General features: G+C 36.8%; 55 protein-coding genes and 2 other annotated features (1 of these 57 cut by a window edge). Of the genes, 8 read left to right on the plus strand and 47 right to left on the minus strand.

Going from position 1 to position 57,671, the window contains the following annotated elements; genetic code table 11:
• Positions 1-202: 202 nt before the first annotated feature.
• The 12 genes from OLD84_RS11775 to OLD84_RS11830 all read right to left on the minus strand — a co-directional run bounded on the left by OLD84_RS11775 (position 203) and on the right by OLD84_RS11830 (position 15,579).
• Positions 203-1,174, minus strand: coding sequence for an electron transfer flavoprotein subunit alpha/FixB family protein (locus OLD84_RS11775; protein ID WP_209462055.1), 972 nt, complete (start codon positions 1,172-1,174; stop codon positions 203-205).
• Positions 1,175-1,204: 30 nt separating this feature from the next.
• Positions 1,205-1,978 carry an electron transfer flavoprotein subunit beta/FixA family protein gene (locus OLD84_RS11780; RefSeq protein ID WP_209462056.1) on the minus strand — a complete coding sequence of 258 codons (774 nt, stop codon included), beginning with the start codon at positions 1,976-1,978 and terminating at the stop codon, positions 1,205-1,207.
• A gap of 24 nt (positions 1,979-2,002) precedes the next feature.
• Positions 2,003-2,773 (minus strand): enoyl-CoA hydratase, encoded by a 771-nt coding sequence (locus OLD84_RS11785; protein WP_209462057.1) that lies wholly within the window; start codon positions 2,771-2,773, stop codon positions 2,003-2,005.
• Between the two features lie 50 nt (positions 2,774-2,823).
• Complete coding sequence (locus OLD84_RS11790) at positions 2,824-3,408, minus strand: fatty acid metabolism transcriptional regulator FadR (RefSeq protein ID WP_209462058.1); 585 nt, start codon at positions 3,406-3,408, stop codon at positions 2,824-2,826.
• A 206-nt stretch (positions 3,409-3,614) separates the two neighbouring features.
• Positions 3,615-5,312 carry a long-chain-fatty-acid--CoA ligase gene (locus tag OLD84_RS11795; protein WP_209462059.1) on the minus strand — a complete coding sequence of 566 codons (1,698 nt, stop codon included), beginning with the start codon at positions 5,310-5,312 and terminating at the stop codon, positions 3,615-3,617.
• Positions 5,313-5,565: 253 nt separating this feature from the next.
• Positions 5,566-7,920 (minus strand): endonuclease MutS2, encoded by a 2,355-nt coding sequence (locus tag OLD84_RS11800; protein WP_209462060.1) that lies wholly within the window; start codon positions 7,918-7,920, stop codon positions 5,566-5,568.
• An 80-nt stretch (positions 7,921-8,000) separates the two neighbouring features.
• Positions 8,001-9,719, minus strand: coding sequence for a DNA polymerase/3'-5' exonuclease PolX (polX, locus tag OLD84_RS11805; RefSeq protein ID WP_209462061.1), 1,719 nt, complete (start codon positions 9,717-9,719; stop codon positions 8,001-8,003).
• Between the two features lie 134 nt (positions 9,720-9,853).
• Positions 9,854-10,408: a CvpA family protein gene (locus tag OLD84_RS11810; RefSeq protein WP_209462062.1), complete on the minus strand. Its 555-nt coding sequence runs from the start codon at positions 10,406-10,408 to the stop codon at positions 9,854-9,856.
• Between the two features lie 3 nt (positions 10,409-10,411).
• Entirely contained in the window at positions 10,412-10,675 is a 264-nt protein-coding gene (gene zapA / locus OLD84_RS11815; protein WP_209462063.1) for a cell division protein ZapA, read from the minus strand.
• Between the two features lie 377 nt (positions 10,676-11,052).
• A complete protein-coding gene (pheT, locus tag OLD84_RS11820) occupies positions 11,053-13,479 on the minus strand; it encodes a phenylalanine--tRNA ligase subunit beta (RefSeq protein WP_209462064.1) in 2,427 nt (808 codons plus the stop codon).
• Positions 13,480-13,492: 13 nt separating this feature from the next.
• A complete protein-coding gene (gene pheS / locus OLD84_RS11825; protein ID WP_209462065.1) occupies positions 13,493-14,527 on the minus strand; it encodes a phenylalanine--tRNA ligase subunit alpha in 1,035 nt (344 codons plus the stop codon).
• A 41-nt stretch (positions 14,528-14,568) separates the two neighbouring features.
• Positions 14,569-14,801: a binding site (T-box leader), on the minus strand.
• A 25-nt stretch (positions 14,802-14,826) separates the two neighbouring features.
• A complete protein-coding gene (locus OLD84_RS11830) occupies positions 14,827-15,579 on the minus strand; it encodes a TrmH family RNA methyltransferase (protein ID WP_209462066.1) in 753 nt (250 codons plus the stop codon).
• 102 nt (positions 15,580-15,681) lie between these two features.
• Between OLD84_RS11830 and sspI the strand changes: the two genes are divergently transcribed.
• Positions 15,682-15,906, plus strand: coding sequence for a small acid-soluble spore protein SspI (gene sspI, locus OLD84_RS11835; RefSeq protein ID WP_209462067.1), 225 nt, complete (start codon positions 15,682-15,684; stop codon positions 15,904-15,906).
• A 280-nt stretch (positions 15,907-16,186) separates the two neighbouring features.
• Complete coding sequence (locus tag OLD84_RS19330) at positions 16,187-16,801, plus strand: lytic transglycosylase domain-containing protein (RefSeq protein ID WP_209462068.1); 615 nt, start codon at positions 16,187-16,189, stop codon at positions 16,799-16,801.
• A 150-nt stretch (positions 16,802-16,951) separates the two neighbouring features.
• Here the strand turns inward: OLD84_RS19330 and OLD84_RS11845 are convergent, their stop codons facing one another.
• Together OLD84_RS11845 and OLD84_RS11850 are read right to left on the minus strand one after the other, a co-directional pair.
• Positions 16,952-18,037 carry a M42 family metallopeptidase gene (locus OLD84_RS11845; protein WP_209462069.1) on the minus strand — a complete coding sequence of 362 codons (1,086 nt, stop codon included), beginning with the start codon at positions 18,035-18,037 and terminating at the stop codon, positions 16,952-16,954.
• Between the two features lie 81 nt (positions 18,038-18,118).
• Positions 18,119-18,604, minus strand: coding sequence for a dUTP diphosphatase (locus tag OLD84_RS11850; RefSeq protein WP_209462070.1), 486 nt, complete (start codon positions 18,602-18,604; stop codon positions 18,119-18,121).
• Between the two features lie 166 nt (positions 18,605-18,770).
• Here OLD84_RS11850 and OLD84_RS11855 point away from each other — a divergent pair, with 166 nt between their 5' ends.
• On the plus strand, positions 18,771-19,163 hold the full coding sequence (locus tag OLD84_RS11855; RefSeq protein ID WP_209462071.1) for a sigma-w pathway protein ysdB: 393 nt from the start codon (positions 18,771-18,773) through the stop codon (positions 19,161-19,163).
• 19 nt (positions 19,164-19,182) lie between these two features.
• Here OLD84_RS11855 and OLD84_RS11860 read toward each other — a convergent pair whose 3' ends face one another.
• The 21 genes from OLD84_RS11860 to citZ all read right to left on the minus strand — a co-directional run bounded on the left by OLD84_RS11860 (position 19,183) and on the right by citZ (position 40,587).
• Positions 19,183-19,776 carry a TVP38/TMEM64 family protein gene (locus OLD84_RS11860; protein ID WP_209462161.1) on the minus strand — a complete coding sequence of 198 codons (594 nt, stop codon included), beginning with the start codon at positions 19,774-19,776 and terminating at the stop codon, positions 19,183-19,185.
• A gap of 69 nt (positions 19,777-19,845) precedes the next feature.
• Complete coding sequence (locus OLD84_RS11865; protein WP_209462072.1) at positions 19,846-20,124, minus strand: DUF1294 domain-containing protein; 279 nt, start codon at positions 20,122-20,124, stop codon at positions 19,846-19,848.
• Positions 20,125-20,276: 152 nt separating this feature from the next.
• Positions 20,277-20,633, minus strand: coding sequence for a 50S ribosomal protein L20 (rplT, locus tag OLD84_RS11870; protein ID WP_209462073.1), 357 nt, complete (start codon positions 20,631-20,633; stop codon positions 20,277-20,279).
• A gap of 58 nt (positions 20,634-20,691) precedes the next feature.
• The gene (rpmI, locus tag OLD84_RS11875) at positions 20,692-20,889 is read right to left on the minus strand and encodes a 50S ribosomal protein L35 (protein ID WP_209462074.1); all 198 of its coding nucleotides are present in this window, start codon (positions 20,887-20,889) and stop codon (positions 20,692-20,694) included.
• Positions 20,890-20,918: 29 nt separating this feature from the next.
• Positions 20,919-21,422: a translation initiation factor IF-3 gene (gene infC / locus OLD84_RS11880; protein ID WP_209462075.1), complete on the minus strand. Its 504-nt coding sequence runs from the start codon at positions 21,420-21,422 to the stop codon at positions 20,919-20,921.
• Between the two features lie 73 nt (positions 21,423-21,495).
• Positions 21,496-21,624 (minus strand) — a sequence feature (ribosomal protein L20 leader region).
• Between the two features lie 308 nt (positions 21,625-21,932).
• Complete coding sequence (gene thrS / locus OLD84_RS11885; RefSeq protein ID WP_209462076.1) at positions 21,933-23,873, minus strand: threonine--tRNA ligase; 1,941 nt, start codon at positions 23,871-23,873, stop codon at positions 21,933-21,935.
• A 380-nt stretch (positions 23,874-24,253) separates the two neighbouring features.
• The gene (gene ytxC / locus OLD84_RS11890) at positions 24,254-25,111 is read right to left on the minus strand and encodes a putative sporulation protein YtxC (protein WP_209462077.1); all 858 of its coding nucleotides are present in this window, start codon (positions 25,109-25,111) and stop codon (positions 24,254-24,256) included.
• A 154-nt stretch (positions 25,112-25,265) separates the two neighbouring features.
• A complete protein-coding gene (gene dnaI / locus OLD84_RS11895; RefSeq protein WP_209462078.1) occupies positions 25,266-26,192 on the minus strand; it encodes a primosomal protein DnaI in 927 nt (308 codons plus the stop codon).
• 4 nt (positions 26,193-26,196) lie between these two features.
• On the minus strand, positions 26,197-27,561 hold the full coding sequence (locus OLD84_RS11900) for a replication initiation and membrane attachment family protein (protein ID WP_280953274.1): 1,365 nt from the start codon (positions 27,559-27,561) through the stop codon (positions 26,197-26,199).
• Positions 27,562-27,587: 26 nt separating this feature from the next.
• The gene (nrdR, locus tag OLD84_RS11905) at positions 27,588-28,055 is read right to left on the minus strand and encodes a transcriptional regulator NrdR (RefSeq protein WP_209462079.1); all 468 of its coding nucleotides are present in this window, start codon (positions 28,053-28,055) and stop codon (positions 27,588-27,590) included.
• 26 nt (positions 28,056-28,081) lie between these two features.
• Positions 28,082-28,477: a cytosolic protein gene (locus OLD84_RS11910; protein ID WP_209462080.1), complete on the minus strand. Its 396-nt coding sequence runs from the start codon at positions 28,475-28,477 to the stop codon at positions 28,082-28,084.
• 139 nt (positions 28,478-28,616) lie between these two features.
• Complete coding sequence (locus OLD84_RS11915) at positions 28,617-29,645, minus strand: glyceraldehyde-3-phosphate dehydrogenase (RefSeq protein WP_209462081.1); 1,029 nt, start codon at positions 29,643-29,645, stop codon at positions 28,617-28,619.
• 247 nt (positions 29,646-29,892) lie between these two features.
• The gene (coaE, locus tag OLD84_RS11920) at positions 29,893-30,492 is read right to left on the minus strand and encodes a dephospho-CoA kinase (RefSeq protein ID WP_209462082.1); all 600 of its coding nucleotides are present in this window, start codon (positions 30,490-30,492) and stop codon (positions 29,893-29,895) included.
• Between the two features lie 28 nt (positions 30,493-30,520).
• The gene (gene mutM / locus OLD84_RS11925; protein ID WP_209462083.1) at positions 30,521-31,348 is read right to left on the minus strand and encodes a DNA-formamidopyrimidine glycosylase; all 828 of its coding nucleotides are present in this window, start codon (positions 31,346-31,348) and stop codon (positions 30,521-30,523) included.
• A gap of 14 nt (positions 31,349-31,362) precedes the next feature.
• Complete coding sequence (polA, locus tag OLD84_RS11930) at positions 31,363-34,002, minus strand: DNA polymerase I (RefSeq protein WP_209462084.1); 2,640 nt, start codon at positions 34,000-34,002, stop codon at positions 31,363-31,365.
• 93 nt (positions 34,003-34,095) lie between these two features.
• Positions 34,096-35,487 carry a two-component system histidine kinase PnpS gene (gene pnpS, locus OLD84_RS11935; RefSeq protein WP_209462085.1) on the minus strand — a complete coding sequence of 464 codons (1,392 nt, stop codon included), beginning with the start codon at positions 35,485-35,487 and terminating at the stop codon, positions 34,096-34,098.
• The gene (locus tag OLD84_RS11940) at positions 35,484-36,179 is read right to left on the minus strand and encodes a response regulator transcription factor (protein WP_209462086.1); all 696 of its coding nucleotides are present in this window, start codon (positions 36,177-36,179) and stop codon (positions 35,484-35,486) included. The genes pnpS and OLD84_RS11940 overlap by 4 nt, the downstream gene beginning before the upstream one ends.
• Before the next feature lie 148 nt (positions 36,180-36,327).
• Positions 36,328-36,804, minus strand: coding sequence for a MaoC/PaaZ C-terminal domain-containing protein (locus tag OLD84_RS11945; RefSeq protein ID WP_209462087.1), 477 nt, complete (start codon positions 36,802-36,804; stop codon positions 36,328-36,330).
• Between the two features lie 131 nt (positions 36,805-36,935).
• The gene (mdh, locus tag OLD84_RS11950) at positions 36,936-37,874 is read right to left on the minus strand and encodes a malate dehydrogenase (RefSeq protein WP_209462088.1); all 939 of its coding nucleotides are present in this window, start codon (positions 37,872-37,874) and stop codon (positions 36,936-36,938) included.
• 22 nt (positions 37,875-37,896) lie between these two features.
• Positions 37,897-39,168 carry an NADP-dependent isocitrate dehydrogenase gene (icd, locus tag OLD84_RS11955; protein ID WP_209462089.1) on the minus strand — a complete coding sequence of 424 codons (1,272 nt, stop codon included), beginning with the start codon at positions 39,166-39,168 and terminating at the stop codon, positions 37,897-37,899.
• 303 nt (positions 39,169-39,471) lie between these two features.
• Entirely contained in the window at positions 39,472-40,587 is a 1,116-nt protein-coding gene (citZ, locus tag OLD84_RS11960) for a citrate synthase (RefSeq protein WP_209462090.1), read from the minus strand.
• A gap of 399 nt (positions 40,588-40,986) precedes the next feature.
• Between citZ and ytvI the strand changes: the two genes are divergently transcribed.
• A complete protein-coding gene (gene ytvI / locus OLD84_RS11965) occupies positions 40,987-42,093 on the plus strand; it encodes a sporulation integral membrane protein YtvI (protein WP_209462091.1) in 1,107 nt (368 codons plus the stop codon).
• Here the strand turns inward: ytvI and OLD84_RS11970 are convergent, their stop codons facing one another.
• The 8 genes from OLD84_RS11970 to dnaE all read right to left on the minus strand — a co-directional run bounded on the left by OLD84_RS11970 (position 42,094) and on the right by dnaE (position 52,817).
• A complete protein-coding gene (locus tag OLD84_RS11970) occupies positions 42,094-42,483 on the minus strand; it encodes an FxsA family protein (protein ID WP_209462092.1) in 390 nt (129 codons plus the stop codon). It abuts the gene before it with no gap.
• A 106-nt stretch (positions 42,484-42,589) separates the two neighbouring features.
• On the minus strand, positions 42,590-44,350 hold the full coding sequence (gene pyk / locus OLD84_RS11975) for a pyruvate kinase (RefSeq protein WP_209462093.1): 1,761 nt from the start codon (positions 44,348-44,350) through the stop codon (positions 42,590-42,592).
• 33 nt (positions 44,351-44,383) lie between these two features.
• The gene (gene pfkA, locus OLD84_RS11980) at positions 44,384-45,343 is read right to left on the minus strand and encodes a 6-phosphofructokinase (RefSeq protein WP_209462094.1); all 960 of its coding nucleotides are present in this window, start codon (positions 45,341-45,343) and stop codon (positions 44,384-44,386) included.
• 188 nt (positions 45,344-45,531) lie between these two features.
• A complete protein-coding gene (gene accA / locus OLD84_RS11985; RefSeq protein ID WP_209462095.1) occupies positions 45,532-46,488 on the minus strand; it encodes an acetyl-CoA carboxylase carboxyl transferase subunit alpha in 957 nt (318 codons plus the stop codon).
• On the minus strand, positions 46,485-47,345 hold the full coding sequence (gene accD, locus OLD84_RS11990) for an acetyl-CoA carboxylase, carboxyltransferase subunit beta (protein WP_209462096.1): 861 nt from the start codon (positions 47,343-47,345) through the stop codon (positions 46,485-46,487). The genes accA and accD overlap by 4 nt, the downstream gene beginning before the upstream one ends.
• Positions 47,346-47,441: 96 nt before the next feature.
• A complete protein-coding gene (locus tag OLD84_RS11995) occupies positions 47,442-48,077 on the minus strand; it encodes a FadR/GntR family transcriptional regulator (protein WP_245301475.1) in 636 nt (211 codons plus the stop codon).
• Positions 48,078-48,097: 20 nt separating this feature from the next.
• Positions 48,098-49,336, minus strand: a complete 1,239-nt coding sequence (locus tag OLD84_RS12000) for an NADP-dependent malic enzyme (protein WP_209462097.1) — start codon at positions 49,334-49,336, stop codon at positions 48,098-48,100.
• A gap of 133 nt (positions 49,337-49,469) precedes the next feature.
• Complete coding sequence (gene dnaE / locus OLD84_RS12005; protein WP_209462098.1) at positions 49,470-52,817, minus strand: DNA polymerase III subunit alpha; 3,348 nt, start codon at positions 52,815-52,817, stop codon at positions 49,470-49,472.
• Between the two features lie 144 nt (positions 52,818-52,961).
• Between dnaE and OLD84_RS12010 the strand changes: the two genes are divergently transcribed.
• From OLD84_RS12010 to OLD84_RS12020, 3 genes are all read left to right on the plus strand, one after another.
• Positions 52,962-53,294, plus strand: coding sequence for a sporulation membrane protein YtrH (locus OLD84_RS12010; RefSeq protein WP_319962286.1), 333 nt, complete (start codon positions 52,962-52,964; stop codon positions 53,292-53,294).
• A complete protein-coding gene (gene ytrI / locus OLD84_RS12015; RefSeq protein ID WP_209462100.1) occupies positions 53,294-53,800 on the plus strand; it encodes a sporulation membrane protein YtrI in 507 nt (168 codons plus the stop codon). The genes OLD84_RS12010 and ytrI overlap by 1 nt, the downstream gene beginning before the upstream one ends.
• A gap of 118 nt (positions 53,801-53,918) precedes the next feature.
• Positions 53,919-54,116, plus strand: a complete 198-nt coding sequence (locus OLD84_RS12020; RefSeq protein WP_209462101.1) for a YtzJ family protein — start codon at positions 53,919-53,921, stop codon at positions 54,114-54,116.
• Between the two features lie 246 nt (positions 54,117-54,362).
• On the opposite strand, the gene OLD84_RS12025 is transcribed toward OLD84_RS12020, so the two are convergent.
• Complete coding sequence (locus OLD84_RS12025) at positions 54,363-55,307, minus strand: DHH family phosphoesterase (RefSeq protein ID WP_209462102.1); 945 nt, start codon at positions 55,305-55,307, stop codon at positions 54,363-54,365.
• A 92-nt stretch (positions 55,308-55,399) separates the two neighbouring features.
• Between OLD84_RS12025 and OLD84_RS12030 the strand changes: the two genes are divergently transcribed.
• On the plus strand, positions 55,400-55,690 hold the full coding sequence (locus OLD84_RS12030) for a YtpI family protein (protein WP_209462103.1): 291 nt from the start codon (positions 55,400-55,402) through the stop codon (positions 55,688-55,690).
• A gap of 59 nt (positions 55,691-55,749) precedes the next feature.
• On the opposite strand, the gene OLD84_RS12035 is transcribed toward OLD84_RS12030, so the two are convergent.
• From OLD84_RS12035 to OLD84_RS12045, 3 genes are all read right to left on the minus strand, one after another.
• The gene (locus tag OLD84_RS12035) at positions 55,750-57,054 is read right to left on the minus strand and encodes a DRTGG domain-containing protein (protein WP_209462104.1); all 1,305 of its coding nucleotides are present in this window, start codon (positions 57,052-57,054) and stop codon (positions 55,750-55,752) included.
• A 110-nt stretch (positions 57,055-57,164) separates the two neighbouring features.
• A complete protein-coding gene (locus OLD84_RS12040; RefSeq protein ID WP_209462105.1) occupies positions 57,165-57,386 on the minus strand; it encodes a hypothetical protein in 222 nt (73 codons plus the stop codon).
• 66 nt (positions 57,387-57,452) lie between these two features.
• Positions 57,453-57,671, minus strand: partial view of a prepilin peptidase gene (locus OLD84_RS12045; RefSeq protein ID WP_209462106.1) — the 3' end only. It continues 537 nt past the right edge of the window; 219 of the gene's 756 nt are visible here — the last part of the coding sequence; its start codon lies off the right edge, out of view — the gene reads right to left on this strand; it ends in the stop codon at positions 57,453-57,455.

Genomic DNA, 57,671 nt, shown 5'->3' on the forward strand with positions numbered 1-57,671 from the left:
CATAGATTTTAGTGTTGACCCATTTACTTTACAGGAACAAAAGCGCAAGCGCCCGTTTAGCAACGTACAAACTGCGCCGTTGCTGGGCACTGGAGCTGGACGTGGCTATTTCAGTGTATAAGTTATCCACCTTTTAAATTCTATAGTTTCCTATGCAGGAAACAAAGAACCTGATCAATTGACCAGGTTCCCTACTACCTTTTTATTGATATTTTTTAATTTCTTCTATTAGTTGAGGGACGATATCAAACAGGTCACCAACGATACCATAGTCCGCTACATTGAAAATATTGGATTCTGCATCTTTGTTAATTGCCACAATAACTTTTGAATTGGACATACCAGCTAGATGTTGGATCGCTCCAGAGATTCCAACAGCTATATACAGATCAGGTGTTACAACTTTACCTGTTTGACCAATTTGTAAGGAATAGTCACAGTACTCAGCGTCACATGCACCTCTTGATGCACCTACAGCACCTCCTAATATATCCGCTAACTCATATAGTGGTTTAAATCCTTCTTCACTTTTTACTCCACGTCCACCAGCTACGATAACATTTGCTTCTGATAAATCTACACCGTCAGCTGCTTTACGAACTACATCCTTAATGATAGTTTTGATGTCCGTTATATCAACTTCTTTTGAAGACACGTCTCCCGAACGTGATTCATCGCGTTCTAACATCGGAATGTTATTCGGTCTTATGGTTATAAAGGTGACACCGTTTGTAATAACTTTCTTCTCAAATGCTTTCCCCGAATAAATTGGCCTGATAAACGCAACCGTATCACCATCCACTTCCATATCCACTGCATCTGATATTAAACCAGACCCTAACTTACTGGCAAGCTTTGGCGTTAGATCCTTACCAACAGATGTATGACCCATCACAATTCCATCAGGCGACTCTTCGTTGATTACCGCCATTAACGCTTGACCATAGCCTTCGGATGTATACGTTTTCAAATTTTCGTGATTAACAGTAATGACACGATCAGCACCATAATAGATCATTTCCTGCGCTTGATCATTTGACACGTCGTCACCACATAATACACCAACGATTTCTGCGTCCGTATTTATTTTCTTTCCCGTTGCAATTGCTTCAAATGTAACATTACGTAAAGAACCGTCTCTACTTTCACCTATAACTAGTAATTTATTACTCATTTAGGATTACTCCTTTCTATATTGGAAGTTTTATAATACTTTTTTTTCGTTTCTAAGTAAGGAAACCAACTCTTGAACTTGCTCAGATACATCGCCCTCCAGGACTCTTCCTGCTTCTTTTTCAGGCGGTAAAAATATCTCAACTGTTTTAGTTTTTGCTTCTACATCATCTTCATCTAAATCCAGGTCATCAATTTCAAGTTCGTCCAATGGTTTCTTTTTTGCCTTCATAATACCAGGTAGTGATGGGTAACGAGGCTCATTCAAACCTTGCTGACATGTCACAAGAACAGGTAGGCTTGTTTCGATAACCGCTACATCCCCTTCTACATCCTTTTCGATATTAGCCGTTTCTCCATCTATATTTAAACTTGTAATGGTAGTGACAAACGAGATTCCTAGACTTTCAGCTAACCTTGGGCCAACCTGACCACTTGCTTCATCAATCGCAACATTACCTGCAAGTATTAAGTCAGCTTCTTTATCTTCAAAGAACGCTTCTAAGATTTTTGCAGTTGTGTATTGATCTCCTTCTTCAAGATCATCTTCTGTATTTATTAAAACCGCTTTGTCTGCCCCCATAGCTAATGCGGTACGTAATTGTTTTTCCGACTCTTCATCACCAACCGTTACAACAGTGACCTCTCCCCCATGTGCATCACGTTGGGTTATTGCTTCTTCAACTGCGTACTCATCATATGGATTTATGATAAATTCTGCACCATCGTCTTCAATCTCACCATTTGATACATTGATTTTTTCCTCTGTATCGAAAGTCTTTTTTAATAATACGTAGATATTCATGTGACATCCTCCTTTAGTTTACTTTTACTTATCCTGGAAATTAGGTTTACGTTTCTCAATAAAAGCCTGCACGCCTTCTTTTGCGTCATCTGAACCGAATACCTTACCAAATGCTTTAGCTTCTGCTTGTACGCCTTTGGAAAACTGTTCTGTTTTTGCATATGGTATTAAGTTCATAATACTATTTATTGAAACACTACTTTTCTCCGCGATCTTACTTACTAGTTTCATAGTTTCATGATCGAGTTCCTCAGGTTTTACGACTTTATTAGCAAGTCCAAGCGATTGTGCTTCACCCCCACTGATAGGTTCCCCGGTCAGTATCATTTCGTAAGCTTTAGCTGTTCCAACATATTGCGGCAACCGCTGTGTTCCCGCAAATCCAGGAATAATCCCCAAGGTGGTTTCTGGAAGGCCTAGTTTAGCATTTTCCGTAACAACCCTTATATGACAAGCCATTGCAAGCTCCAGTCCGCCACCTAAGGCTGCGCCATGAATGGATGCAATAACCGGAATTGAAAAGTGTTCAATTCGATCAAATAATTGCTGTCCCTTTTCTGCTAGCACTTCATAATCGGCTGCATTTTGTAAAGAAGTAAATTCTTTAATATCTGCACCTGCAGAGAAAAACTTCCCTTCTCCCTTCAATACAATTGCTTTAATAGCAGTATTTTGTGCGATACCATCAAGCTTTTCAGCAAGATCATAAATTAATGTGCTAGATAATGCGTTTGCTGGTGGACTTTGGATTGTTAAATAAGCTACATGGTCCTTCAATTCATATGCAATAGTCAAAGATATTAACTCCTTTCCCTAATGATTAATGTAAATTATACACTCATAAATTATTTTACAGTAAGTCCGTTCGATAATAAAGTATGAATAGTCGGTGCCTGTTTAACTAAATCGTACTTTCCGTCTTTCATTATCCAATTTGTTACAATTTCATCAATTGTTCCGAATATCATTTGACGTACAAGACGAATGTTTAGATCATCCCGAAAGATATTCTCTTCCATGCCTTCTTTGACTATCTCATCAATAACGGCCAGGTAAGGTTTTAATACTTTATTTATTTGCTGACGTAAAGCTGAATTGGATTGCCTTAATTCCAATTGCGTAACGATTGCTAAATGATGATCCTCTGAAAGCTGACGTAAATGCATCTCTACTAACGTAAACAATTTTTCATTTGCTTTTTGCTTTTCATTAATCCCTTCTACAATCCGTTCAATGAATTGACCCATTTTCTCTTCAAATACAGAAACAAGGATATCTTCTTTATTCTTAAAATAAAGATAGATCGTCCCATCTGCCACCCCCGCTTTATTGGCAATCTTGGAAACCTGTGAAGCATGATAGCCATTTTCGGCTATTACTATGACTGCCGCTTCAATTATTTGATTGTATTTTGGTTTTGACTTTTTCATGTTATTCTCCTTGAATCTAACAATAATAAATGAATGAATAATCATTCATTTATTATTCTAAAGACATTTATTAAGTTTGTCAATGAAAATACTTGTACATTTCGTTTTTAGAAAGCTTGGCTTATCACCAAGCCTTTAGGCGAATGTCCTAGCTCGCATTTATGCAGAAGTTTATACTTGCCTATCACCATAAAAAGAGCGGTGGGTCAAGTGGTTTGACTTGCTATATTTTTTTCTTCTTTTTCCTCTTCAACTAACTGTCGTTTCAAGATCTTACCTACAGCTGTTTTAGGTAATTCTTCCCGAAAATCATATATTCTGGGAACTTTAAATGATGCAAGATTTTCTCTACAATGCGTATTTAATTCTTCTTCTGTGACGGTATATCCATCCTTTAATACCACATAAGCTTTCACTGTTTCTCCACGATATGGATCTGGTATACCTGCGACAACTGCTTCTTGAATGCATTCATGTTCATAAAGTACTTCTTCAACCTCTCGTGGATAAATATTATAACCACCTGCTATTATGATGTCTTTTTTGCGATCTACTACATAAAAATATCCATCCTCATCTACATAACCAAGGTCACCCGTGTATAACCAACCATTTTTTAAAACATTATCTGTTTCTTCTTGATTATTCCAATAACCCCTCATAATTTGCGGACCTTTTACAGCGATTTCTCCTACTTCACCTGTATTCGCCTCTTCACCTGATTCCATTGAAAAAATCTTTGAGTCTGTATCCGGCCATGGCACTCCGATACTTCCATTCACACGATTACCCCAGACAAAATTTGCATGCGTAACTGGTGACGATTCCGTTAGCCCATATCCTTCCACTAGACTACCGCCTGTTATCTTTTCAAATTGTTCCTGCACGTCGATTGGCAACGGTGCAGAGCCACTTATGCAAGCCTGAATTGATGATAAATCATATTTGTTTAAATCAGGGTGACTCAACAGACCAACATAGATTGTTGGCGCTCCAGGAAATAACGTTGGTTTTAACTTTTCAATTGTTTTTAATACTTTTTCTGCATCAAAATTAGGTAAAAGAATCATTTTCGATCCTTGCATAATCGACATATTCATTACGGTCGTCATACCATAAACATGGAAAAATGGCAGCACACCTAATACAATTTCTTCTCCGTCTTTTGTTTTATGAAGCCAAGCCTTGCACATTTGAACATTAGCTACCAAATTATAATGTGTTAGCATGACCCCTTTTGGATTCCCCGTTGTTCCACCTGTGTATTGTAATAAGGCTAAATCCTCTACCGGATCAATTTCAACCTCGTCATAATTCTCAGATGTCTGAGCAATCATTTGCTTCCAGACATGTGTCTCTTCGCTCTGCTCTACTTTTACAACCATGTTATATTGCTTTTTTTGTATAAATGGATATACGAGATTTTTCGGAAATGGTAAATAATCTTTAATTCCTGTAACAATGGTATGTTTCAGTTCGGTATTACCACGTACATTTGTTACTCTCGGTAATAAAATATCTAAGCAAACAATGAAACTCGCGCCAGAATCCTTGAGTTGATACTCCAATTCTCGCTCTTTATACAACGGATTGGTTTGTACAACTATTGCTCCAGCCATAAGTGTTGCATAGTAACTAATAACTGCTTGGGGGGAATTGGGTAACATGACAGCAACTTTATCTCCTTTACGTAACCCCAAGGATTGCATGTAGTTAGCCATTTTTTTAGATTGTGAATAAAGCTCTTGGAAACTTAGTTCTTTCCCTTCAAAATAAAGCGCTTTCTTTTCACCGTAACGTTCAGCACTTTCCTCCAAAAAAGCATGCAATGACTTCTCCTCATAGTCAATCGTGGTCGGTATTTCCGGTGGATAATGCGATTGCCAATTTTTCACTTGTTCCATAATGATTCCTCCTTCTATATTATATTATACACTTATTATAACGATTAATTTCTATTTTTTGAAATTTTAGCTTCTTTTTTAAGAAAAACAATATTATACCAAGTACACAATTCCAATTACCACAAATAAAAACGCCACGATGAAGCAAATTTTAATTAATGTTTCCAATGTATTCTCCCCTTAAATAACAAGACAATGATACCCCGTACACAAGTTGTACAGTGTATCATTATCCCAAATTGAAATCTGGCAATTAATGAAATTCAATAATAGTTACACCACTTCCACCCTCACCCGAGGATCCAGCTCTTGATGCTCTAATACTTGGATGTTTGTTTACAAACTCCTGCACACCTTTTCGTAGTGCGCCAGTTCCTTTGCCGTGAATAATGGAAACCTTTGAATATCCAGCAAGCAGTGTATCATCGATATATTTTTCCAATTTAAATAATGCATTTTCAAAGCGTTCGCCCCGTAAATCCAGTTCTGTTTTCACATGGGTATTTGAACCTTTAATCGTCGCTACTGGTTTTTCAACTTTTTCTTTTTGCTTCTCAACGAGTTGGAGATCCTTATGCTTTACTTTAACTTTCATCATCCCAACCTGTACGAGATATTCCTTCTCACTAACTTTTTCCAGCACGGTCCCTATTTGATTTACCTTTAACAATTTAACTTCATCACCTAAAGTTATTTCTACATTCGTTAGGCTTGGCTTATGTTTATGGGTATCCTTAGCTTGTTTGCTGGATAGATTAGGAACGGCATCTTCCAGCATTTTCTTCGCTTCGATCCATTCATGTTCTTTTAATTGTGTATTGGTTTTCATTGAACGAACTTCATCAACGATTAATTCTGCCTCTTCACGAGCTTTAGTCAGTGCCTTCTCTGCTTTTTCTTCTGCTTTCTTATATAAATCTTCCCGCTTTTGCTCAAACTGTTTCCAATACTTACGAATATCATCCCTTAGATTTTCACTCTCGAGTAAAATTTGATGCGCTTCCTGGTAATCTTTCTCTGCATCCAATTGAGACTTTTCCAAAGAGGCGATCATATTTTCAACACTTGTTGAATCTACACCTACATGATCTTTAGCCTGTTCAATAACAACATCACTTAAACCCAAACGTTTGGATATTTCAAAAGCATTACTTCTCCCTGGAACGCCTATCAATAAACGGTAGGTTGGTTTAAGTGTTTCGATATCAAACTCGACAGATGCGTTCACAACGTTCTCCCTGTTGTATCCATAGGCTTTCAGTTCAGGGTAGTGCGTAGTAGCTAATATAATGGCATTCCTCGATACGGTTTCATCCAAAATCGACATCGCCAACGCAGCACCTTCTTGTGGATCAGTGCCGGCACCCAGCTCATCAAATAATACAAGTGTTTTATGGTCGACATGTTCTAAAATATCGACAATATTTGTCATATGAGAAGAGAATGTACTTAAGTCCTGTTCAATCGACTGCTCATCCCCAATGTCTGCAAACACATTTTCAAATACAGCCATTTCACATCCATCTAATGCAGGGATTTGTAAACCAGATTGAGTCATTAATGTACATAATCCTACCATTTTTAAGGTAACTGTTTTCCCGCCTGTATTTGGTCCTGTAATGACAATTGACGTATATGCTTCTCCTATTTCCACATCATTTGCAACTACTTCATCCATTGAAATCAACGGATGCCGTGCTTGTTTCATTTTAATAATACCTTTATCATTCATTTTTGGCATTGCAGCTTTCATTTGCTGTCCAAGCTTGGCACGAGCAAACATGAAATCAATCTTGCCTAATACCATAACATTCTCATGTAAAAATGTTTCCTCGCTTGCTATGAGTTCACTTATTTCCTGTAAAATTTGTTCAATTTCCTGTTTTTCTTTTATCCTAGCTTCTTGTAATTGGTTATTAAGGTCCACGACAGCTTTAGGTTCCATAAATAAAGTTTGGCCTGAAGCTGACTGATCGTGAACAATTCCTCCAATAGAACCACGATGCTCTTGTTTAACAGGTAGTACATATCGTTCATTTCTTATGGTGATGATAGAATCTGATAGCATGCTGCTGTTTGATTTTGTATAACTATCCAGTTTGTCACGCACTCTACTTTCAAATGTACGAATGGAGGAACGAATACTACGAAGTTTTTGAGAAGCACTATCCATCACATGACCATGATCGTCAATACAGCTTTTGATATACTTTTCCAAATCCTTTAACGGGGAGATTTGCATGACAAGACCTCTTAGAATTGGGATCTCTTCCTCTTCGTCCATATCCTCAATAAAACGTTTGACTTGTCTTCCACCATAAATTGTATTGGCAACATCAAGGGCTTCCCCTGTACCCAAAACACCACCTATCTGGCTTCTTGTAAGACTCGCTCTAATATCGGAAATTCCACCTAATGGTATAGTGAAGTTCATGCGCACAATTTGCGCAGCTTCGTCGGTTTCCTTTTGCAATTCTTGAACTTCCGTTATGTCCGTAGATGGTTTTAGTTTAGAGGACAAGTCTTTGCCTAAAGAAGTTGCTGCCTGGTTATTTAATTGCTCAATTATCTTTTGGAATTCCAGTACACGGAGAATTCTATCGTTCATACCTACATACTCCTTTTATTTATGAAACTCTGACTAACCCTAAATTCTAGACCTCTACTCTGTCAATAATACTTTTCTAGTTACTTATTACGGTTAAAGTAATCAATAAGTTTTTCTTTTGACCATGTATTCATTATCGTTTCTTTTTGCAGCCAGCCTTTTCTTGCAGTCCCAACACCATATTTCATATGGTCAAGCATCTCGTAACTATGAGCATCTGTATTCACCGCTAATGTAACACCCAATTCTTGAGCTTTACGCGCCCATTCTGAAGAGATATCTAACCTATTAGGGTTTGCATTAATTTCAAGTGCCGTTTCTGTTTCCTTTGCTCGTTGCATTAATTTTTCTAAATCAACATTATAACCATCACGTCGTCCGATCAATCGGCCAGTTGGATGAGCAATGATGGATACATATGGATTGTCAAGTGCTGCATATAATCGATCCATGATTTTATCTTGGCTCTGATTAAAACTCGAGTGGATAGCTCCGATTACAATATCCATTTCCCGTAGAAATTCAGTTGAAAAATCAAGGTTTCCGTCTGGTAAAATATCCATTTCTACACCGGAAAATATATGAATATCCTGATACGTTTCATTTAATTTAGCTATTTCCTCACGTTGTCTTCGCAGTCTCGTCTCATCCAATCCGCCTGCAACCCGTAAATACTTAGAGTGGTCTGTAATTGCCATAAATTCATACCCCATATGACGTACCTGATTCACCATTTCTTCTAATGACTGTGCGCCATCACTCCAAGTTGTGTGCATATGTAAATCACCACGAATGTCACCTAATTCTATAAGCGGCATATTTTTCTCAAATGCTTCCACCTCTCCTGTATTCTCCCTCACTTCCGGAGGAATATAGGTTAATCCAAAGTGATTGTAAAATTCTTTTTCTGTGGAGAAGGTCATAACCGTATTGGATTCTTCAATTTCGATTCCATACTCATTTATTTTTTCTCCACGCGCTTTAGCGAGTTGTCGCATTGCAACATTATGATCCTTTGAGCCAGTAAAATGATGAAGCGTGGAAGCAAATTCACTACTGGTAACAAGTCGGAAGTCCACATTAATATCATAAATATCATCTAGAATGATCGATACTTTTGTGTCCCCTTTTGCAATAACTTCCTTTACATGATCCATCTCCAATAGAGTGTCCCGGACTTTCTGAGGTTGTTTCGTTGCAATGATGAAATCAATATCTTTAATCGTTTCGCGCATTCTACGTAGACTTCCAGCACGAGAGTAGTTTTCCACTTCAGCAATATGATGTATATATGTTTCAATCTTTTCTGCAATTGGAAGCATTAAAGCAATTGGTAAACGCTCCGGACGTTTTCCTGATTCTTCCAGAGCTGTTATTATTTTCTCTACCGACTTTTTACCAAATCCTGCTAGTTTCTCTACTTCCCCATTTTCACATACTGTTTTTAATGTCTCTCTATCTGTAACGTTAAGTTCTTGATACAATTTAGCTAATTTTTTTCCACCTAAACCAGGAAGTTCAAGTAATGGTAGCAAGCCTTTAGGAATTTCTTGTTCCAATTCTTGCAACGTTTCGGATGTTCCCGTTTGGATATACGCTTCGATTACAGTACTGGTTCCTTTTCCGATTCCCTTTAATTTCGTAAAATCATCGATGCGCTCCAATGAGCGGTCATCTCTTTCAAGCGCTTGGGCTGCATTTCGATAGGCAGAAATTTTAAACGGGCTTTCCCCTTTTAGTTCCTGATAAACTGCTATTTTTTCGAGTAGTTTAATAACATCTTTTTTATTTATAGTCATCTCGTTTTCACCTGCTTTATTAGTATCTGCTTATCCTTTTAAGAGAGACGGACTCGACGAAGGTAAATACAATTTGTACAACACATACAAATGTCTCTCCTACATTGATTCAACCTCATTAAAAAGGATTAATTCTAGTTATTAAATAAGTTGGGCACATGTGTAAACCATAAATCAGTTATTTTATCTGAAAAATATGGTGTGTTCTCTATTATAAATAATGCTATAAATGAATTATTTATCCATGATTGTATTCCTTCAACAGGGGTTAAAGCAAGGATGTAAAGAACAATGAAAAGAATAAGGTAAATTTCTAAAAAACCTAAAACTGCACCCAGTATTTTATTAATAGATTTTAACACAGGTAAATATGCTACGAAGTCGAGCATTGAAGCTATAATTTGTAATAATATTTTAACAGCAAAGAAAATGATGGCAAAAGCAATTGCATTGTAAAATCCGCTTTCGAGTGGGAGGGATTGAAGGAATTCAGCCCATGCACTGTCATTGGATATCTGTGGGTATGGTATCCACAGTGAAATCCGTTCTCCAAGAACATCGTAGTAGAGAACAGCAACAATGAATGCTACAACAAAACCGACTAAATGAAATAATTGTAAAATGAACCCTCTTCGTAAACCAATTAAAAAACCCAAAATCAGTAATACGATTAAAATTAAATCAAACATACTTTATTTATCCTCTTTCCTATTTAACGAACCTGCCAATTTAGCATAGTCCTCTTTAAGTTTTAAATAATCATTCATTGTATTGACAGCAGTAAGAACAGCAAGTTTCGTTGTATCAAGATTTTCATTCTTTTCTTGAATGTCCCTCATTTTTTGGTCTACCAAACTTGCAACCATTTCTACGTGGCTTGCAGATTCTTCGCCAATTATTGTGTAAGATTTATTGTGTATCTCTACTGTCACGCGTTTTTTATTGTTATGAGCCACACTGGTATCCTCCTGCCTGAGAAAAATTGTTCACCTAATAATAACATGAAGTGAAGCAATTAGGAAATTAGGAAGCATATGGCTTCTAACCCCTAATTTATCACAGTTTAACGGGTAGTAAAACTACTCCCACCTCAAAAATGGAGTAAGACGAAAATTTCAGGTGGGAGTTAACTGCCCGTATAAGCCCGATTGGTTCAACTAATATTCAGTGGGGAGAACAAAACCTCCACTGAATGAAGTTTCACTTTATGTTTTTATCATTTCAATATTAAAGGTGTTTTTCTATCGTTTATATATTCGAATGGACAAAAGCACGTGCATATTTATAGAAAAACGATACGGTCCCTAAAGGCCGTATCGTTTTTCATCTATTATTATGATCGAACATGTGCATTAAATTTAGTATTTACGGTCTCTATAATTTTTTGATAGGATTCTTCTACTTCATGGTCTTTCAATGTTTTATCAGGGTGCTGATAGAGTAAGCTATAAGCGATCGATTTCTTACCTTCGGCTAAATTATCACCTTGATAAACATCAAAAATTTGCACGTTTTTCACAAGTGGTGCCCCTATTTCTTCGATCGTAGACTTTACTTCACCTGCTACTACATGATCATCTAAGGTGAAAGCAATATCTCGTGTAACAGATGGATATTTTGGTATTTGATTATAGCTTGGCTCATTGTTGTAAGCTGCAAATACCTCCTCCATGTTCACATCAAACACATACGTTTCTTTTACATTCCTATTTTTCGCCTGGATTGGATGTAATTGGCCAACGAAGCCAATGGTTTTATTATGAACAACTACTGTTGCACATCTGCCAGGATGCATTTTAGGAAGCTTTGCTTGTTCAAATGTAACCGGAATGTTTAGATAATCAAATAACCCTTCTACGATTCCTTTCACAACATAAAAATCTACTTCCTTCTTCTCTTGTTGCCATTGGTGTTCCAGCCACTTTCCTGTTAATGCTCCGGCTAATCGTAAGTGTTCGTCTGGTTGTTCTGTTACCTCTTTTTCATTTGAAATAAATATGGAACCAAGTTCGTAATAGCTCAGGTCTATTTGATTTCTGGCCTGATTATAAGCTAATGTGCTTAATAATTCCGGCAATATGCTTAAACGCAGATATTTATGATCCTCACTCATTGGCATTGCTAGTTCAACAGGTTTCGGATCTTTAGCCTTAATTTCTGGACTGATTAATGTTGAAATATAATGCTTGTTTGTTAAAGAATATGTCATCGTTTCCATCAGCCCGACGCTTTGCAGATAGTTTTTCACATTTCGCTTTAATTGTTGACGCTCAGTTAGCGATCCGGCATGTGATGCTCCCATTGGCAATGTGAATGGTAAATTATCATACCCATAAATCCGGGCAACTTCTTCTAACATATCTTCAAATATCTTAATATCCTGACGCCGTGTAGGTGCATAGACGATAAAGTCTTTATCATTCTGCCTGAAATTGAAACGGAGCTTATTTAAAATATGGACGATTTCTACGGTTGAAATTGCTGTTCCCAGTCGGTTGTTAATTTCATCCACATTCATTTCTACTGTTTTTTCTGTATAATTCAGTTGATCAATTTCAACAGCGTTTCCAAGAACTTCTCCTTCGGCATATTGCTGTAACAACTGGCAGGCTCTAAGTCCCGCAGCCTTCACACGGTTAGGATCAATACCTTTTTCAAAACGGCTACTCGATTCACTGCGTAACCCCGTATCTTGCACTGTTTTTCGTACAGCAGTTGGTGCAAAATAGGCCGCTTCCAATAAAACAGTTGTGGTTTCTTCCGTTACTTCAGTACTTGCTCCCCCCATCACACCAGCTAGCGCAATAGGATCATTTCCATCCGTTATCACAAGGTGATCTTTTGATAAAATTCGTTCTTTTTCATCTAGTGTAACTAGCTTTTCTCCTTGCTTAGCTGTTCGCACCAGTATTTTTTCAGATTGAAGTCGATCGTAATCAAAAGCATGTAACGGTTGTCCGTATTCAAGTAATACATAATTTGTAATATCAACAACATTGTTGATCGGACGAATCCCGGAAGCCATCAAATAGTTAGCAATCCATGGTGGGGAAGGTTTTATTACAAGATTTTTAATCATAAATGCGCCATAATACGGATTCAAATCAGTATCTTCGATCTCTACATTAATGTACGCGTTCGCGTCCTCGTCACTTACTTCCACATCTTCATCCGGCAGGAGAATCGGTTTATCTAAAATTGCAGCTACTTCATAAGCGACACCCAGCATAGACAAACTGTCAGCCCGGTTTGGGGTTAAATCAAATTCCAGTACAGCATCATCCAAATTTAATAATGGACTAACACTTTCACCGATGATGGCATCGTCAGGAAGAACAACGATTCCATCTGTGATATCTTTTGGCAGGTATTGTTCTTTCAGTCCTAGTTCTTGCATGGAACAAATCATACCATTTGATTCCACACCACGTAATTTCGTTTTTTTGATTTTAAAATTTCCAGGTAAAACAGAACCAGGCTGAGCGACAGCTACCTTTTGGCCTTGCATGATATTTGGAGCTCCGCATATGATTTGTAGTTTTTCTTCACCAACATCGACGCTGCAAAGGCTTAGCTTATCCGCATTAGGGTGTCTTTCACAGGTTTCGACATAACCAATAACCACGTCGTTGCTTTTTTCAGCTATATATTCAATTCCATCTACTTCAATCCCGGATTTAGTGATTTTTTCAGCCAGTTCCTCTGGGGTTAGATTTCCTAAATCAACATAATTTCTTAACCAGTTTAATGATACGAACATCGTCATTTACCTCCTACGCATTATGATACTGTTTTAAAAATCGTTTATCGTTCGTATAAAATTGGCGAATATCATCCACACCATATTTCAACATAGCAATACGATCAGGGCCCATACCAAACGCAAATCCACTATATATTTCGGGATCATATCCAGCCATTTCCAAGACATTTGGATGAACCATTCCGCCACCTAAAATTTCAATCCAACCCGTTTTTTTACATATGGAACAACCTGCTCCTTCACAAACCTTGCATGAAATATCCATCTCAACGGAAGGCTCTGTAAATGGGAAAAAGCTTGGTCGCAGCCTTATTTCACGGTCCTCTCCAAACATTTTCTTTGCGAATACATCTAATATTCCTTTCAAGTCACTCATGCGGACATTCTTATCGACATAAAGGCCTTCGATTTGTGTGAATTGATGAGAATGTGTCGCATCATCCGTGTCACGTCTGTAAACTTTTCCAGGACAAATCATTTTCACAGAACTATCACCATCATAGCCAAGCATGGTTCTTGCTTGTACTGGAGACGTATGTGTACGTAATAACAAATCATTTGTAATGTAAAATGTATCATGCATATCTCTTGCAGGGTGCCCTTCTGGTAAATTTAATGCTTCGAAATTAAAATAATCCGTTTCTACTTCAGGACCTTCCCTTACCTCAAATCCCATTCCAATAAATAAATCCTCTATCTCTTCAATGATGTTTGTTAATAAATGTGGTCCACCTACTTGTACAGGTCGTCCAGGTAACGTAACATCAATCGCCTCTGTTTCCAATTGTTTTTCCAGTGCTTCTGATTCAAGTTTGTCGTTTTTCTCATCCAGCGCATCCGTGATCGTCTCTCTTACACGGTTGGCAATTTCACCAACTACGGGCCGTTCTTCTGCAGGTAGCTTTCCCATCCCTCTTAATACGCTAGTTAAAGAACCTTTTTTTCCTAAATATGTAACTTTAATAGCTTGAAGCTCTTTCATTTCTTGGGAATTATCTATACTTTCCAGTGCTTCTTTTTGAATTGCTTCTAATTGATCTTTCATCTAAAATTACCTCCTTCATATAAAAAAAGCCTAATCCCTAGAAAAGGGACGAGGCTTTTATTCGCGGTACCACCCTTGTTGACACATATATGTATCCAACTCAAAAAATGATAACGGATTAAACATCCGGAACACCTTTACTCCCTTTGTGTAAGGTCCAAGTGTCAGCTCCAGAGTGAAATAATAACATTTAATACGACGGAAATACTCTCAGTCCAGGTATTTCCTCCCTTTCTCGCTGCTAATTGCTATTTGGCTCTTTCAAGGCTTTATTACTATTAATATATATTATAAGTATTTTACTTGTAGCTTGCAACCATTTTTACGTGGTACATTAAAATACCTGCTGCCACACTCACATTAAGGGACTCGGCTTTTCCATATATTGGAATATTAACAATAGTGTCTGCTAGTTGTAATAATTCACTTTGAACTCCCGCACCTTCATTCCCGACAATTAATGCTACCTTTTCAGAGACCTCCACTTCATTATAGCTCCGTGCATTCATAAGTGCAGTAGCCCATACATTAAATCCATTCTTCTTTAATTGAACGATTTCTTCTTGAAGATTTGCTTGATAAATTGGAATATGAAAAATAGATCCTTGTGTTGAACGGATTACTTTATCATTATACAAATCAACGGTTTCATTACCTAAGACAATTCCACTAAATCCACTGGCATCAGCGGTTCTAATGATTGTTCCCAAATTTCCAGGATCCTGTACCGAATCAATCAGAAGCATATGATTACCAGTCCACTTATCAGGGAAATGTATACCCACAACTGCAGCTATTCCCTGTGGGGTTTTTGTTTGAGATATATGTTGAAAAACATGATCGCTTACCACTTCAATAGAGAATTCCGTGCTCCAATCTGGTAATTCAATCGTATCTTGAACAATAATCTCCAGAATCGTCCAATCACTATCCTTAGCTTCTTCAAGTAAATGAAGACCTTCAATGAGAAACGTTCCTGAATCCGTACGCTCTTTTCTTTTATGTAACTTACGCCACGCCTTGACCTTATTATTTTTCACTGATGTAATCATATTTTTTTCAGTCCTATCCATTATTTCTACTATGATCATACATATTTTGACTAGTAGCGGTCAAACTATCCTTAGAAGAATTTAATAAAAGAGGTGAAGCAAATGGATCTAAATTTACGAAAAGCAATTCTATCCAATATTTCTACAAATGATCAAGATCAACTGGAAGCCACCATCTCAGAAGCAATTCAAGATGGAGAAGAGAAAATGCTGCCAGGACTAGGGGTTATGTTTGAATTAATCTGGAAACAATCAGCTGATCAGGACAAACAAGAAATGGTGGATGCATTAGAACAAGGTGTCAAACAAGCTGTAGACACAGAATAATAAAGTAAAAGAGATAGATGCTATTATGCATCTGTCTCTTTTGAAAAAACCTCAGCTGCCGCCTCATTTTTCCAGAGGCTAGAAGTCAGGGGGCGGATTGGTAGAAATCGGCGCAATAGCCGATTTCACTATCTAAACCTTCTAGCCGAATAAGTAATGATCTCTTATCTTTTTAGAAAATCCGTATAATTTTGCATCTGCTAAAGAAAACAAGATACATATTGCTTTTATAAATCCCTAAGGGTAAAATAGATTTATGCTCTAAAAGGGAGATTTTTATATGGAAATAAGAAATTTACAGCAAATAGTCCAAAACAAAACGACGTCTCATTTAACACCTACTGATTCATCCACCCAGCAATCCCCGTTTATCAGCACATTTGAACAAATGTTTCAGCAAAAATTAAGCGAGACGAGAGCACGTAGTAGTATACCAATGCAGCAGCATAATTTTGGAAGCAGTGTCGAAAATACATATCCATTTTATAATACTACAGGAATTGCAAACCCTGTATCCCCAACGCAATTTGATAACAATATTACTCAATCAGCCAGAAAGTATGGTATTGACGAGAAGCTCATTCATTCTGTTATTGAGGCAGAATCCAATTATAATGCAAATGCCAAAAGCCATGCTGGGGCAGAAGGGTTGATGCAATTAATGCCTGAAACAGCAAAAGGACTCGGAGTTACCAATTCGTTTGATCCAGGGCAAAATATAGATGGTGGTACAAAATATTTAAGTCAAATGCTAAATCGTTATAATGGTAACGTTAAATTATCCCTAGCTGCATATAACGCAGGACCAGGAAATGTGGATAAATACCAGGGAATCCCACCATTTGATGAAACACAGAATTATGTACAAAAAGTGATGAATTCATACCAAGCATAGCAAAGGCTGTCCAAAGGACAGCCTTTACTTTATGCCAGGGCAAGGAGGTAGGTATTTCCGCAGCGGGGTAAAAGTATCATCCTTCATTTCAAGTTCGTCTTTTATATCAACTCCGAAAATTTAAAAGCCACCATACTTACGAGAAACGCTTTAAGCTAAAATCAATTCTTTTACTGTATCAGCATCCAATTGTTTAATCGTTTCTACAATTAACTTCACCGCATTTTCAAAGTCATCACGATGTAAAATTGCTGCATGTGAGTGAATATAACGTGTTGCAATCGTTATCGATAATGATGGAACCCCGTTTGCCGTCAAATGAATGGCACCTGAATCTGTTCCACCTGCCGCAATCGAGGCATATTGATACGGAATATCGTGCTCATCAGCAGTATTCACTACGAAGTCACGTACACCTTTATGCGAAATCATTGATGCATCATATAGAATAATTTGAGGACCATCCCCTAATTTGCTGTCCGCATCCTTATCAGAAATACCAGGCGTGTCACCAGCGATACCTACATCTACCCCAAAACCAACATCTGGTTCAATGGCATGTGCAGAAGTACGCGCACCACGTAGTCCAACCTCTTCCTGGATCGTTCCCACACCATACACAATGTTTGGATGATTAACACCTTTAAGCTGTTTTAACACTTCAATCGCAATCGCAATACCAATTCTGTTATCCCAGGCTTTTGCCAATAACATTTTTTCATTTTTTAATGGTGTAAATTCAAAATAGGGAACAATAGAATGACCTGGTTTGATTCCAAATTCTTTCGCTTCATCCTTACTTGACGCACCGATATCAATAAACATTTCTTTAATATCAACCGGTTTCTTACGCGCCTCTGCTGAGAGGACATGTGGTGGCTTTGAGCCTATAACACCAGTCACATCTCCATTATCACCCATAATGGTCACACGCTGTGCTAACATTACTTGATTCCACCAGCCACCGACTGTTTGAAAATAAACAAATCCTTTATCGTCTATTCGAGTTACCATAAACCCTATTTCATCCAAGTGTCCAGCAACCATAATCTTCGGGCCATTTTCATCACCTGTTTTTTTAGCAATCAAACTGCCTAGATTATCTGTAAAAATTTCATCAGCATATGGTTTGATATAACGTTTCATCACATCTCTTGCTTCTTTTTCGTTTCCTGGAATACCTCTTGCATCTGTTAAATCTTTAAGCATTGTAAGCGTTTCATCCATTTTTGTCATATGTAATTTACTCCTTCCATTAGTATCCGTAACAAGTATAACTGCTTTAATCAAAATAATAAAATATTTAGGCTAATTAACTTAATAGCCTTGATTTTGTCGATCATAATTTACTTCATTTTTCTTCAAATATGCGCTTTGTATATCGGCCTCTGTGAATCCAAGCAATGCTCCTAGCTGCAAATATGCTTCAAATAAGTTTATATAAGTTGCTTGCGTTGGTTTTTGTTTAAACGTTACACAAGCTTCAAATACACGGTTAAATTGTTCGGTTTCAGAATGAGTGATTTCCTTCAATTGCCTGCTATCATAACGAAATCCTTTGTCTATCCCTAATGACAGAATAAAGTGGACCCCGTCAACGTATTCCTCTAATATTACACTTTTTTCATTTCGTGGTTTGTTACTCCAAAATTTAAATGTTCTTGTCTCATTTGCTAATTCACCGAGCTCTACCAATAATGCAAGATATTTTTCTTGGAAAACGTCCTTCTCCAATAAATCATGTTTTGTTTCAATATACTTGTCCAATTGCGCTTGCATCGAAAACAATGCTTTCCAGTCCAATTAAATTCCTCCATTTCATTTTTAGCAAACCACAAGTGCTTTCTAAGAATCTCTTTAACGAATGCCACGGTTTCTAATGATTGTACCACGATTTATCTGGGAATAGTGAAACTAATTACCGGATTAAATCGTATAATAGTATAACAAACTACATGGAGGGTTGGATATGGTTATTATCCTGTTTAGAATCTTAATTGTTATAGCACTAGCTCTCCTCGTCTATACATTGATTCAATATCTCCGAAATCCACAAAGACAATTACGTATGGCTAAAGAATCAAACGACTTCTTCTTTTTGGACGAACCAAATAATGCCAAGAAGAATTTTCAATTCGTCTACAAAGGTTGTTTTTTTGAAGGGGTTAAATACCTTGGTACTACAGAAGATTCATTTGAAGTGGTCGACATTCATGTTACCGTAGATGATCCGTTAGAATTACGGGGACTAACACGAGAAGATTTATATTTTTTAGAGAAAGAAATACTCATCCGCTATCACCATGCCAAAATAGAATGGAAACATCCAATCAATCAATTACTGCTTACAGGTATGGAATAAAAAAATCACTCGTCATTATTTAAATTGACGAGTGTTTGCTTTTTATACCAACTTGAAAAAATTCCTGCCAGTTAATTATAATTTCTTTTCTTCTCAAGATATAAATAAATGGGAGTAATGCCGTTAGAAATACGAAGATGTGAAATGGGGTTAAATTAGATATCCAGCCTCCTATTGACGTGTATACAAAGGCTAAGGGAATATTGGATAATAAAGATGATTTCGTGTAATCCTTAAAATTTGCGGAGATCTCAATTAAGCATAAGGATAAAAGATGAAAATGGATAAACGGTACAAGACGAAGTAGCGTGATTTGTGATGTCGTTAATTCAGAATTCTGACCTATCATTTTCTTTTTAACACGTACCAGTTTATTAAATGATTTCGGCATCCACGTTATAATGAAATAGAAAATAATACTAGATAACGTAATACCAATAATGGAATACAGCGTTCCTGCCACAGCTCCAAACAAAATACCACCGGAAATACATATAAAAACAACAGGAAGAAAAAACAATGGCCGTAATAAATGAAAACTAATGAACAGGATTGGGGCGAATAATCCACCAGTTTCAATGAAAGCCATTAAATAATTTCCAAAAAGCTCCATCATCTACCTCCCCTTCCAGAGCCGAACATGAAGCTCTACTAGTACATGTATATGACAATAGACGAGCCTTTATGACATGAAAAAGAATAGGTATGCAATTCCTGTACAATGGATAATGATCAACATTGGTACTCCAACTACAAACGAACGATGTTTCGTTTTATGGCGAAACATTTTCATTCCCATATAGGATCCAAATGATCCACCAAGAATAGATAATATCCAAAAGGTTCGCTCAGGAATACGAAACTGCTGTTTTTTTGCCTTCTGCTTATCCATTCCCATTAAGAAAAAGGTTATGGCACTTACACCTAGAATATAAATCACGATAGTATTCGCCTCGTTCATCTTGCTATCCCCTTTATTAGAAAATCAGCTTATCTCCAAGCCTTCAGGCAACTCACCATATTCAGCTAGTTAAGTAGCAGGAAAATCTTTCTGCTTTCTGCTAAAAAACGACCAAATCCAACTTAGAAAGGATTTGGTCGTTCAAATTAAATTTATTTAATCGCGTCTTTAGCTTTCGTTGCTAATTGAGCAAATGCTTGTTCGTCATTAATAGCAAGATCTGATAACATTTTACGGTTAATGTCGATACCTGCTACTTTCAACCCGTGCATTAACTTGCTATATGAAAGATCATTCAAACGAGCTGCAGCATTAATACGCGTAATCCATAATTTACGGAAATCACGTTTTTTCTGTCTGCGGTCACGATATGCATACATACCTGATTTCATTACTTGTTGTTTTGCTGTTTTAAATAACGCATGCTTTGAACCATAATATCCTTTGGCTAATTTAAGAACGCGTTTACGACGTTGACGTGTTACTGTTCCACCTTTTACACGTGGCATAATAGTTCCCTCCTAAAATACATATAGAAATCGTTAATTATATAATACCGAGCTTACCTTATTTATAAGGTAGCATTGTTTTGATACGTCTGTAGTCCCCTGCTGAAACTACTGTACTCTTGCGAAGCTTACGTTTCTGTTTTTGAGATTTATTTGCAAACATATGACTTGTGAATGCGTGTGAACGTTTAAGTTTACCAGTGCCGGTTTTTCTGAAACGTTTTTGAGAACCTTTATGAGATTTCATTTTAGGCATAGTGAGTTCCTCCTTGTAATTGTAACTAATTATTTTTCTTTTAACGGAGCGACCATCATAAACATATTACGGCCTTCCATTTTTGGTTTGGATTCAATCGTTGCTACATCCTTAACTTGTTCAGCAAAACGATCCAAAACCTCTCGACCCAAATCCTTGTGTGTAATAGCACGTCCACGGAATCGAACTGCTGCTTTTACTTTATCGCCATTATCAAGAAATTTTCTAGCATTCTTTAATTTCGTATCAAAATCATGTTGGCCAATACCTGGAGTGAATCGAACTTCTTTGACATTGATAACTTTTTGCTTCTTCCGTGCTTCTTTCTCTTTCTTTTGCTGTTCAAAACGATATTTACCAAAGTCCATGATGCGACAAACTGGTGGTTTTGCATTTGGAGCAACCAATACTAAATCCAGATTCCTCGTTTGAGCAATGTCCAATGCTTCGTTACGTGATTTCACTCCAAGCTGATCACCATTTGAGTCGATAAGACGTACTTCTCTAGCACGAATCTTTTCGTTTACATTCATATCTTTGCTAATATCCAGCCACCTCCAAAATTTTATACTTGCTGATCGACCTAGTATTGACAAGCAATTTTAATAAATAAAAAAAGTGTCGGTACATCATGCACCCACACGTCTCCATTTGTCTTTTAAAAAAAGTTGGAACCAGTCAACTACATAAAGTATGCGTTGATCAGGTGAGAAGCGGGTGCCTCTACTTGTCTTTAGATCATTTAATTTTGCAACTTATTAAGAATAGCATCTTTACACTCTATTGTCAAGAATCATTTTAAACGAACTATGAGTTTCTCTCGTCTTTTCGTCTAGCGCGCTCAGCGTATATTGAAACTGCCAAGAATACGCGGGCATATCCTTGGCAGTTTCATTGCACGTCTTGGGACTGGCGCGTTAATCCTCGCTCGCCTCACCGATAACATTTGGACTTCAATTAATTCCCTCACTAAAAACATTTTGCATCGTAAGTGCGGGCTTTAACTTTTGCCACAAAGCTTGGCGATATGCCTCATTTTCTAATTACGTTCGTATTTCTTTTTCATCAATTTCTTTATTTATCAATTTCACGAAATCCTCAAAACCTAGAGTTTCAGATTGTTTTTCTCCATACCTTCTTACATTCACTGCATTTTCTTCAATTTCATTATCGCCTAGAACCAATGCAAAAGGTACTTTTTGCGTCTGTGCTTCCCTAATTTTATAGCCAATCTTTTCATTTCGTTCGTCCACGGAGACACGCACACCTTGACGTCTTAATTTATCCTCTACCTTTTTCGCATAATCCAAATGTACATCTGGTGATACCGGTATAATTTTCGCTTGGACTGGTGCTAGCCATGTTGGAAATGCACCCTTATATTCCTCGATAAGAAATGCTACAAAACGCTCCATTGTTCCTACCACACCACGATGAATAACGACTGGACGATGGTCTTTGCCATCCTCTCCAACATAGGTTAATTCAAAGCGTTCTGGTAAATGGAAATCTAATTGGACAGTAGATAATGTTTCGTCTTTCCCTAAGGCTGTTTTCACCTGAACATCAAGCTTTGGACCATAAAACGCTGCCTCTCCTACAGCTACGACATATTCAACTCCCATGTCCTCTAACGTTTCTTTTAACATTGCTTGTGCCTTATCCCACATTTCATCATTGTCAACATATTTTTCCTTGTCCGCTGGATCGCGATAAGAAAGACGGAAATAGTAATCTTCAATACTAAAATCTTCGTATACTTTTTGTATCAGTTCTACCACACGAATAAATTCCTCTTTTAATTGATCAGGTCGAGCGAAAATATGAGCATCATTTAATGTCATGGCACGTACCCGCTGTAACCCAGCTAAAGCACCAGACTTTTCGTGTCGATGCATCGTACCAAGTTCTGCTATCCGAACCGGTAGATTACGATAACTGTACATCTCGTTTTTATAAACCATCATGTGATGCGGACAATTCATCGGACGTAGTACTAAATCTTCATTATCCATTTCAAGTGTTGGAAACATATCATCTTTATAATGATCCCAATGTCCGCTTTGTTTATATAAATCAACGCTTCCTAATACGGGTGTGTAAACATGGTCATATCCTAAGCGTTCTTCCAAATCTACGATATAGCGTTCAATATTACGACGAATGGTTGCACCTTTAGGCAGCCATAACGGGAGACCTTGTCCCACATCTTGTGAGACCGTAAATAAGCCCAGCTCTTTGCCTAATTTACGATGGTCACGTTCTTTTCTTTCTTCCAGGATCTGTAAATGTTCATCAACCTGATTTTGTTTTTCAAAAGCTGTACCATAAATACGCTGCAATTGCTGATTATCACTATCTCCTCGCCAGTATGCCCCGGATATAGTCAGTAATTTAAAAGCCTTTATTTTGTTTGTTGCAGGGACGTGTACCCCCCTACATAAATCAAAAAAATCACCTTGTTGATAGATACTTACTTGCTCATCTTCTGGAATAGAATCAATCAATTCACGTTTAAGATGGTCGTCGTTAAACATTTCTTTTGCCTTTTGACGTGATACCACCAACCGTTCTATTTCCAAACTTTCATCAACAATCCGCTTCATTTCCTTTTCTATCTTTGGAAGGTCTTCTGGTTTAATTACATGATCCATTTCCACATCGTAATAGAAGCCTTCCTCGATTACTGGACCAACGCCAAATTTGACATCTTTATAAATCCGTTTTATCGCCTGGGCCATTAAATGTGCTGTAGAGTGACGCATAATGTCAATTCCTTCTTGATTTTTATACGTTATGATTTCAATCTTTCCGCCACTAGATAATTCTCGCCTAAGATCAACTAACACACCATCCAACTTAATAGCGATAGCTTGTTTTTTTAAACCAGGAGAAATCGCACCTGCAATTTCTTCACCAGTTGTCCCTGATGCAAACTGTTTCTGCGTTTCATCTGGAAATACAATTGAAATTTCTGCTGCCATTATAAAACACTCCCTTGATATTAGAAAACTTGGCATTCAATAAGCCTTCAGTGAATGCTAAAGCAATAAAAATAAGACGCTCGTCCCTTTGCATATTCGCAAAGGGACGAACGTCTGACACGTCGTGGTTCCACCCTAATTTCCATCGTAAAAATTCATGGCTCATTAAATCTTTAACGCAGAATTTACGCCACTATTTCTTTAAATAGCAGGGTTCCAAGGTGGTAATTACTTGTTTGATAGGGGAAGCTTCCAGCCATAGACTTCCTTCTCTTATCTATACAAAACCCAAATAATCGTATCCTTATCTTTACCTTTTTTCATTAATTAGTATAATTATATAATCTGTATTATAGCCTTTCATTATAATAAAATCAAGCTTAATTATTTTGGTTCATTACTTTATGTGCAAAAGGGAATTTTCGATAGGGTTCAAAATCTACTTTTTCCTGAAAAACATTAATCACAGTCAATGTTTTCGATTCAGATGGATGATCCCCATATATTTTTATTTTTTGTGGTGCCATAGCAATTAATGGTGACAAATTTAGTTCATTCGCATCTAGCCCAACAATATAAAGGGGTTCTTTTTGCATGAACGTTCGTAATTCCATTTTTGAAAAACGCTTCCCATTTTGTTTATAAAAGGAAAAAGTGTTTCCTTGCAATACGTGAATTACATTATAGCTTGGTTCTTTTTTTGCAATATATTCACGAAGCGTATTCACAAATGCCTGGTGATCTTCCTCTCGTTTAAATTCATCAATTGCTAATCCTACATAATGGATTAACTGGTCTGTAAATACTTTCAATCGAAATTTAACAATTGAATCATAGTGAACCGTTGATTCATCTTTGATATTTGCTATAAATAATGATTTAAGTAACATTCTTGGATCCTTTGTATTTCTTACTTGCTTGCTGTCTGCATCAGCTCCTTCAAAAATCCATTCTGCTAATCCCATAATCCGTTCAATTTCATCGATATTTGAATAATAATAATATTTTCCGATGATACTTTTAATCGTACTTCTTAAGCGATGTGAAACAAATACATCAGCCATCGATTTTGCAATTGTTTCGGTAAGTTCATTGCTGCGTAATTTAGATTCAAGTCGTAAATGATTCCCCCAATCTTCATTGGTTTTCCAATGCAGTTCAATTTGCTTGTTATAACTAAATAACTGCTCACAAAAACTAATTACTTCCTTGTCTGATTCGAAATATACTTCCTGCAATACATATCACCCTCACCCAACACCAAACTGTTACATTATATGGACATAAGGTCGAAAACATGTATAAACCATCAAAACTAGTAAGAATATTTGGTTAAATAAAATAGCTAGTACCAAGAATTGCTTCTTTGTACTAGCTATTATACTCATTTTATTAATCTCGACGGTTATATCCGTCTATTTCAACTGCTTTACTGACCTGTTTAATCCGTTCAACTATCCTTCCAGCTTTCACCGTTTCAACACCAGTACGCGTTGATGCCAAATGCCCTTCCAGTTGCTCTAGGCTATAGTTCGATGTAAAGAAAACAGGTAATCTTTCCATCATTCGGTATTGCAGAATGGATCCCAGTATTTCATCACGAAACCAAGCAGATTGCATTTCCGCACCAATATCATCTAACATTAATACATCTGCTTTCTTAAAAAATTCTATTTTCTCGTTAATAGAGTCATCTTTCATGGAGGCTTTAATCTCGCGGACAAGCTCTGGCATGTAGATCATCATAGTCGATATATTTACTTTTTTTAATTCATTCGCTAATGCACCTAAAAAGTATGTTTTACCTATCCCGAACCTTCCATAGAAATATATTCCCTTTTGGGGGATCCCATCTTTTACTTCCCTTATAAAGTTGAATAATTCCATAATAGCTATATTTCTTTCTCCATCTTCATCTATACCTTCAAAGGTTGCTTCCAAAATCTCTTTAGGCATATACAAGCTTTGAATTAAGTTTTGCTGTTGCATTTGTTTTTCATGGGCTATACGGGTATGGCACTTTTCATAGGACAAATGAATTTCATTGTTATCAACATGCAAGATCGGCGAATACCCTTGTATCATATTTTTACATCCACCAAATGAGGCACAATTGTCACATTGTTTAGACTGTGTCTTGTACTCATGCAATTTAATCAGATTTTTCTCGATTTCTTTTTGACTTATTTGTGGATGAAATGATAAGAATTCCTTAATTTCTGGATCATTTAGTACCTCATGTTTTATTTTCATATAATTATCTTTGAAATTTTCATTTTCCTGCATCCACTTTTTCAACGTGGACTGTACTGGCTTCATATTATCATCCTTGGATGTGATTATTTTTATTACTACTTGAATACTGATTTAACATATCAGCAATTTCTTTTTTTTCTTTTGCTAAATCGATCGATGGCTGTTTTTTAGCTTCCTTTTTCTTTGTATTATTTCTTTCCTTAAACCAATCTGGAACTATTTCATTTGACACCGGTTTTCGGTAATTTGATCTAGGCTTTGTAGCTTTCTGATGACTTTCCTGTTCCTTTTTTGCAAAAGCCATAGCTTCTTTCGCTGATTTTAAATTTGCCCGTGACCAATGACTTGCAATTTTTTCCAAATAGGCTTTGGACAACTTCATATTTGATTGCAATAACACATAATGTATTAACACATTCATAACCGGAGAAGGCAATCCTTGGGATGTCATGACCCCTCGAATTACTTTCATATCCTGTTCTGATGCATGGTTACCACTGGATAGGTCTTCCAGTAATTGTTTTGGCGTAATTAGTTCCAACTCATGAATAAGCTGTTCTTCTTTCGTCTCTGGCTTATAATCCGTTGGCTGCTGTTCTGGTGTTGTTTCAGCTTTATTCTTTAATTGAATCGGTACTTCATTGTGCTTGGCTTTAAACAAATCATGACAAGCAGTTTTAAATTCATCTAAATCTAACTTGTTCTCTGCTGTCAAAGCCCATAAAACTGCCTTTTCAATTTCATATGCTGCAAGATCATATAACTGCATCATTTGTGATATTACTTTTTTATTTTGTGCTGTTAACACTTTATTAACAGGAATTATCCGTTGCTTTAGCATGAGTTCCATCCAGGAAAAATCGATTTTATCTTCGCGTATTTCTGGAGCCTCTTCATCCGCTGGTTGTGACTCAACAGCCTCAAAGGATGGCTTAAAAGTTTGGAAAACGTCATTAAAAGATGCCGTTATATTTGTTCCCATTTGTTGATTTGGTACTATGACATAGTGATCTTTCAATCCTTTGAAGCTACGTTCACCGATGTGGTGGTAAAGAAGCTGGGCAAGCATCGCATCCTTGAAAAATTCAGTTGGAGCAAATGGGCTTTGTAACTCATAGGTGTACATATTGGTTGTCTCTTCATTATTTTTAAAGGTTTTTAATAACCCAATACCTTCAAGTTTTAATCTTGCTTGATATATTTCATCCAACGGTAAATTTAAATAATTCATTAAAGTATGGTGCGTTTGAGGCACAGTTTCACGCTGTAATTCTATTTCATGCAAAAGTGTCTGATATAACGTCACCGCCTGCATACCGATAAGCGGCTGATACAGATGGGTTAAGGATTTTGCATAGTCAACAGGCAGATACTCTTTTACAATTACATAGTATCCTTCGATAGGCAAAATTTTACCAATATATTGCATCATTCTATACGCTCCCTCTTTCTTGCACTTTAGGATTTATTTTTATCTGCATTGATTAAATCCTTTAATTCATCGAGAAAGACACTAATATCCTTAAATTGACGATATACAGAGGCAAAACGAACGTATGCTACCTCGTCAACTTTGGAAAGTCTGTCCATTACCATTTCTCCAATTTCTTTACTGTCTATTTCCGAAACACCTGTATTACGTAATTCTTTTTCCACATTGAAAGTGATTTCCTCTATATTATCGAGCGGCACTGGACGTTTCTCACAAGCTTTAATTAGACCCCTAATTAGTTTTTCCTTGCTAAACTCCTGTCTTGCTCCATCTTTTTTAACTACGATCAAAGGGGCTTCTTCAAGCCGTTCAAATGTTGTAAAACGAAAGTCACATTGCTCACATTCTCGGCGTCGGCGTATGGATTGCCCCTCTTCATTTGGGCGTGAATCAAGAACCTTCGTGTTTTTATAGTGACAATTGGAACATCTCATTTCGTTCACCTCCGTTGTATCAATATCTATCCGTTTTCTTTTAGAGTGATTAGCTGTAACTCTTGATTCACCTTGTTATATAATTGTTGAATCACCTTTGTACTGTAGCCAAAATCAAAAGGAAAAATAGATTCCGTCGTAACTGAAAAGTCAATCGCCGTGTGGTAAGGTCTAACCATAATTACCGTAGCAACGATAAATACTTTTTTTCCCTTTTTAACAAACACACTTATTTCACCATGTTCTTTTGAAGTTGCGTTTATTTCATACACTTGGGAATGCGTAAAGTAATTCTCAAGCATATTTATCCCTTTTTCTTTTGTTGTCTTATAGTAATGTGTTTGGAGTGATGCATCCTCATGATTTTCTCTCGTCTCTGCATGGTTGGTAAAATATTTATTAATTTTCGTTTTGAATGACATCCCTACACCCCGATGTATCTGATTTAGTATATATTCCTCTATTTTAACATGTTTCTCTTAATTCCTCTATCATTAAAAAAACAAAGCATCTATATGAATACCGAATAAATACGGTAAGTAATAGATGCTTTAAATAAAATTATGAAATTTTGACTTTTTGGTGAATGTAACTTCCAATATACGTTGATAAGTCCACGATACGTTTCGAATAACCCCATTCATTATCATACCAAGCTAAAACTTTTACTTTATTATCTTCCATAACAATTGTCGATAAGCCATCGACAATCGCTGAATAATCGGTTGTTGTATAATCAATAGATACTAGCGGGGCATCACTGTATTGAACAATACCTTTTAACTCATTTTCAGATGCCTGTTTAAATGCCTGATTAATGGAGTCAACCGTTACATAATCTTCTACATCGACTACTAAATCTATTAACGAAACATTTGTGGTTGGTACTCTTAATGCCGCTCCGTGTAATTTTCCATCCAAATGTGGCATTACCTCACCAATTGCTTTTGCCGCACCTGTAGATGTTGGAATAATAGATTGCGTGCATCCGCGAGCACGACGTAGATCCTTGTGTGGATTATCTAAATTATTTTGGTCATTTGTAATAGCATGGACTGTCGTCATCATACCACTTGTTACTTTAAAATTATCATCCAAAACTTTCATTACTGGTGCTAAACAATTCGTTGTACAGGAGGCATTAGAAATCACGTCATCTTTTTCTGGGTGATACGTTTCCTCGTTAACACCTACAACAATTGTGTTGTCAACCTGTTTACCTGGTGCTGTAATAATGACTTTTTTGGCACCTGCCTGGATGTGTAAGCCAGCAGTTTCTTTTGTTTTAAATTTGCCTGTCGCTTCAATTACGATATCGATATCTAGCTGTTTCCACGGAAGCTTTTCCGGTTCACGCGAATTTACGATCATAACCTTTTTATCATTGATTGCCAGTTCGTTATCAAACGCTTTCACTTCTTTGGTAAAAATTCCATGCACACTATCATATTTAATTAAATGGGCAAGGGTTTCTGGAGGATGGCTTGCATTAATCGCAACAACCTCTAAATTATCATCCGTAATTGCCTGACGAAATACCATTCGCCCAATACGACCAAATCCATTAATAGCAACGCGGGTTTTATTCATCTGTAATCCTCCTGTATGTGTTATACTTAATTTATTATTTTATATTATTAGTATAACACATTGGCATCAAAATGTGTCATCAATTTTAATATTTTCTTTCTTATATAACTTGGCTTATTAGTAAGCTTATGGAGAAAAACCTTAGTGACACTTATGCTGTAGGAAAGTTTCATTCCTATTTCCCAAAAATAATAGGCCAAACGAATAACTCTCGTATGGCCTACTTTCTATTTCTTTTACTTCTATCCTAAACTGTTTCCCATTCTTTTAATAATTCCTCCAGCTGTTTATAAGATTCCTGTTTAGTACCGTTATTATCGATAAATGCATCTGCTTTTTTCGCTTTTTCTTTAATGGGTATTTGGGATTGAATGCGCTGGTTTGCTTCTTCCTCTGTATAACCATCTCGTTTCATCAAGCGATTTAATTGCACTTCTTCATCAACATAAACAACTAAGGTTTTATCAACAAAATGAGGTAATTGACTTTCGAATAATAAAGGGATATCTAAAACAACACATGCAGCTCCTGATTTCACATATGCATCTCTTTGCTCAAGCATTTCTTCTCTAACTGCTGGATGCACAATACGGTTAAGTTGTTTGCGTTTTTTTTCATCAGCAAATATGATTGAACCTAGCTTTTCACGATCCAATGTTTTATCATCTTGCAAGATCTCGTGGCCAAACGCCTCAACAATTTTGTCATATGCTTTTTCCCCAGGCCGAACAACATCTCTTGAGATTTTATCTGCATCAACTACTGGTATATTAAAATCATCGAACATGGAGGAAACAGTACTTTTTCCAGTTGCAATACTACCTGTTAATCCGATTATTAGCGTCATTATCTCCCCTCCTTAAAAGATGGTTCCATTAATTTTTTTGGCAGGTATTGCACACATGTGTACCACGACCGCCAACCTTCATTTTGATAATCATACTTCCACATTTTTTACATGCTTGATTCTCTTGTCCATAAACAAACAATTCTTGCTGGAACATCCCCATATCCCCTTGTACATCTACATAGGAACGAATAGTAGTACCGCCCTTTTCTACCGCTTCAGCCAGTGTTTCTATCGTCTGATCCTGAATTGCTTTGATCTCTTTTGGCGTTAATTTACTTGATTGGTTTAATGGATGGATATTTGATTTATATAATGTTTCATCAACATAAATGTTACCTAACCCAGCTACAATCGATTGATCCAACAACGCCGATTTAATTACACGATCCGTTTTCTTAAGTCTTTCCGAAAAATAATCAAAGGTGAATGCTTGATCAAACGGGTCTGGACCAAGCTTATTTAATGGTTTGTTACGCATTTCGTCCCCTTTTTTATGGAGGTGCATGGTACCGAATTTACGCACATCATTGTAACGAAGCTCCTCATCATCCGTGAATGTAAACGTAACATGTGTATGTTTTTTCAACGGGTCAGCTACGTTATGAACACTATACTTTCCTTCCATGCGAAGGTGCGAAACAAGTACGTAATCATCTAATTGAAACAATAAGAACTTTCCTTTTCGGGTTATATCCTGAATGGTTTGTCCTGCTAGTAACATCTTAAAATGCTCCGCGTCATCTGGTTCCTTTATGATATTGGGCCAATATACCGCCACTTCTTTAACTGTTTTATTTCTAATTAATTGGTTTAATGTTTCTTTTATTGTTTCTACCTCTGGTAATTCTGGCATGTAAATGGCTCTCCTTATTTAGCATCAAACCAGCTGCTTCCATAAGCATAATCGACTTCCAATGGTACGATCAATTCGACGGTTTGCTCCATTGCCGCTGGTACTATTTCTTTTAATTTTTCTATTTCCTCTTTTGGTGCTTCAATAATTAATTCATCATGTACTTGAAGTAGCATACGTGCTTGAAGTTTCTCTTCTTTTAACTTTCCATGAAGATCAATCATTGCTTTCTTTATAATATCAGCAGCACTGCCTTGAATAGGCGTGTTCATCGCTGTTCGCTCCGAAAAGCTTCGTGTATTAAAATTGCGGCTCGTAATTTCTGGCAAGTACCTTCTACGATTCATTAATGTTGTAACATACCCCTGGTGCTTTGCTTCTTGGACAATATCTTCCATATACGTTTTTACACCTGGATAACTTTCAAAATACCGTTCAATAAATTGTTTCGCCTCTTTACGTGTTATTCCCAAGCTTTGCGAAAGACCATAATCACTTATTCCATACACAATTCCAAAATTAACAGCTTTTGCCTGACGTCGCATATTCGCTGTTATTTCGTCTTTTCCAACATGGAATACATCCATCGCTGTTTGTGTATGAATATCCACATTGTTTTTAAATGCCGAGATTAGCTTATCATCATTTGCAATATGTGCTAATACCCGCAGTTCAATCTGTGAATAGTCCGCAGCAAACATGACCCATTCCTTTTCCTCTGGCACAAAGGCCTGACGAATTTTGCGCCCTTCTTGTAATCGAATCGGGATATTTTGCAGGTTGGGTTCAATGGAACTTAATCTCCCAGTTTGAGTTAATGCTTGATTAAACCGTGTATGGATTTTACTCGTATCATCATTTACAACCTTTAAAAGCCCTGTGATATACGTAGAGTGTAATTTGCCTAATTGTCGGTACAGAAGCAGTTTCGGTATAATTTCATGCTTATCTTCTAATTGCTCGAGTACATCCGCTGCTGTCGAATAACCTGTCTTTGTTTTTTTAATAACTGGCAAGCCCAGCTTTTCAAATAGGATTGGTCCTAATTGTTTCGGTGAATTCAAATTAAACGTTTCACCAGCTAAATCATAAACTTCTTTTTCCAAATCTTTTAACCGCTGATTAAGGTCCTTGTCCATGTCATGAAGACGATCACGATCAACTCGAACACCTGTATGCTCCATTTCTCCCAATATCAATGCAAGTGGCATCTCCAATTCTTGGCATAATTCATATTGTTCGTTCGCTTTTAGTTTATCTTCCATTTCCTCTTTTAAATAATACAAAATGGAAGCTTTCCGTGCGACGTGTTCTGCTAGCATTGTTTGTTCAGGCACTTTTAATTTTGCGCCTTTACCATATACCTCTTCATCGTATAATACATCGGTTTTTCCCATTCTATTGCCAATTGCGGGTATATCATGGTTATTATCGGATGGATTAAGCAAGTATGAAGTCAGCAACATATCAAATGTAATGCCTTTAATATGAATTCCATGATTTAATAATGCAACCAACGTCTTTTTGGCGTCAAATACGCTCTTCGTTTTGCTGCTGTCTTCCGCCCAGTCTTTAAATGCATCCGAGTCTAGAGCCACGTCAACAGGTATGAAGTATGCATCGCTTTCATTAACGAGCCCAATTCCATTAATAGATCTCGTATGATAATTTTCCGCGATCATTTCAACCACTAATGCTTCGTTCCCGGTGAACATATCAGTAGTTACCTCATGAACAATCGTTAAATCAATTTCTTTTAAAGACCTTTCATCGCTACCTTCACTGACTGAATCCAAATCAATTCTGCTTAATAAAGATTGAAACTCAAGTTCTTTAAAGACTGTACTTAGTTTCGCTTTTTCATATCCCTCATAAGCAAGGTCATCGATAGATATGGTTATCGGAGAATCACAGTTAATCGTAACAAGATCTTTACTCATAAATGCGTCCGCTTTATATGTAACCAAATTCTCTTTCAATTTTTTCCCTCTAACATCATCAACATGGTTATATACGGATTCTACTGTCCCGTATTGTTTTAATAACTTGGTAGCCGTTTTCTCTCCTATCCCTGGAACTCCTGGTATATTATCAGAACTATCCCCCATCAATGCCTTCAAATCAATGATTTGTTCTGGAGAAATTTCCATCTTTTCTTTCATGTATTCAGGGGTATATCGTTCCACATCAGAAATACCCTTTTTTGTTAGACTTACGGTTACCTTATCAGAAACCAACTGTAGCATATCTTTATCGCCTGATATTACGTTAACATTCAAATCATTCTTCTTGCTTTGAGTGGAGAGGGTGCCTATAATGTCATCTGCCTCATACTGCTCTAACTGATAATGTGGGATCTGAAATGCATCTAGTAATTCCTTCAGTAACGGAAATTGTTCTGACAATTCAGGAGGCGTTTTCTGGCGGCCACCTTTATATTCTTTATAGGTTTCATGACGAAATGTCGTTTTCCCAGCATCAAATGCAACAAGGATATGTGTTGGTTCTTCTTCTTCCAAAATTTTAAGTAGCATGGTTGTGAAACCATAAACCGCATTCGTATACACCCCTTTATCATTACTTAATAAGGGTAGTGCAAAAAAAGCACGATAAATAACACTATTTCCGTCAATAAGAACGAGTTTGTTCGACATCCTTATATCCTCCAATCTAATTGATCCTATCTATAGTTTATCATTGTTGTACCTGCAAAGGAATCATATAAAGCTTCATATTATAAAACACCCTCACAAGGAGGTTGTTTTATTATCTAGATTTTCTCTTGGTAAATATACATGAACAGCTGTCCCTTTATCCAATTCGCTATCAATTGTAATTTCACCACCATGGACTTCAACGATATGTTTGACGATAGCCAAACCTAAGCCAGTACCACCAGTATTTCTGCTTCGAGCTTTATCTACACGATAAAACCGTTCGAATATACGAGGCAATATCTTTTGCTCCATACCCATTCCTGTATCCTCAACCTTAATATGTACATGTTCCTCTGTAGCATCTACTAGTAACGTAACTTCCCCACTGTCCGGCGTATAATGAATAGCATTATCTACAAGGTTTATGAATACTTGCTTTATTCTTTCCTTATCAGCAGTGAACGTAATATCCTCAATCTGCATTGTAAAATGTATCTGGTTTTGCTCTGCTTTATACTTAAGCGCTGGGACCACTTCATTTGCTAAGGCCTTTGTTTGTACTTCAGATAAATCGAGTTGAAAGTCCTCTTTCTCCAAATTAGATAATGATAATAAATCTTCAATAAGTAACTGTAACCGATGGCTCTCATTGTATATAATTCCAAGAAATTCATTTCTCGATTGATCATCATCGAACTCACTATCTAGTAAAGTCTCTGAAAAGCCTTTGATTGATGTAATAGGTGTTTTTAGTTCATGCGAAACATTTGCAACAAAATCTTTACGCATCAACTCAAGTTTTTTCAATTCTGTTATATCATATAACACAAGTACCGCACCTTTTAACATATTTCGTTCATTAAAAATGGGTGCTCCAACTATCTCCAAATAATGTTTATGAACACCCTTATAATGCGTGAAAGCTTCTTTCATCTTTTTTTCATATAAAAATGTGTTTTGTATTGTTTCATGAATGTGTTCATTGTTAATTACTTCATAATAAAGATAACCATTGTAATCCTTTGTTGTTTCTCCAAATAAAGAAATAAATTTACGGTTAACAAGATGAATATAGCCTCTTTCGTCAATAAGCACAAGTCCACTTTCTGTATTATTGATCACAGAAGACAACTGTTCAGAATGCATTTGCTCCTGGATAGAAAGTTCACTTAAGTTGCGTGCCAATAAATTAACCTTACTGCTTAATTTTCCGATATCCCCTTGTTCATTATAGTGGAACCTAGCTCTATAATTACCTTTAACCATTTCATCAACGGTTTTCGTGACCTTTTTAATCGGTTTAATATAAGTAGTGAATATATGAAGCATAAATATTATTAAGATTACATAGGTCGTCAATAGTACAGCACTTAATATAATATAATTATCAGTTAGTAGACTTAATACGAATCCTGTACTCACCAGAAGTATTAATACTCCTAAAACATAGCTAAATAATGGTTTTGTAAATAATGCCTTCATGTTGTTGGATCCTCCAATTTATAACCAAGTCCCCGTACGGTTTTTATGTACACTGGTTTTTTTGTGTTTGGTTCAATTTTATCTCTTAAATGACTTATATGCACATCGACAATGCGAGTGTCACCAATAAAATCATAATCCCAAATCTTATGTAGCAGCTGATCTCTGGATATAACCTTGCCCTTATTATTAGCAAGATAGAAAATAAGTTCAAATTCTTTTCTTGTAAAAAAAATAAGTTCACCATCCATTTTTGCTTCATATCGTTCAGGATAAATCACTAGATTCCCAATTTGAATTTTTTTGTACATAGGTTGTTGTGGCCGATTTGTTCTTCTTAAAATTGCTTTTATACGAGCGACAACCTCTTTAGGGCTAAACGGTTTGGTTAAATAATCGTCTGCCCCAATTTCTAACCCTAATATTTTATCATACTCTTCATCTTTTGCTGTTAGCATTAGGATAGCTGTATCAATCTTCTGGGCTCTTAAATGCTTACAAACCTCCACCCCATCCATTTTAGGTAACATTAAATCAAGTATGACCAGATCGTATTCATTTTCTTCCACCTTCTTGACAGCTTCCAATCCATCATAGCTTACATCAGTGAGAAAGCCTGCTTTTTCCACATTGTAGCTAATCAATTTAACAATAGATGGTTCATCATCTACAATAAGAATTTTTTGCATCATTATAAACCCCACTTCTATAATTAAGACCAACGTATTTTAATACTATCCTTATCTTACAATGAATGAAAACAAAAGTGAATATAATAAAAGTATGTTAATAAAACTTAACAAAAATACTACCCAACACGTGGATAGCATTTTAAAACTTTTAGAAAAAATTTTCTAGTGAGCTTGCTGTCAATGAATTTGGTTTATAAGGTGGAGATACATACAGTTTACCATTCACTATTTCTCCACCTTCTTTATCAAATCCAACAACCGATAATGCAACTTTATGATTACTTTCATCAATAGCAATTATTTCAATCGTAAACGTTACCTCTGACTGGTGGTAAACTGGATTCGGAAAAGTCATTTCATGCTGTGTGATATGACTCCCTGGGCCAGGCAAGTGCATGGAAATAATAGAAGATACCATCCCAAATAACAGCACAGAGGGGACGATGGGTTGATTATAGGGTGTTTGTGATGCATAATCATGTTGGATATATAATGGGTTTGCATCATTGGTTAAACCTAAATACAATAGTAAGTCCTTATCCTCAATAATTTTGACTGCTGTATAAGAATCCCCCACCTTTAATTCATCCAACACCTTGCCCATTCTCCTCTTTTTACCAAGCAAAATGATCACCTCCAATAAATTATGTAAGCGTTTACTATTATAACAGAAATTTATATACAATTCTATTTTATTATAAAAAGAGAGCTTTTTATTACACGTATGGGCAATAAAAAGCTCTCACTAATAATTTCTTATTTTAATACGTCAAGTACCTCTTTAACAGATGCTGCAGATTTATCTAGGTCTGCTTTTTCCTCATCGGTTAGATCTAATTCAATAATTTCTTCGATTCCATTTCCACCAAGGATAGTTGGAACCCCAAGATAAATATCGGAATACCCATATTCACCTTCCAGATATGCAATAGAAGGAATGACACGACGCTGGTCTTTAAGAATCGCTTCTGCCATTACAGTTAGAGATGCGGCAGGTGCGTAGTATGCACTACCATTCCCTAATAAGCCAACAATTTCTCCTCCACCTTTACGTGTGCGTTCCACAATTGCATCTAGACGGTCTTTTGACAATAATGTATCTAGCGGAATTCCACCAGCATGAGAATAACGGATTAACGGAACCATATCATCGCCATGTCCACCCAAAACAAATCCAGTAATATCTTTTATAGACAGGTTAAGTTCCTGTGCTACAAACGTTCGGAAACGGGCGGTATCAAGGACACCAGACTGACCGATAACTCGTTCCTTAGGAAAACCAGATTCCTTAAATACTGAATATGTCATAGCGTCCACAGGGTTTGTTAAAACGACAATGAATGTTTCTGGTGAATATGTTGCAATTTCGCTTGCAACAGATTTCATAATTTTAGCATTTGTATTTACCAGATCATCACGGGTCATTCCTGGCTTACGAGCGATTCCTGCAGTAATAATAACTAAGTCAGAGTCTTTCGTATCTTCATAATTAGACGTTCCTGTAATATTCACATCGAAACCTTGTACAGGGCTCGCCTCAAGCATATCCAATGCTCTTCCTTTTGTTGGTTCTTCCATATCGGGGATATCTACCAGTACAACATCTCCAAGTTCTTTTTGCGCTATCATTAATGCAGTAGTAGCACCAGTGAAGCCTGAACCAATTACTGAAATTTTACTTCGCTTTATTGCCATTACTTTCCCCACCTCTTCTTGATTAGTCCATGTTGTTAATTAATTCAGTACCGAATTCAGAACACTTAACCTCAGTGGCACCATCCATCAAGCGTGCGAAATCATACGTTACTACTTTAGAAGCAATTGTTTTGTCCATTGCTTTTGTAATTAAATCAGCTGCTTCTCTCCACCCTAGATGTTCAAGCATTAACACTGCAGAAAGAATCATAGAAGATGGGTTTACTTTGTCCAACCCTGCATATTTTGGTGCAGTACCATGTGTTGCTTCAAAAATCGCATGGCCGGAATCATAATTGATATTTGCTCCAGGTGCAATACCAATTCCACCTACCTGTGCTGCTAAAGCGTCAGAAATATAATCACCATTTAAGTTCATTGATGCAACAACATCAAATTCTTTTGGACGAGTTAGAATCTGTTGTAAGAAGATATCAGCAATTGAATCTTTAACGAGAATCTTTCCAGCTGCTAAAGCATCATCTTGTGCTTTATTAGCTGCTTCTTTACCATCACGCTCAACGATGCGATCATATTCAGCCCATGTGAACGTTTTATCTCCATACTCTTCTTCAGCTACTTCATAACCCCATGCTTTAAATGCACCTTCTGTATATTTCATAATGTTACCTTTATGTACTAAAGTAACGTTTTTACGTCCTTCATTTATTGCATAATCAATACTTGAACGTACTAACCGCTTTGTCCCTTCTTCAGATACTGGCTTCACTCCGATACCAGAAGTTTCAGGGAAACGAATATTGCTTACATTCATTTCAGTTTGTAAGAAATCAATTACTTTTTTAACTTCATCTGATCCTTTTTGCCACTCAATTCCTGCATAAATGTCCTCCGTATTTTCACGGAATATAACCATGTCAACTTCTTCTGGACGCTTAACAGGTGATGGAACACCGTTGAAATAACGAACAGGACGTAGGCATGTAAATAGATCAAGTTCCTGACGTAACGCAACATTCAATGAACGAATTCCTCCGCCAATCGGTGTTGTTAATGGGCCTTTTATCGCGATCTTATATTCATCAATCATATCAAGCGTTTCTTGTGGCAACCATTCGCCTGTCTTATCATATGCTTTTTGTCCAGCGTAAACTTCAGTCCACTCAATTCCCTTAGCACCATTATATGCCTTTTCTACTGAAGCCTCGATAACATTTCTAGTTGATTTCCAAATATCTGGACCAGTTCCGTCTCCTTCAATAAAAGGAATAATTGGTTTATTAGGTACATTCACTTTACCATTTTCTACTATAATTTTTTCTCCTTGTGCCATAAAAAATACCTCCTAGTAATCTTCTTATATAGATAGTATAACATATTATAAGTTTTCAGTAGAAAACTTAGGTTATCGACAAGCTTTATGACGAAAACCATTGTTGAACTTACGCAGTAAGAACGGTTTTATCCTTTGTATGAAAACAAACCATTTTCATGGTAAATGGTCGCTACGTGAAGTGGAGCCGTTGGATCCTTAGCTGCAAACAAAAAAACGGAGCAATGGCTAGTAATTTTTACAGAACTAGCCATGTAAGTTTCGCTCACCTTTTTGCCTGTTAATTAGCTTCGTTTTTGATTCTTATCGTTTCTCAATTGATACATATTCAGGTGATTCTGGACCAACATATTCCGCACGAGGACGAATTAGACGATTATTATCGTACTGTTCCAGAATATGTGCTAACCAACCAGACATACGGCTTACTGAAAATAAAGGAGTGAATAAATCATGATCTATCCCCAAGCTATGATAAACAGAAGCAGAGTAAAAATCAACATTAGCTGGTAATCCTTTCTGCTCTTTAATATACTCCTCAATCTTCAGGGACATATTATACCATTTATCTTCCCCAGTTATCTTCGTTAGTTCTTTTGACATTCTTCTTAAGTGCTTGGCACGTGGATCGCCATTTTCATATACGCGATGCCCCATTCCCATGACCTTTTCTTTGTTTTTAAATTTTTCATCGATGTAAGGGATTGCATTTTCTTCTTCACCAATCTCTGTAAGCATCTTCATTACGCCTTCATTTGCCCCGCCATGTAAAGGCCCTTTCAATGCTCCTACTGCTGCTGTAACACCTGAGTATATATCTGATAATGTAGCAACACACACTCTAGCAGTGAAGGTAGAGGCATTTAATTCATGATCAGCATGAAGTACGAGTGCTTTATTAATTGCTTCAATTTCAATGTCTTTAGGATCTTCTCCATTGAGCATATATAAAAAGTTCTTTGCATAACCATAATCCTTTTTCGGTTTAATCGGATCTTTCCCTTGGCGAATTCTTCCAAAAGCCGCTACAATTGTTGACGTTTGAGCCTGTATACGTATTGCTTTTTGCTTATTCACTTTTTCTTCCATTACATCCGCTTCACTGTCATGTAACCCAAGAAGTGAAATTGCAGTACGTAATGCCGCCATGGGATGAACACTTGATAGATCATAAGAGCGTAAATGATCAATTATAGGTTCAGGTAATTCCATGTTTGTAGCTAGTTCTGCTGTAAAAGCATCTAATTCCGATTTGTTTGGTAGTTTTTGGTTCCATAATAAATAGACTACTTCTTCGAAACTTGAATTCTCTGCTAAATCATCAATTTTATAACCAACGTATGTTAATTGGTCATTAATAATGGAACTAATTGACGATTGAGTTGCTACAACCCCTTCAAGACCTTTCGTTGTTGTCATAACAAACCCTCTCCTTTTTCTATAAAGTATTATTACATCTCGGAAAATAATTATAATCGACAATAATTGTCAGCATGAAGCACTCATCCCACTTAATAATTATAAAGTATTAAGAATGTAATGTGAATTAAAACCAATTAATTTTATCAAGAATTTTTTAGAAGATATAATTCACTCCTGATTATCTCCAGTTTATTCTAAAAGTAATAATAAAACAAGGCTGACTAATTATATGTCCAGTAGTCTATTTCCCTTCCAATCATCATATGTAACTTAGTACAAGCCTTTTTTTAGAAATCTTGGCTTATCATCCCCAAGATTTTTGAGAAAAGCTTAGTTGCACTTATGCAGTAAGGAGCTTTTTATACCTTCTTATTCTGTCAAAAATGGGGTTAAAATATGTCCAAGCCATTGTTATTTAGATTTCTTAGAGCTCTACTACTAATTAGCATTATTATTTGCAGTTACCTACTTATTAAATATACATTTTCACTGCTGTATCCAATTGTGCTTGCACTGCTCATTTCTTATCTAATTAATCCGTTTGTCAATTTTTTTCAACATACAATCAGGTTTCCCAGGCCATTTGCAACCGCTTCTGTGATAATAGGTCTGTTTATCTTCTTGCTGGGAAGCCTATTCCTAATCGTTACCGAATTAATTCAGGGGAGTGCATATTTAGCCGAAAAATTACCTGCTCACTTTCATGCATTTATTACAGCAGTGAAAGAATTTATTGATACATCAATCTTGCCTTTATATCATAAGTTAATTTCTTATTTTCATACACTTGAACCATCTCAACAACTAACAATTAATGAAAATATCCAACAATTGGCCAATAATATTGCTTCAACAGGTGCCGATCTATTACAACGTTTATTATTGAACATCCCTGTTGTCCTTTCCATGTTACCTAATTCTGTTGCTGTTTTTACCTTTATTGTTTTAGCAACATTTCTATTTACAAATGATTGGCCTAGACTAGAAAATGCAATAAGAAAAATGATCCCATCCTCACTGGATACATCTACTAAGCAGGTGCTTCGTTATTTAAAAAAAGCTGTACTTGGATTTGTTAAAGCACAAGTGATACTTATCGCCATTACAGCTGGAATTATCTTTATAGGGTTAACCATTTTGCAAGTAGAACATGCTTTAACAATTACGTTAATTGCTGCTGCAGCTGATTTACTCCCATATGTTGGGACAGGAATTATTTTTATACCTTGGATTATTTACCTATTTATTACAGGTGATTACGGCATGACAATCAGCCTTATCATTTTATATATGCACATTATAATAGTACGGCAAGTCCTTGAGCCAAAAATACTATCAAGTAGCATGGGATTAAGCCCAATTGCAGTATTGATAGCAGTATTTATCGGTCTTCAACTATGGGGATTTTTAGGGTTAGTTATTGCACCTGTTCTTCTGGTTTCTTTAAATGCGTTTCATCAGGCAGGAATTACGCATCGATTATGGATTTTTATTAAAGGATAGTTACCACCTGCGATAAATGATTGTACTTTTACCTGACATCTTCATGATAAGCTTTCTTATACTATTTTTAAACATGCTTCTAGTCCATGGAATTACCAGCATAAATCCAACAATATCTGTTACAAAACCAGGTGTAAATAAAAACACTGCACCAATAAAAATACAAATGCCATCAATAATATATTCAGTAGGAGGTTCCCCACTATTCATAGAGATCCTTGCTCGGTTCCAAGCCTCTATTCCTTGTTGTTTAGCAAGCATAATACCGGATATTCCTGTTAGAAAGATTAGTAATACTACCCACAAAGGCCCAATAAGTCCACCAATCCACAAGAATACACCAATCTCGAGTGCAGATACGATTAATAATGTAAGTAATAGCCACCTCATTTTGTGTTTCACCCTTTCATTAAAAAATGGAAAAAGAAGGGGATTCTCCCTTCTTCTTCACTAACTTTTTCATCTCATTACCGGACTTTTTGAACATTTTCTATCTTTAAAGGACGCGCGTATGCCCCTTGTATATATCACCTTTTGTACCGTCAATTGTTATATCCTGTCCATCTTCCAACGTATCTTGGGCATCTTTTACTCCTACAATTACAGGAATTCCAAGGCTTAATCCCACTACAGCAGCATGTGATGTTAACCCACCTTCTTCTGTAATAATTCCGCTGGCCTTCTCCAGTGCAGGCATCATATCCCTTTCTGTTCCATAGGTGACTAGGATATCTCCTTCTTCTAATCTTTCATTAGCTTCTTTAGCTGTGTTAGCTAAAATTGCTTTACCGTACGCGCTTCGTTTACCAATACCTTGTCCCTTTGTAATTACATCACCTATTACATGTACCTTCATTATATTTGTTGTTCCGCTTTCTCCAACTGGAACACCTGCCGTAATAATAACTCTACTGCCACGGTCAAATAATTCCGTACTTAATCCTCTATCTATTGCAACATCCAGCATTCCATCTGTTGTACTGGATTGTTCGCCAGCTACAGCGTGTACACCCCAAGACAAAGCTAATTGTCGTTCAACGCTTTTTGAAGAAGTAACAGCTACAATTGGTATTTTTGGTCTATATTTAGAAATCATTCTTGCCGTGTTACCACTTTCGGTTGGTGTAATAATCGCACTAACAGAGAGGTTCCTTGCGGTGTGTGTTACAGACTGACTAATACCTTCTGTGATCGTCATATCTACATTTCGGGAACGTTGTTTTAAGATTGATTTGTGATCCAATGCGGATTCCGCTTTTAATGATATATTACTCATGGTTTGTACAGACTCGATCGGGTAGTCCCCAGCAGCCGTTTCGCCAGATAGCATAACCGCATCTGTTCCATCAAATATTGCATTGGCAACATCGGACGCCTCTGCTCTTGTTGGGCGTGGATTGCGTTGCATAGAATCCAACATTTGTGTCGCCGTAATAACCGGCTTACCAGCTGTATTACATTTTTTAATTAACTCTTTTTGCACGAGCGGAACATCTTCTGCAGGGATTTCAACCCCTAAATCACCACGAGCAACCATCAAGCCATTACTTACCTCTAAGATACTCTCAATATTGTCTACGCCTTCTTGATTCTCAATTTTAGGTATGATTTGAATGTTATTTGCATCATGTTTTTCAAGTAAAGATTGTATTTCAAATATGTCGGATGGACGGCGGACGAAAGATGCAGCAATAAAGTCAACATTTTGTTCAATCCCGAATTCAATATCTTGCGCGTCTTTATCCGTAATTCCTGGTAAATTCACAGATACATTCGGAACATTTACCCCTTTTTTATTTTTAATAGTTCCAGAATTTAAGGCAATTGTTTTAAGTTCATTTTTATCTTTGTCCACACTTACTACTTCCAATTCAATAAGCCCATCATCCAATAGGATTTTTGACCCCTCGTGCACGTCGTTAATTAATCCTTTATACGTAACAGAAAAGCGCTCTGCAGTACCTTCAACGTCATCCATGGTTACAAACACAACAGAATCCTGAAGAATCTCTGCTTCCCCATTTTTAAAAGTAGCAGTCCTTATTTCAGGTCCTTTGGTATCTAGTAATAAGGCAACTGTTTTACCAGTGTTTTCAGCTGCTTGCCTTATGTTTTTAATACGTGCACCATGTTCTTCAAAATCTCCATGGGAAAAATTCAAACGTGCCACATTCATTCCTGACTCCATCAATTTCTCCAATGTTTCAACTGATTCAGACGCAGGTCCAATCGTACATACGATTTTTGTATTTCTCATTTCAGCTTCCTCCAATACAACTTTTAATTCTATTTATATAGATAGTTCTTTTGATAAATTATACATATTGTGATTTATTTCGTGTTTCTCTGATAGTATTTCTACAATATCCTGTTCAACAAGTTGATTATTATATATACCAACCATTTTTCCAGCTTTTCCTGAGAGTAAACTCTCTACTGATTTTGCCCCGAGTCTACTCGCTAAGACACGATCCGTTGCTGTAGGTGATCCACCGCGTTGAATATAACCAAGTACGGTTACTCGTGTCTCTAGCCCAACTGCCTCATTGATCTGTTCTCCATAATCAAATCCACTTCCAACACCTTCAGCTATGACAATAATACTATGTTTCTTGCCACGTTCTTGACCACGCTTTAGCCGATCCACAATATCCGTGAAATCCTCTTCTTTTTCTGGAATAAGTATACTCTCAGCTCCACCTGCCAGACCAGCCCATAGAGCAAGATCACCTGCATCTCTTCCCATTACTTCAATAACATATGTGCGCTCATGAGATGTTGCTGTATCTCGGATTTTATCAATTGCCTCAATTATGGTATTTAATGCTGTATCAAAACCAATAGTGAAGTCTGTTCCTGAAATGTCATTATCAATTGTGCCAGGCACACCAATACACGGATAGCCTTTTTCAGTTAATTTTTGCGCACCGTGAAAACTACCATCTCCACCTATAACAACCAAACCTTCTATACCGTATTTGTTTAATTGTTCAATTCCCTTTTTTTGACCTTCCTCTGTCTTAAATTCTTCACTTCTTGCAGATCGTAATATCGTACCACCTCGATGTATTATATCTCCAACTGAGCCTATTTCCATTTGCTCAATATTTCCATCAATTAATCCTTGAAATCCGTTTTTTATACCAAATACTTCAACGTCCTGGTAAATTGCCTTTCTCACCACTGCACGAATGGCAGCATTCATACCAGGAGCGTCACCACCACTTGTTAAAACGCCGATTCTTTTCATCTTTATTCACACCTCTAAACACAGAAATTTATTTCATTGTTTAATCATTGCCATTGCCATACTTTAAAGATAATGCGAAAATGCTAAAATAGCAATTAATTACACAATCTAGAAGATAATTTTTAAAATTTAGTAATAAAGCAATCAGAGACTGACGATTTGTCAGTCTCTTCGTAAAATATTGCATGTTAAAGGAGATTATAATCACCAATTTTTTTATATTTTTCCCATCTATTTTCTAATAATTCTTCAGCTGAATAGGTAGATAGACTACTTAAAGATTGCGCAATAACCTGATCCATATATTCCGCTTGCTGATAAAAGTCGCGATGCGCTCCACCTTTTGGCTCTGGGATTATTTTATCTACTACATTTAAATTTTTCAAATCATAGGATGTTATTTTCATTGTTTCTGCTGCTTTTTGAGCTAATCCTGCATCTTTCCAAAGCAAGGCTGCTGCTCCTTCTGGCGAAATAACAGAATATGTAGCATTTTCCAGCATATGAATATGATCACCTACACCTATGGCTAGTGCGCCACCACTGCCTCCCTCACCTATCACTACACAGATAATGGGGACAGTAAGACCAGCCATTTCCTTTAAATTATGAGCAATTGCCTCACTTTGCCCTCGTTCTTCTGCAGCTTTGCCTGGATATGCACCTTTTGTATCAATGAAGGAGATAATTGGTCGATTAAACTTTTCCGCTTGTTTCATATGTCTTAACGCTTTACGATATCCTTCAGGGTGAGGCATGCCGAAGTTTCTTCTGATATTTTCTTTTGTACTTTTTCCTCGCTGATGACCAATAACGGTTACAGGACTATCCTTATAATAGGCTATACCCGCTACAATCGCTTCATCATCACCAAATAAACGATCGCCATGAAACTCAATAAAATTGGTGAATAAGTTCTCCACATAATCTAATGTAGTTGGACGCTCTTGATGCCTGGCCATTTGGACACGATCCCAAGGCTTTAGATTTCCGTATATATCGTCTTCCAATACAGCTAATCGGCTTTCCAATGTATGTATTTCATCTGATAAGTCGATATCGCTATCTTCTGTAAAACTTTTTAATTCTGCTATTTTTTCTTTTAAATTAACGATGGGTTTTTCAAATTCCAATACTTGCTTCATGAAACATCCCCGCCCTTCTGATGCATATCGAGTAATGTCACAAGAAGGTTTTTCATCTCATGTCTATGAACAACCCGATCGAGTTGACCATGCTTTAACTGAAATTCCGATGTTTGAAAATCATCTGGAAGCTTTTCACGAATTGTTTGTTCAATAATTCGCCGACCGGCAAAACCAATCAATGCACCAGGTTCAGCAAAGTTATAATCCCCGAGTGACGCAAAACTCGCAGATACACCACCTGTAGTTGGGTGGGTCATAACGGAAATCATTAGTCCCCCTGCATCACTAAATCGTTTAATAGCTACAGAGGTTTTCGTCATTTGCATCAGACTTAATACACCTTCTTGCATTCTAGCACCACCTGAAGCTGTGAAAATAACAAAAGGCAAGGATTCGTTTTTGGAATTTTCAATGGCTCGTGCAATTTTTTCCCCCATTACTGAACCCATACTTCCCATCCGAAAACTAGAATCCATTACTGCAAAACCAGTAGCTTGTCCATTTATTAAACCTTTTCCAGTAATGACACCTTCATTTAATTTTGTTTTCTTGCGATCTTTCTCAATCTTTTCTTCGTATCCTGGAAATTGTAACGGATTGCCTGTAATAAAGTTATCGTCCCACTCTTCAAATGACTCCGCATCAAATAAACTTTCCATTCTCTCCCAAGCACCTAATTGATGATGGAACCCACAATTCGGGCATACATTTAAATTCTTACTCATTTCTTTACGATAATAAATTTTATAGCAACCATTACATTTTTGCATTAAACCTTCAGGAACATCTAGCTTAGCTTGTTCACTTGGCATCGATGCATACTTCCTTCGCTTGCCAAAGAAATCTTTAAGCAAGGTAACTCCTCCTTTTTCAACAAACGTTGGCACAATCATTTTTCATTAGTATAAAGGCTCCTTATTAAAAAAGGTGTCAAAAATTGTCGGGGATGACTAATCCTTCTCAACATACATTTGAGTTACATCTTTAAATAATACTTCAATGGATTCGTAATCTCCCTTAGAATAAATTCGAGTAAGCTTCACATAAAATGCTTCCGTATAGTATTCTTCGTTTATGGTATGAGAGAATTCTTCCATCAGTTGCCAAATCTTTCCTAATAAAAGATTTCCGGCCTTTTTAAAAACGTATTGAAAAAATATAGTATGTTTATTATATTGATTTATACTAGCGTTTATTATTGCGTTTAACTCTTCTATATCTTTTTCATTTAGATGATCAAAAGCTAATTTTGCAGCCTCTTTTTCTACTATACGTTTAGCGAACATCAACTCTTTCTGTGTCTGGTTCTCCTGTAATATAAAAGAAGATAATAACTCAACTGTTTGATAAGGGCGGTATGTACTTATATAGGTACCTTCCCCGTGCCTCGTTTCAATTAACCCCAATAATTCCATCGCACGTAAAGCTTCTCGAATGGAAGACCTACCAACTTGAAGTGACTCTGATAGTTCTCTTTCAGACGGAAGCTTATCACCAGATTTCAGTTCATTGTTATCAATAAAACTGCGTATTTCGTGTAATACCTCTTGATACACTTTCTGCTTAGGCGACATGGACACAGCCATGATTCACTCCTTTGAACCGATTAATTGTCATCAATTCGTGTTAAATTCCTTGTGTTTTCAGCAACCTCTTCTGGGTCAACTTCAATTCTGGAAACGCCCGATTCCATCGCTGCTTTTGCAACACTGGATGCTACGTTCGGGGCAACGCGCACATCGAAAGGAGTTGGAATGACATAATCTTCATGTAACTCATCATCTGCAATCAGAGATGCTATTGCTTGTGCTGCTGCTACTTTCATTCGTTCATTAATTCTTGTAGCTCGTACATCTAGAGCCCCACGGAAAATTCCAGGAAATGCAAGTACGTTATTAACCTGATTCGGAAAATCAGACCTTCCTGTACCAATAACTTTTGCACCAGCCTCTTTCGCATCACCAGGAATAATTTCTGGCTCAGGGTTAGCCATTGCAAAAATAATAGCATCATCATTCATTTTCTTAACCATTTCTTTTGACAGCGCACCACCAACGGAAACACCGATGAATACATCTGCCCCTTCAAGCATTTCTTCAAGCGAACCTTCTTTTTTAGCATTGTTGGTGAATTTGGCAACATCGTCTTTTACTTCATTCATTCCATAGGGTCTATCTTCAAATATAGCACCTTTAGAATCGCACATTATCATTTCGCGGACCCCAAAGCTGTATAACAGTTTAATAATAGCAATACCTGCAGCTCCGGCACCATTAGCTACCACTTTAATATCGGAGAAATTTTTGCCAACAAGTTTTAATGCATTGATTAATCCAGCTACCGTTACAATTGCAGTTCCGTGCTGATCATCATGAAAAATAGGTATATTGGTTTCTTTTTTTAGACGTTCTTCAATTATGAAGCAATTAGGTGCTGCGATATCTTCTAAGTTAACACCACCGAAAGTTGGTTCCATTAACTTTACACTTCTCACAATTTCTTCTACATCGTTTGTTCCTAGGCAAATGGGAAAAGAATCTACACCGGCAAAACTTTTAAATAATACGGATTTTCCTTCCATAACAGGAAGCGCTGCTTCAGGGCCTATATTTCCCAGTCCTAGAACCGCGGAGCCATCACTGACTACTGCCACCATGTTTCCCTTCATCGTATAGTCATATACCGTTTCTTTACGATCGTATATTTCTTTACAAGGTTCAGCAACACCAGGCGAATATGCTAAACTTAAATCTTCTGCATTTCGAACCGTAACTTTTGATTCTGTCGATAATTTCCCTTTGTTTTCCTTATGCATTTGTAATGCTTCATCTCTTAAGCTAGCCATATTAATATTCCGCTCCTTTTCACAGTAGAAATAATAATTAATTATAAGTGAAAATAAATAACGCTCCAAGGTGGTCTGACCACCCTTAACTCCTTCATTATAACAGATGGGGATTCTCTGTAAAGTATGAAAACTACTTTTCAAAAACCACATTATCTTTACCAAAATGGTCCGATAGTGCTTGTATACACGCTCGTTCTGGAGTGATAAAGTAGTCACCCGTAAGCTGGAATGTCTTTCTGTTTTGCTCATCATAAATAATGATAGGTATGTTACCTGGATATAAACGTGTAACTTTTTTAATTTCCTTCCAAGCATTTTGATTATTCTTCTGGGTTAATTTAATAAACAAACGCTGATTATTACGTGTTTCAAGTTCTTCTTCATCGAATTCTTTAACCTGCGATAGTTGCCATTGAACACGATTGTTTCTTGATTCAATTTTTCCAGTCAACAGCACGACCATTTCTTCTTTCAGCCACCTGTTTACATCTCGGTAAATTTCAGGAAAAACAACGGCTTCCATGTCACCAGTCTCGTCACTAATCGTGATAAAAGCCATTGCATCTCCCCGTTTTGTGCGGATTGGCTTAATGCTTTGAACAATTGCCACGCTTTTACAATTCTTTTTGCCAATTAAAGCTTGTGCCTGCTTCATGGAAACATATCCGTTTTCTCTTAGCTTTTTGCGGTGTTCCTTTAGCGGGTGACTGGATACATAAATCCCCAGCAGTTCTTTTTCATCTGCTAATTTTTTAACCAGGCTAAAGTCTTCGATGTCTATATATCTTGCTGCAATTTGATCTCGAAACAATCCCGGTTGGTCATTGAATTCTCTAAACAACTCTCCTTGTTCGATCGCATGATCAATGGAGGCCAGGAGGCTTGCCCTGTTTGAATACGTTTCATCAAATGCCCCTGCCATGATAAGAAGTTCCAATGCAGCTCGATTAACAGTCTTCAATGAAACTCGTAAACAAAAGTCAAATAAATTTTTAAATAAACCTTCCTTACGAACCTTGATTACTTCCTTGATTACTTGATTCCCGATTCCTTTAATCATGATAAGGCCCATTCGTATCTGATTACCTTCCACCGAAAATTTCCCGAAACTTTTATTAATGGAGGGCGGCGCAATACTAAGATTTAAGTTTTTTGCTTCTTTGATATAATCATTTGTTTTATCCTGTTGACTTACGAAAGAACTAAGTAACTCTGCAAAGAAATTTGCTGGGTAATGTGCTTTTAAGTACGCTAATTGGTAGGAAATCTCACTATACGCTACTGCATGGCTTCGATTGAAACCATAGTTGGAAAACTTCACAATCCAGGCGAATATTTCTTCGGCAACCGATTTGTCATAGCCATTTGCTAAGCAACCGTTTATAAACGCTTCCTTTTGCTCATCCATGACATCCTGCTGTTTCTTACTTACAGCACGGCGTAATATATCTGCTTTACCAAGTGAAAAACCTGCTATCTGGTTAGCAATCTGCATGATTTGTTCTTGGTAAACGAGCACACCGTATGTTTTTTCTAAAATAGGTGCTAAATCCGGATGCGGGTATACGACATTTTCTTTTCCATGTTTACGATTTATATAAGTTGGGATATTATCCATTGGACCAGGACGAAACAAAGCATTTACGGCTACAATGTCTTCAAATGAAGAAGGCTTTAATTGAGTAAGTACATTCTTCATCCCGTTTGATTCTAATTGAAAAACACCATTTGTTTCCCCCTTTTGTAATAGTTCGTATGTTTTCGCATCATTTTTCGGAAGATTGGTTAATGATACTGATTGATTCCTGGTGAATGTTATAGATTGGATCGTTTTTTCAAGTAATGTCAGGTTGCGTAAACCAAGTAAATCAATTTTTAATAACCCAAGCTCCTCCAGATCATTCATCGGAAATTGTGTTAAATTTGTTTCATTTGTTCCGGTGGTCAGTGGAATATGTTCCATTAACGGTTTCTCACTAATAACAATCCCTGCAGCATGTGTGGAGACATGCCTTGGTAATCCTTCCAATTTAATTGAGATAGCAAATAATACCTTTAAGCTGTCTGATTGCTTAATATAGTTTTTTAAGTCCTCTGATTCCTTCGCAAGATCAACAATACTTTTCCTCGCTTGTACCGGAATATGCCTCAGGATAAAATTCGCATCCTGTTGGTCAATATCCATAGTCTTTATTAATTCCCGAACTAAAGAACGTGCAGCAAATGTGCCAAATGTTATAATCTGCGCTACATGCTCGTTTCCGTATTTATTTCGTACATATTCAATAACCTCATCACGTCTTACATCCGAAAAATCAATGTCTATATCTGGCATCGTTAATCGTTCAGGATTAAGAAAACGCTCAAACAGCAAGTCATATTTAATTGGGTCCACATCTGTAATTCCTAAAACATACGCAACCAGCGAACCAGCAGCAGAACCTCTACCCGGACCGACTACAATACGATTATCTTTTGCATAACCTATAAAATCAGAAACAATTAGGAAATAATCGCTGAATTGCATCGATTGAATAACCGTTAGTTCATATGTTAAACGATTCGAAACCTCTTCTGTAACTTCCTCATATTTCGTCTCTACGTTCGTCCAGCAAATCTTTTCTAAATAAGCATGTGCACTCATTTGTTGTGGTACGGGGTAAGCAGGAATCATGCGCTGGTCAAAATCAAATGTTACATTACATTTTTGTTTAATTGCCTCTGATTCTTCGATTACTTCCGGCCAAAAATTGGAGAATAACTGTTCCATTTCAAAAGCGGAGCGTAAAAAGCGTTCCTTTCTGTCTGGGTCCGTAATCCGCATGTTCCAAGTATTTCCTTGTTTCATAGCCTGCAAACAATCATAGGCACTATCATCTGATTGATGTATATACCGTACGTCCTGGATCGCTACTACAGGAATATGATACTTGTCATGAAATGCTTTTAGTGATCTATGTATATGACGTTCACTTTCGAGCCCATGATCTTGGATACCTAAGTAAAAATCCCCTTCATGCACCAGATGTTTCCATGTGGTTATGTAATCCACCACTTTATCGTGATTTTGGGTATCTAATAAGGTTGCAATCTTCGTATTGTGAACTGGTATGATACAAATCAGATCTTCTACATACACACGCAGTTCTTCTATAGCAATATTCGTATTTTTACGATGTTGAATATGTGTACTAATTTTAACAAGTGACTGATATCCATTTTTATTTTTTGCTAGAAAAATGCACGGAATATTCTCCTGCTCTTCATCCGTTGTATATACAACCATACCAATAATCGGTTTTATTTTATAATTTTGGCAAGCTTTATAAAAAGGAATAGCACCATATAGTACTTGCTCATCTGTAAGTGCCAATGCGTCGAATTCTAATTCACTAGCTCTTTGTACTAATTTATCGATTGTAATGGTACTATTCATCAGGCTATAACCACTTCTCACCTGTAAATGTGTATACGACATAACATCCCGCCTTTTGTTTCTCCCCCTATTATAACAATTTGGTCATGTCTTGCACACGGTATGCTTGACTGATAGTTATCATAACTCGTCTACTTCACTCATAAAATGAAAAGAACATACCTCGGGAAGGGGTGGGAGGATATGGTGGATGAACGATTTTTTGCCTCTTTTATTCATTGTTATTTTATAGCATTCGGAGTCATAATTGGTGGGGCTATAATCGGCAGCATCGGGGAATTTGCAACTGGAAATGCTCCGTTAACTTCAATAGGCCGTATTGCCAATAATTTACGTATATGGGCTATTATCGCTGCGATCGGTGGAACATTTGATGCGATTGCCAACTTTGAAAGAGGATTACTTGACGGTTCAACCATTGATTTATTTAAACAAGCACTGTTAATTCTGTCTGCAATGGGCGGCGTCAAAACAGCTATCATTCTAATAGAGTGGCTTATACAGGAGGATATCTCTTAATGCATATCCCTCCTTATCATAAAAAAGTAACCTGGCAGCGTTTTTTCATTGGTGCTGTATTTGGGGCGCTTATATCATATGGCATTTATATCTATATATACGGTAGCTTATATGAAAGGGTTCTTGAAGAAAACTTCGAACTCCAATCAGAATTGACTGATGTAAAAAACCAAAATGAAGCATTGTTACAGGATAAAGAAGATTTAGATGAACAATCCAAAGAACCACAAACAGTCGAATCCATTGAAGTTACGATAACGAGTGAAGATGCATTACGCCTTGACAGATTAATTATTCATCAGTTAGAAGATCTGATAAAAGAAGAAATAAATCACCTCATTGGTCAGGAGATTTCTACAGTTGTAGAAAGCAACCAGCTCTTGCTTTCAACGATTGAAAATAAAGGCTTCACCGTTGATGACGTTACGTACCATTTTGATGTTAATCTATTAGTAATTTCAAATAATGTTAAACTAACCGTCGAAACAAAATTGACAGATGAATAAGAACCTTTTTTGAACTTTTTCATATTTTATAGTTCTAGGAAGTATTAATCTTCTATAATATAAATAGCAACAAATGCATGAGAGTATCTATGTACTATATGGAGAGGAGCTGGTTTCCATGCTGATTATGAATCAAAGACAAATACGCGATGAAAAAATTGCTCAATTACAAGAAGGAAAAATAGCATACGCTGAATCTTATGAACTTATTCGAATTATGAAACGAGATATTGAAAGAAAAAATTTAAATGTACATTATGACGAGACTAAATCAGGTTGTTGGTTTACGCCACTATCAGAAAAGGTTCGTAATTAAGAAAAACTCTGCTGTCGCCTCATCTTTCCAGAGGTTAGAAGTCAAGGGTCGTATTGGTAGAAATCGGCGAAATAGCCGATTTCGCTATCTAAATCTTGTACCCAAATAAGGAATAAGGTTATAGGTTTTCTTATCTTTTTAAAAATGCTGATTTCATTTATAGATGAAATCAGCACAGCACTTATTTAATTGGTAGATAGGATAGAACTTATTTATAAGAAACCTCTATAACAAATGCCACGTTTTCTAAGCAAACGTGGCACATGCGTGTTCTATATCCTCTATAACATATTGGGTTTCTTTCCATGTTTTCACGGATGCACCTGATGCCATTGGATGCCCGCCACCGTCATACTTTGCAGCTATTCCATTGATAACAGGACCTTTAGAACGCAATCGTACACGGATTAGGTCCTCTTCCTCTACAAAGATCACCCATGCTTTGATGCCCTCAATTTCGCCTAGAATACCAACTAACTGTCCCGTATCTATTGGTTCAATCTGGTATTCATCTAAGATTTCTTTTGTTAATTTAATCGAACTCATCCCAGAAGGGGAAAGTTCAAAATTCTGCAATATATATCCTCTAAGCCTCGCAATATTATCTTTAACATTATAAATTCCAGCGTATAAAGCTTCTCGGTCAAATTCATATCCTACGAGTTCCGCTGCATATTGAAAAGTCTTTTTCGTCGTGCTTGGAAACAAGAATCTTCCAGTATCCCCAACAATACCTGCATAAATTAAGCGTGCAGCTTCATTATTCATTTGAAACCCATCCTCTTTAGCATGCAAGTATAATTCATATATTAACTCACTTGTGGAACTTGATTCCGTGTCCACCCACAATAAATCACCAAATGGATCTACATTAGGATGATGGTCAATTTTAATCAGCTTATTACCCAAGTTATATCGATCATCACAAATACGTGGGGCATTCGCTGTATCACATACAATAACCAAAGCATTTTCATAAACTCGATCAGCAATTTGATCCATTTTCACTAGAAATGTAAGGGAAGGATCCTCTTCACCTACCGCATAAACGTTTTTATTTGGGAATGATTGCTTAATCAACGCTTTCAACCCCGCTTGAGATCCTAACGCATCCGGATCCGGTCGTACATGCCTGTGTATAATAATTGTCTCATATTCCTTTATGGTCTGGATAATTTGTCTGATGCTCATTTTTTTACCCCTTATCTATTTATTTACTGGCTAAATTGGTGAAAACAAGATATAATGATACTAATAATTTAATTAGAACTAGGAGAGATCTTATGGTTATTTTCCCTATCATTATCGTAATTTCTATTGTTTTATATGTATATTATAAAGTTGCTATTATGAAAAATAAAGATAAACTAACACAATTATATGTTAACGCAAAATCACGTATATGTCTCGGAAGTTTAGTTTTCTTTTTTGGTATTAATCAATACGTCTTCTATCAAACGCAATTCGCCTTGTTTGTAGGAATTGTTTTTGTGATCATTGGAGGAGCACTACTTTATGATGCTTTCAAAGAAGCGAAGCATTACCGAAATGAATGGAAACGTCTAAACGTATAACAAAGATAAGCAAGGGCTAAGGGAAAAAGCTGACTATACCAATAGTCAGCTTTTTCTCTTTAGCGATATATCAGCTGTGCCATGATTAATCCTTTACCTACTATTCGTTCCTCATTATACACTTCGACATCAATTTTAGCATACATACGCCCTGCCTCTAGTAAGGTAGGCTTGATGGTTAATTTACTATCAATTTGTACAGGCTTAATAAAATAGACGGTTAAATTTTCGACAACTAGATCACCTTTTTTATGATATGATAACAACCTACTGCTCGCTTCCGTGATTAACGCTGTAAAGACTCCATTTGACAGTGTCCCTAATTGATTTGTCATCTGTGGACTAACTTGTGTTTGATAGCTAACCCCTTCTTCTAACGGTAAAAGGCTTGCTGAAACAACATCATCAATCGTTTCTCCAACTTGCGGTTGCCGCTGAATTTGCTGCAATGCTTTTAGCACATCCTGCCTTGATATCACCCCAAGCAGTTGATCTGTTCGAGAAACTACGGGAACCACTTCAATCCCTTCCCATACCATCATATGAGCAACAGAAGCAAGCGAGGTTTTTGCTTGTACAACTAAAGGATTCTTACTCATTACCTTATCAATGATAACATCTTTTTCTTTCCCTATAATATCTTTAGAGGTAACCACCCCGATAACACGTGCCTTATCGTCTACAACAGGAAATCTTGTATGGGTTGACTGGCTGTTTAAATCATACCAATCGGCAATTGTGTCTTTCGTATCTAAATAAAACGATTCATCATATGGTGTGAAGATATCACCTACAAATACAATTTCCTTTTTAATTAATTGATCATAAATAGCTCGGTTAATCATTGTCGCTACGGTAAATGAATCATAGCTCGTTGAAATGATTGGCAATTGTTTCTCATCGGCTAAACGCTTTATATAATCTTGTGTGTCGAAACCACCTGTAATCAAAACAGCGGCACCCTCATTTAAAGCCAATTCATGTGCTTTAATTCGGTTACCAACAATTAATAAAGAATCCGCTTCTGTATAGCGCATCATCGCATCCAGTTCCATAGCACCAATGACAAATTTATTCAAGGTTTTATGCAAACCTTCTCTTCCACCTAAAACCTGTCCATCAATAATATTAATCACTTCTGCAAATGTTAATCGTTCAATATTTTCTTTTTTCTTCCGTTCAATTCGAATGGTTCCAACACGTTCAATCGTACTAACGATTCCTTGGTTTTCCGCTTCTTTGATAGCACGATATGCCGTTCCATCACTTACATGTAAGCTTTTAGCAATCTGCCTTACCGATATTTTATTCCCTACTTCTAAAGCTAGAATATGTTGGATTATCTGCTCATGCTTCGTTGCCATTGTTGTTCACCAACCTTCAACTGTACTAGTTCATTATTTACTGTTTATTATACAGTTGAATGGGGATAAAGTAAAACTTCATTCAGTAAGGGGGAAAGCGTACAGGATATTTATTGGGTCTGTCTTTCCCTTCGGTTTTCCTGTTCCATAACTGGAGGCTTCGTCATTTGTAAAAGTGTAGAAAAATTGGCTCCTACCACTAATAAAAAGAACCCTAACCAGCCACCCCAAAAAACCCGCTCCAGCATTGTTGTAGCTTCCGGTATAACAGGCCAAGCAAAATATAGAAGAAAACCAGCTAATAATAATCGTAGAACAGCATAATGGCGCATATTAATACCCCCTCCCTCCTTACTAGTTTATGAGAGGGGATATCTATTTTAGAACACTATATCTACTTATAAAAGTAAATTAAAATAGCTGTTTATTAATGATTCTCCATAAAAATAAGTTATAAGTGCTGCTACAACAATATATGGTCCAAAAGGAACCGGCTGCTTACGTCCAATAACTCTTGTTAAAAGGAGTGCCATACCAATAATTGCCCCAATCATACAAGCAAGAAAGAAAGCCAGTAATACCTTTTCCATACCAAGCACAATACCAAGCACACCAAA

Source organism: Virgibacillus natechei, from assembly GCF_026013645.1.
In the GTDB taxonomy this organism is placed as follows: Bacteria; Bacillota; Bacilli; order Bacillales; family Amphibacillaceae; genus Virgibacillus_L; species Virgibacillus_L natechei.

Coding starts and splice junctions, on each gene's coding strand:
- pnpS (WP_209462085.1), bottom strand. CDS start 35,487: ATGAAGGCATTATTTACAAAACCATTATTTAGCTATGTTTTAGGAGTA.
- ytrI (WP_209462100.1), top strand. CDS start 53,294: ATGCATATCCCTCCTTATCATAAAAAAGTAACCTGGCAGCGTTTTTTC.
- coaE (WP_209462082.1), bottom strand. CDS start 30,492: ATGACGCTAATAATCGGATTAACAGGTAGTATTGCAACTGGAAAAAGT.
- OLD84_RS12040 (WP_209462105.1), bottom strand. CDS start 57,386: ATGCGCCATTATGCTGTTCTACGATTATTATTAGCTGGTTTTCTTCTA.
- OLD84_RS12020 (WP_209462101.1), top strand. CDS start 53,919: ATGCTGATTATGAATCAAAGACAAATACGCGATGAAAAAATTGCTCAA.
- infC (WP_209462075.1), bottom strand. CDS start 21,422: ATGAATGTAAACGAAAAGATTCGTGCTAGAGAAGTACGTCTTATCGAC.
- mutM (WP_209462083.1), bottom strand. CDS start 31,348: ATGCCAGAATTACCAGAGGTAGAAACAATAAAAGAAACATTAAACCAA.
- OLD84_RS11780 (WP_209462056.1), bottom strand. CDS start 1,978: ATGAATATCTACGTATTATTAAAAAAGACTTTCGATACAGAGGAAAAA.
- nrdR (WP_209462079.1), bottom strand. CDS start 28,055: ATGAGATGTTCCAATTGTCACTATAAAAACACGAAGGTTCTTGATTCA.
- pyk (WP_209462093.1), bottom strand. CDS start 44,350: ATGAGAAATACAAAAATCGTATGTACGATTGGACCTGCGTCTGAATCA.
- icd (WP_209462089.1), bottom strand. CDS start 39,168: ATGGCACAAGGAGAAAAAATTATAGTAGAAAATGGTAAAGTGAATGTA.
- dnaE (WP_209462098.1), bottom strand. CDS start 52,817: ATGTCGTATACACATTTACAGGTGAGAAGTGGTTATAGCCTGATGAAT.
- OLD84_RS11970 (WP_209462092.1), bottom strand. CDS start 42,483: ATGAGGTGGCTATTACTTACATTATTAATCGTATCTGCACTCGAGATT.
- dnaI (WP_209462078.1), bottom strand. CDS start 26,192: ATGAAGCCAGTACAGTCCACGTTGAAAAAGTGGATGCAGGAAAATGAA.
- OLD84_RS11845 (WP_209462069.1), bottom strand. CDS start 18,037: ATGACAAAAATGGATGAAACGCTTACAATGCTTAAAGATTTAACAGAT.
- pheT (WP_209462064.1), bottom strand. CDS start 13,479: ATGTTCGTATCATTAAACTGGTTAAGAAATTATGTTGATTTAGGAAAT.
- OLD84_RS11800 (WP_209462060.1), bottom strand. CDS start 7,920: ATGAACGATAGAATTCTCCGTGTACTGGAATTCCAAAAGATAATTGAG.
- sspI (WP_209462067.1), top strand. CDS start 15,682: ATGGATCTAAATTTACGAAAAGCAATTCTATCCAATATTTCTACAAAT.
- rpmI (WP_209462074.1), bottom strand. CDS start 20,889: ATGCCTAAAATGAAATCTCATAAAGGTTCTCAAAAACGTTTCAGAAAA.
- accA (WP_209462095.1), bottom strand. CDS start 46,488: ATGAAGCAAGTATTGGAATTTGAAAAACCCATCGTTAATTTAAAAGAA.
- OLD84_RS11915 (WP_209462081.1), bottom strand. CDS start 29,645: ATGAATAAAACCCGCGTTGCTATTAATGGATTTGGTCGTATTGGGCGA.
- mdh (WP_209462088.1), bottom strand. CDS start 37,874: ATGGCAATAAAGCGAAGTAAAATTTCAGTAATTGGTTCAGGCTTCACT.
- thrS (WP_209462076.1), bottom strand. CDS start 23,873: ATGGCAGCAGAAATTTCAATTGTATTTCCAGATGAAACGCAGAAACAG.
- OLD84_RS19330 (WP_209462068.1), top strand. CDS start 16,187: ATGGAAATAAGAAATTTACAGCAAATAGTCCAAAACAAAACGACGTCT.
- pheS (WP_209462065.1), bottom strand. CDS start 14,527: ATGAAAGATCAATTAGAAGCAATTCAAAAAGAAGCACTGGAAAGTATA.
- OLD84_RS11865 (WP_209462072.1), bottom strand. CDS start 20,124: ATGAACGAGGCGAATACTATCGTGATTTATATTCTAGGTGTAAGTGCC.
- OLD84_RS11810 (WP_209462062.1), bottom strand. CDS start 10,408: ATGTTTGATTTAATTTTAATCGTATTACTGATTTTGGGTTTTTTAATT.
- OLD84_RS11900 (WP_280953274.1), bottom strand. CDS start 27,561: ATGATGCAATATATTGGTAAAATTTTGCCTATCGAAGGATACTATGTA.
- OLD84_RS11830 (WP_209462066.1), bottom strand. CDS start 15,579: ATGATTACATCAGTGAAAAATAATAAGGTCAAGGCGTGGCGTAAGTTA.
- OLD84_RS12025 (WP_209462102.1), bottom strand. CDS start 55,307: ATGAGCATCAGACAAATTATCCAGACCATAAAGGAATATGAGACAATT.
- ytvI (WP_209462091.1), top strand. CDS start 40,987: ATGTCCAAGCCATTGTTATTTAGATTTCTTAGAGCTCTACTACTAATT.
- OLD84_RS11940 (WP_209462086.1), bottom strand. CDS start 36,179: ATGATGCAAAAAATTCTTATTGTAGATGATGAACCATCTATTGTTAAA.
- OLD84_RS12035 (WP_209462104.1), bottom strand. CDS start 57,054: ATGGCAACGAAGCATGAGCAGATAATCCAACATATTCTAGCTTTAGAA.
- OLD84_RS12000 (WP_209462097.1), bottom strand. CDS start 49,336: ATGGCTAGCTTAAGAGATGAAGCATTACAAATGCATAAGGAAAACAAA.
- citZ (WP_209462090.1), bottom strand. CDS start 40,587: ATGACAACAACGAAAGGTCTTGAAGGGGTTGTAGCAACTCAATCGTCA.
- rplT (WP_209462073.1), bottom strand. CDS start 20,633: ATGCCACGTGTAAAAGGTGGAACAGTAACACGTCAACGTCGTAAACGC.
- OLD84_RS11860 (WP_209462161.1), bottom strand. CDS start 19,776: ATGGAGCTTTTTGGAAATTATTTAATGGCTTTCATTGAAACTGGTGGA.
- OLD84_RS11795 (WP_209462059.1), bottom strand. CDS start 5,312: ATGGAACAAGTGAAAAATTGGCAATCGCATTATCCACCGGAAATACCG.
- OLD84_RS11910 (WP_209462080.1), bottom strand. CDS start 28,477: ATGTCATTCAAAACGAAAATTAATAAATATTTTACCAACCATGCAGAG.
- OLD84_RS11995 (WP_245301475.1), bottom strand. CDS start 48,077: ATGGCTGTGTCCATGTCGCCTAAGCAGAAAGTGTATCAAGAGGTATTA.
- OLD84_RS12030 (WP_209462103.1), top strand. CDS start 55,400: ATGGTTATTTTCCCTATCATTATCGTAATTTCTATTGTTTTATATGTA.
- OLD84_RS11790 (WP_209462058.1), bottom strand. CDS start 3,408: ATGAAAAAGTCAAAACCAAAATACAATCAAATAATTGAAGCGGCAGTC.
- polA (WP_209462084.1), bottom strand. CDS start 34,002: ATGTCGAACAAACTCGTTCTTATTGACGGAAATAGTGTTATTTATCGT.
- OLD84_RS11775 (WP_209462055.1), bottom strand. CDS start 1,174: ATGAGTAATAAATTACTAGTTATAGGTGAAAGTAGAGACGGTTCTTTA.
- polX (WP_209462061.1), bottom strand. CDS start 9,719: ATGACTATAAATAAAAAAGATGTTATTAAACTACTCGAAAAAATAGCA.
- OLD84_RS11855 (WP_209462071.1), top strand. CDS start 18,771: ATGGTTATTATCCTGTTTAGAATCTTAATTGTTATAGCACTAGCTCTC.
- pfkA (WP_209462094.1), bottom strand. CDS start 45,343: ATGAAAAGAATCGGCGTTTTAACAAGTGGTGGTGACGCTCCTGGTATG.